At 70.2% G+C, this 57,671-nt stretch carries 46 protein-coding genes (2 of these 46 cut by a window edge); 26 read left to right on the top strand and 20 right to left on the bottom strand.

Annotation, left to right across the window (positions count from 1 at the left end):
• From ACFKCF_RS35745 to ACFKCF_RS35730, 4 genes are all read right to left on the bottom strand, one after another.
• A protein-coding gene (locus ACFKCF_RS35745; protein WP_394499707.1) for a sensor histidine kinase crosses the window boundary here: on the bottom strand, positions 1–649 show its beginning. 743 nt of this gene lie to the left of the window's left edge; the window shows 649 of its 1,392 coding nt (coding positions 1–649); the start codon lies at positions 647–649; the stop codon falls past the left edge of the window.
• A 264-nt stretch (positions 650–913) separates the two neighbouring features.
• Entirely contained in the window at positions 914–1,333 is a 420-nt protein-coding gene (locus ACFKCF_RS35740) for a DUF3040 domain-containing protein (RefSeq protein ID WP_394499706.1), read from the bottom strand.
• A 77-nt stretch (positions 1,334–1,410) separates the two neighbouring features.
• Entirely contained in the window at positions 1,411–3,108 is a 1,698-nt protein-coding gene (ctaD, locus tag ACFKCF_RS35735; protein WP_394499705.1) for a cytochrome c oxidase subunit I, read from the bottom strand.
• A 437-nt stretch (positions 3,109–3,545) separates the two neighbouring features.
• Complete coding sequence (locus ACFKCF_RS35730) at positions 3,546–4,025, bottom strand: DUF1360 domain-containing protein (RefSeq protein WP_394499704.1); 480 nt, start codon at positions 4,023–4,025, stop codon at positions 3,546–3,548.
• 376 nt (positions 4,026–4,401) lie between these two features.
• Between ACFKCF_RS35730 and ACFKCF_RS35725 the strand changes: the two genes are divergently transcribed.
• Entirely contained in the window at positions 4,402–7,389 is a 2,988-nt protein-coding gene (locus ACFKCF_RS35725) for a glycoside hydrolase domain-containing protein (protein WP_394499703.1), read from the top strand.
• A gap of 48 nt (positions 7,390–7,437) precedes the next feature.
• Here ACFKCF_RS35725 and ACFKCF_RS35720 read toward each other — a convergent pair whose 3' ends face one another.
• On the bottom strand, positions 7,438–8,589 hold the full coding sequence (locus ACFKCF_RS35720; protein WP_394499702.1) for an ROK family protein: 1,152 nt from the start codon (positions 8,587–8,589) through the stop codon (positions 7,438–7,440).
• A gap of 79 nt (positions 8,590–8,668) precedes the next feature.
• Here ACFKCF_RS35720 and ACFKCF_RS35715 point away from each other — a divergent pair, with 79 nt between their 5' ends.
• The 6 genes from ACFKCF_RS35715 to ACFKCF_RS35690 all read left to right on the top strand — a co-directional run bounded on the left by ACFKCF_RS35715 (position 8,669) and on the right by ACFKCF_RS35690 (position 15,646).
• A complete protein-coding gene (locus ACFKCF_RS35715; RefSeq protein ID WP_394499701.1) occupies positions 8,669–9,931 on the top strand; it encodes a Gfo/Idh/MocA family protein in 1,263 nt (420 codons plus the stop codon).
• Between the two features lies 1 nt (position 9,932).
• Entirely contained in the window at positions 9,933–11,177 is a 1,245-nt protein-coding gene (locus ACFKCF_RS35710; protein ID WP_394499700.1) for an ABC transporter substrate-binding protein, read from the top strand.
• Entirely contained in the window at positions 11,174–12,055 is an 882-nt protein-coding gene (locus ACFKCF_RS35705; RefSeq protein ID WP_394499699.1) for a carbohydrate ABC transporter permease, read from the top strand. Before ACFKCF_RS35710 ends, ACFKCF_RS35705 begins: the two co-directional genes overlap by 4 nt.
• Positions 12,052–12,918 carry a carbohydrate ABC transporter permease gene (locus ACFKCF_RS35700; RefSeq protein WP_394499698.1) on the top strand — a complete coding sequence of 289 codons (867 nt, stop codon included), beginning with the start codon at positions 12,052–12,054 and terminating at the stop codon, positions 12,916–12,918. Before ACFKCF_RS35705 ends, ACFKCF_RS35700 begins: the two co-directional genes overlap by 4 nt.
• Complete coding sequence (locus ACFKCF_RS35695) at positions 12,915–14,645, top strand: beta-galactosidase family protein (RefSeq protein ID WP_394499697.1); 1,731 nt, start codon at positions 12,915–12,917, stop codon at positions 14,643–14,645. Before ACFKCF_RS35700 ends, ACFKCF_RS35695 begins: the two co-directional genes overlap by 4 nt.
• Positions 14,646–14,773: 128 nt before the next feature.
• Complete coding sequence (locus tag ACFKCF_RS35690; RefSeq protein WP_394499696.1) at positions 14,774–15,646, top strand: alpha/beta fold hydrolase; 873 nt, start codon at positions 14,774–14,776, stop codon at positions 15,644–15,646.
• A 56-nt stretch (positions 15,647–15,702) separates the two neighbouring features.
• On the opposite strand, the gene ACFKCF_RS35685 is transcribed toward ACFKCF_RS35690, so the two are convergent.
• Positions 15,703–16,317 (bottom strand): MBL fold metallo-hydrolase, encoded by a 615-nt coding sequence (locus ACFKCF_RS35685; RefSeq protein ID WP_394499695.1) that lies wholly within the window; start codon positions 16,315–16,317, stop codon positions 15,703–15,705.
• 172 nt (positions 16,318–16,489) lie between these two features.
• Here ACFKCF_RS35685 and ACFKCF_RS35680 point away from each other — a divergent pair, with 172 nt between their 5' ends.
• Positions 16,490–16,735 (top strand): cyclophilin-like fold protein, encoded by a 246-nt coding sequence (locus ACFKCF_RS35680; protein WP_394499694.1) that lies wholly within the window; start codon positions 16,490–16,492, stop codon positions 16,733–16,735.
• Positions 16,736–16,883: 148 nt separating this feature from the next.
• Here ACFKCF_RS35680 and ACFKCF_RS35675 read toward each other — a convergent pair whose 3' ends face one another.
• Positions 16,884–17,924 (bottom strand): LacI family DNA-binding transcriptional regulator, encoded by a 1,041-nt coding sequence (locus tag ACFKCF_RS35675; protein WP_394499693.1) that lies wholly within the window; start codon positions 17,922–17,924, stop codon positions 16,884–16,886.
• A gap of 125 nt (positions 17,925–18,049) precedes the next feature.
• On the opposite strand from ACFKCF_RS35675, the gene ACFKCF_RS35670 reads away from it, so the two are divergent.
• From ACFKCF_RS35670 to ACFKCF_RS35650, 5 genes are read left to right on the top strand one after another with little or no spacing between them, the layout of a single operon-like run.
• Positions 18,050–19,378, top strand: a complete 1,329-nt coding sequence (locus ACFKCF_RS35670; protein ID WP_394499692.1) for an ABC transporter substrate-binding protein — start codon at positions 18,050–18,052, stop codon at positions 19,376–19,378.
• Positions 19,378–20,310, top strand: coding sequence for a carbohydrate ABC transporter permease (locus ACFKCF_RS35665; RefSeq protein ID WP_394499691.1), 933 nt, complete (start codon positions 19,378–19,380; stop codon positions 20,308–20,310). The genes ACFKCF_RS35670 and ACFKCF_RS35665 overlap by 1 nt, the downstream gene beginning before the upstream one ends.
• Positions 20,307–21,116: a carbohydrate ABC transporter permease gene (locus ACFKCF_RS35660; RefSeq protein WP_394499690.1), complete on the top strand. Its 810-nt coding sequence runs from the start codon at positions 20,307–20,309 to the stop codon at positions 21,114–21,116. The genes ACFKCF_RS35665 and ACFKCF_RS35660 overlap by 4 nt, the downstream gene beginning before the upstream one ends.
• A gap of 3 nt (positions 21,117–21,119) precedes the next feature.
• Positions 21,120–23,243, top strand: coding sequence for a family 43 glycosylhydrolase (locus ACFKCF_RS35655; RefSeq protein WP_394499689.1), 2,124 nt, complete (start codon positions 21,120–21,122; stop codon positions 23,241–23,243).
• Between the two features lie 3 nt (positions 23,244–23,246).
• The gene (locus ACFKCF_RS35650) at positions 23,247–24,728 is read left to right on the top strand and encodes an alpha-N-arabinofuranosidase (RefSeq protein ID WP_394499688.1); all 1,482 of its coding nucleotides are present in this window, start codon (positions 23,247–23,249) and stop codon (positions 24,726–24,728) included.
• Between the two features lie 10 nt (positions 24,729–24,738).
• On the opposite strand, the gene ACFKCF_RS35645 is transcribed toward ACFKCF_RS35650, so the two are convergent.
• A complete protein-coding gene (locus ACFKCF_RS35645; RefSeq protein ID WP_394499687.1) occupies positions 24,739–25,671 on the bottom strand; it encodes an acyl-CoA desaturase in 933 nt (310 codons plus the stop codon).
• A 217-nt stretch (positions 25,672–25,888) separates the two neighbouring features.
• Here ACFKCF_RS35645 and ACFKCF_RS35640 point away from each other — a divergent pair, with 217 nt between their 5' ends.
• From ACFKCF_RS35640 to ACFKCF_RS35625, 4 genes are read left to right on the top strand one after another with little or no spacing between them, the layout of a single operon-like run.
• Positions 25,889–27,232, top strand: a complete 1,344-nt coding sequence (locus ACFKCF_RS35640) for a cytochrome P450 (protein ID WP_394499686.1) — start codon at positions 25,889–25,891, stop codon at positions 27,230–27,232.
• Between the two features lie 2 nt (positions 27,233–27,234).
• Positions 27,235–28,815, top strand: a complete 1,581-nt coding sequence (locus ACFKCF_RS35635; RefSeq protein ID WP_394499685.1) for a peroxidase family protein — start codon at positions 27,235–27,237, stop codon at positions 28,813–28,815.
• Entirely contained in the window at positions 28,815–30,995 is a 2,181-nt protein-coding gene (locus ACFKCF_RS35630; protein ID WP_394499684.1) for a hypothetical protein, read from the top strand. The genes ACFKCF_RS35635 and ACFKCF_RS35630 overlap by 1 nt, the downstream gene beginning before the upstream one ends.
• Before the next feature lie 10 nt (positions 30,996–31,005).
• Entirely contained in the window at positions 31,006–31,248 is a 243-nt protein-coding gene (locus ACFKCF_RS35625; RefSeq protein ID WP_394499683.1) for a hypothetical protein, read from the top strand.
• Positions 31,249–31,270: 22 nt separating this feature from the next.
• On the opposite strand, the gene ACFKCF_RS35620 is transcribed toward ACFKCF_RS35625, so the two are convergent.
• Together ACFKCF_RS35620 and ACFKCF_RS35615 are read right to left on the bottom strand one after the other, a co-directional pair.
• Positions 31,271–32,440 carry a hypothetical protein gene (locus ACFKCF_RS35620; RefSeq protein WP_394499682.1) on the bottom strand — a complete coding sequence of 390 codons (1,170 nt, stop codon included), beginning with the start codon at positions 32,438–32,440 and terminating at the stop codon, positions 31,271–31,273.
• 93 nt (positions 32,441–32,533) lie between these two features.
• Positions 32,534–34,708: a glycoside hydrolase family 127 protein gene (locus ACFKCF_RS35615; RefSeq protein WP_394499681.1), complete on the bottom strand. Its 2,175-nt coding sequence runs from the start codon at positions 34,706–34,708 to the stop codon at positions 32,534–32,536.
• 301 nt (positions 34,709–35,009) lie between these two features.
• Here ACFKCF_RS35615 and ACFKCF_RS35610 point away from each other — a divergent pair, with 301 nt between their 5' ends.
• The 4 genes from ACFKCF_RS35610 to ACFKCF_RS35595 all read left to right on the top strand — a co-directional run bounded on the left by ACFKCF_RS35610 (position 35,010) and on the right by ACFKCF_RS35595 (position 39,381).
• Positions 35,010–35,597: a sugar O-acetyltransferase gene (locus ACFKCF_RS35610; RefSeq protein WP_394499680.1), complete on the top strand. Its 588-nt coding sequence runs from the start codon at positions 35,010–35,012 to the stop codon at positions 35,595–35,597.
• Positions 35,594–36,154, top strand: a complete 561-nt coding sequence (locus ACFKCF_RS35605; protein WP_394499679.1) for a TetR/AcrR family transcriptional regulator — start codon at positions 35,594–35,596, stop codon at positions 36,152–36,154. The genes ACFKCF_RS35610 and ACFKCF_RS35605 overlap by 4 nt, the downstream gene beginning before the upstream one ends.
• Positions 36,155–36,187: 33 nt before the next feature.
• Positions 36,188–37,399: an MFS transporter gene (locus ACFKCF_RS35600; RefSeq protein WP_394499678.1), complete on the top strand. Its 1,212-nt coding sequence runs from the start codon at positions 36,188–36,190 to the stop codon at positions 37,397–37,399.
• 176 nt (positions 37,400–37,575) lie between these two features.
• Entirely contained in the window at positions 37,576–39,381 is a 1,806-nt protein-coding gene (locus ACFKCF_RS35595; protein WP_394499677.1) for an RICIN domain-containing protein, read from the top strand.
• Between the two features lie 3 nt (positions 39,382–39,384).
• On the opposite strand, the gene ACFKCF_RS35590 is transcribed toward ACFKCF_RS35595, so the two are convergent.
• From ACFKCF_RS35590 to ACFKCF_RS35575, 4 genes are read right to left on the bottom strand one after another with little or no spacing between them, the layout of a single operon-like run.
• A complete protein-coding gene (locus ACFKCF_RS35590; protein ID WP_394499676.1) occupies positions 39,385–41,043 on the bottom strand; it encodes an amylo-alpha-1,6-glucosidase in 1,659 nt (552 codons plus the stop codon).
• Positions 41,044–41,060: 17 nt separating this feature from the next.
• Positions 41,061–41,867, bottom strand: coding sequence for a carbohydrate ABC transporter permease (locus tag ACFKCF_RS35585; RefSeq protein WP_394499675.1), 807 nt, complete (start codon positions 41,865–41,867; stop codon positions 41,061–41,063).
• Entirely contained in the window at positions 41,864–42,814 is a 951-nt protein-coding gene (locus tag ACFKCF_RS35580; RefSeq protein ID WP_394499674.1) for a carbohydrate ABC transporter permease, read from the bottom strand. The genes ACFKCF_RS35585 and ACFKCF_RS35580 overlap by 4 nt, the downstream gene beginning before the upstream one ends.
• Before the next feature lie 5 nt (positions 42,815–42,819).
• Positions 42,820–44,100 carry an extracellular solute-binding protein gene (locus ACFKCF_RS35575; RefSeq protein ID WP_394499673.1) on the bottom strand — a complete coding sequence of 427 codons (1,281 nt, stop codon included), beginning with the start codon at positions 44,098–44,100 and terminating at the stop codon, positions 42,820–42,822.
• 187 nt (positions 44,101–44,287) lie between these two features.
• On the opposite strand from ACFKCF_RS35575, the gene ACFKCF_RS35570 reads away from it, so the two are divergent.
• A complete protein-coding gene (locus ACFKCF_RS35570; protein ID WP_394499672.1) occupies positions 44,288–45,304 on the top strand; it encodes a LacI family DNA-binding transcriptional regulator in 1,017 nt (338 codons plus the stop codon).
• Between the two features lie 106 nt (positions 45,305–45,410).
• On the opposite strand, the gene ACFKCF_RS35565 is transcribed toward ACFKCF_RS35570, so the two are convergent.
• Positions 45,411–46,937, bottom strand: a complete 1,527-nt coding sequence (locus tag ACFKCF_RS35565; RefSeq protein ID WP_394499671.1) for a carboxylesterase/lipase family protein — start codon at positions 46,935–46,937, stop codon at positions 45,411–45,413.
• 71 nt (positions 46,938–47,008) lie between these two features.
• On the opposite strand from ACFKCF_RS35565, the gene ACFKCF_RS35560 reads away from it, so the two are divergent.
• Positions 47,009–47,587, top strand: a complete 579-nt coding sequence (locus ACFKCF_RS35560) for a TetR/AcrR family transcriptional regulator (protein ID WP_394499670.1) — start codon at positions 47,009–47,011, stop codon at positions 47,585–47,587.
• Positions 47,588–47,725: 138 nt separating this feature from the next.
• On the opposite strand, the gene yicI is transcribed toward ACFKCF_RS35560, so the two are convergent.
• The 4 genes from yicI to ACFKCF_RS35540 are packed head-to-tail and all read right to left on the bottom strand — an operon-like array spanning position 47,726 to position 53,167.
• Positions 47,726–49,951, bottom strand: coding sequence for an alpha-xylosidase (yicI, locus tag ACFKCF_RS35555; protein WP_394499669.1), 2,226 nt, complete (start codon positions 49,949–49,951; stop codon positions 47,726–47,728).
• Between the two features lie 7 nt (positions 49,952–49,958).
• The gene (locus ACFKCF_RS35550; RefSeq protein WP_394499668.1) at positions 49,959–50,840 is read right to left on the bottom strand and encodes a carbohydrate ABC transporter permease; all 882 of its coding nucleotides are present in this window, start codon (positions 50,838–50,840) and stop codon (positions 49,959–49,961) included.
• On the bottom strand, positions 50,837–51,763 hold the full coding sequence (locus tag ACFKCF_RS35545; protein ID WP_394499667.1) for a carbohydrate ABC transporter permease: 927 nt from the start codon (positions 51,761–51,763) through the stop codon (positions 50,837–50,839). Before ACFKCF_RS35545 ends, ACFKCF_RS35550 begins: the two co-directional genes overlap by 4 nt.
• Positions 51,764–51,814: 51 nt before the next feature.
• On the bottom strand, positions 51,815–53,167 hold the full coding sequence (locus ACFKCF_RS35540; protein ID WP_394499666.1) for an ABC transporter substrate-binding protein: 1,353 nt from the start codon (positions 53,165–53,167) through the stop codon (positions 51,815–51,817).
• Between the two features lie 125 nt (positions 53,168–53,292).
• Between ACFKCF_RS35540 and ACFKCF_RS35535 the strand changes: the two genes are divergently transcribed.
• Positions 53,293–54,849, top strand: coding sequence for a glycoside hydrolase family 43 protein (locus ACFKCF_RS35535; RefSeq protein WP_394499665.1), 1,557 nt, complete (start codon positions 53,293–53,295; stop codon positions 54,847–54,849).
• Between the two features lie 25 nt (positions 54,850–54,874).
• On the opposite strand, the gene ACFKCF_RS35530 is transcribed toward ACFKCF_RS35535, so the two are convergent.
• Positions 54,875–55,906 carry a LacI family DNA-binding transcriptional regulator gene (locus ACFKCF_RS35530; protein ID WP_394499664.1) on the bottom strand — a complete coding sequence of 344 codons (1,032 nt, stop codon included), beginning with the start codon at positions 55,904–55,906 and terminating at the stop codon, positions 54,875–54,877.
• Between the two features lie 195 nt (positions 55,907–56,101).
• On the opposite strand from ACFKCF_RS35530, the gene ACFKCF_RS35525 reads away from it, so the two are divergent.
• A complete protein-coding gene (locus ACFKCF_RS35525) occupies positions 56,102–56,668 on the top strand; it encodes an RNA polymerase sigma factor (protein ID WP_394499663.1) in 567 nt (188 codons plus the stop codon).
• Positions 56,661–57,671, top strand: partial view of a CU044_5270 family protein gene (locus tag ACFKCF_RS35520; protein ID WP_394499662.1) — the 5' portion only. 18 nt of this gene lie beyond the right edge of the window; the window shows 1,011 of its 1,029 coding nt (coding positions 1–1,011); it begins with the start codon at positions 56,661–56,663; its stop codon lies beyond the right edge, outside the window. The genes ACFKCF_RS35525 and ACFKCF_RS35520 overlap by 8 nt, the downstream gene beginning before the upstream one ends.

Genomic DNA, 57,671 nt, shown 5'->3' with positions numbered 1-57,671 from the left:
CCAGGGTCCGCAGCTCGTCGCGGTATTTCGGCATGGGCACCCGGTGACGTAGATCGCCAGACGTAGTGATGTGGGCCAGGTTGCCGCTGATGGCGTCCACCGGCTGCAGCGTCTTGCCCACGATCCGGTAGCTTCCGGCCGCAGCCACCGCGACCAGCAGCACGCAGCCGACGGCGAGTGGGACGATCAGCTCTGAGTCGACGTACCAGGGGACGTCGGGAACGGCCATGTTCAGCTGCCAGACGCCGTCCTCGCGGTGGAAGGGGTAGGCGAGCACGATCATGCAACGGTCGGGGAAGACCCTTGTGTCGCAGGAGGTGGTGGTGGCGTAGGCGTCGGGATCCGGGCGCAGGTTGGTCATCGGCGGCTTGCCCGCCATGTCGCGGGTGGCCGTGACCATGATGCCGATCGGGTTGAACACCTGGATCGCCTGCCCTGGACCGCTCTCGTGCAGATCGGGGACGCTGTGGCGCATCTGAGCGCCAACGTTCACGGCGCCGGCGAAGAGCTGATCGGTCCGGTAGTCGACAGCCGCCTGCCGTCCCATCACCACGATGAACACCGCCATGGCGGTGCACAGCAGCGCCGTGACGGCGCCGGCCACCACGGCCAGGCGGCACCTGATCGAATAACGATGCCACCAGCTCACTCTGATCACCCCCTCTGATCAGAGACACCGCGATACCCCCTTTGTTCCTTACCGGTTCACGGCAGAGCGACAACCAAAAGGTGGCAAACGTCAGCACCGACGCATGAGACTCCCATCCCATGGCATGGGACACATCGCCCGGCTGACGGTTGATCACCTGGCACGGGTGGGTATGTCATCGGCCTGAGGGCGCGCCTGCCCGCCACGTGAAAACCCCTCGTTTGCCCCTTGGCGTGGGCAACCAGGTCGGAGCGCCGGTAGACCTCAGAGACCTGGTGGGAGCCGCTCAAACGCGACACCCTGCCACGCTGCCGGTTCCTGACATGGGTGGACGCCATCGACCCTGCGCGCGTCGATCCTGCCCGCCGAGAGCCCGGCCGTGAGTTCGGAGACGAAGGCGAATGTGCTGTTCCCTGATACTGCTGTGTCCACCGGTGTGGCCGGTGGGATGTGAGTGCGGCCGACGGTGAGGATGAGGAGCATCGACAGCGCGGTCAGGATGACGACGGCGAGGAACACGCCTACGAGCTCGTGGCGCGTGGTGTGACAGGCGAAGCGTTGCGGCCCCTGTCTGGCGGAGGCGGTGTTCAGCGCGTCCATGCGCGAGGCGAAGGCGCGGTCTTGCTGGCGGAGGTTCTGCTCGATCTCCTTCAGGAGGCGGTGCTCGCGCTCGGCTGAATCCATCGCTCAACACCGCAACAGCGCCGTGGCGCCCTTACGGGCGGACACGGTGCGACAGCATGGAGACGTTGACCGGTTGGTCATGACGTCCTGCCGCTCTCGCCGTCGTCGTCGAGATCTTGCGGTTCCCCGTGTGATGAGTGCGGGTAGTGCAGGTCGAAGGCGGGCCGCTCGGAGCGGATGGGCGGCAGGTACGTGAAGTTGTGCCGAGGCGGCGGACATGACGTCGCCCACTCCAGCGAGTTGCCGTACCCCCACGGGTCGTCCAGGGCGACCCGTGGGGCGTATCGCGCGGTGTGCCAGACGTTGAACAGGAAGGGCAGCGTGGAGACGCCGAGCAGCAGCGCTCCCGCCGAGGAGATCTGGTGCAGGTCGGTGAAGCCGTCGGCGGCACTGTAGTCGGCGTACCGCCTGGGCATGCCCACCACGCCCAGCCAGTGCTGCACCAGGAACGTGGTGTGAAAGCCGATGAACAGGGTCCAGAAATGCCACTTGCCGAGCCGGTCGTTGAGCATCTTGCCGGTCATCTTCGGCCACCAGAAATAGAACCCGGCGAACATGGCGAACACCACGGTGCCGAACACGACGTAATGGAAGTGGGCGACCACGAAATAGGTGTCGGTGACGTGGAAATCCAGTGGAGGTGATCCGAGGATCATCCCGGTCAGGCCTCCGAGCAGGAACGTGATGAGGAATCCGATGGAGAACATCATGGGCGACTCGAACGTCAGAAACCCCCGCCACATGGTGCCGACCCAGTTGAAGAACTTCACCCCGGTCGGCACCGCGATGAGGAACGTCATGAACGAGAAGAACGGCAGCAGGACCTGACCGGTGGGGAACATGTGGTGGGCCCACACGGTCATCGACAGCCCGGCGATGGCGATGGTGGCGCCGACGAGGCCGACGTAGCCGAAAACGGGTTTGCGGCTGAAGACGGGAATGACCTCCGTGATGATGCCGAAGAACGGCAAGGCGATGATGTAGACCTCGGGGTGGCCGAAGAACCAGAACAGGTGCTGCCAGATCAGGGCGCCGCCGTTCTCGCTGTGGAAGACCTGGGTGCCCAGCTTGCGGTCCGACTCCAGCACGAGCAGCGCCGCGGCCAGCACGGGGAACGCCATCAGCACGAGCATGCTGGTCAGCAGGACGTTCCAGGTGAAGATCGGCATCCGGAACATCGTCAGGCCGGGCGCGCGCATGCAGACGATGGTGGTGAAGAAGTTGACCGAGCCGAGGATGGTACCCAGTCCGGACAGCGCCAGCCCCATGATCCACAGGTCGCCGCCGACGCTCGGGCTGAAGGTGGAGTACGACAGCGGCGTGTAGGCGAACCAGCCGAAGTCGGCCGCGCCACCGTCGGAGAAGAAGCCACTGACCGTGATGATCCCACCGAACAGGAACAGCCAGAAGCTGACCGCGTTCAGCCGGGGAAAGGCGACGTCGGGTGCGCCGATCTGCAAGGGCATGATGACGTTGGCGAACCCGGCGAACAGCGGGGTGGCGAACAGCAGCATCATGATCGTGCCGTGCATGGTGAACAGCTGGTTGTACGTTTGCTGACTCACCAGGTCCATGCCGGGCTGGACCAACTCGGCGCGAATGACCAGCGCCATGATCCCGGCCAGCGCGAAGAAAAGGAAAGAGGCGATCAGATACAGGTAACCGATCACCTTGTGATCGGTCGACGACAGCCAGCCGGCTATCACCTCACCAGGGCGGCGCGCACGGACCGGAGCCACAGACGTCAACGGCTCTTCCAAGCGCGATCTATCCATGGCCACGAACTGCCCCCCGCCGATCCGACCGATGTGATGTGCACGCCGGCGGGGAGAAGGCCTGTCACAGCAGTGCCCGGCAGCCACTGTTGTACCCGGACCTACCCTTGTCCTTTGGCTCCATGCCGACCGCCTGCGCGTGACTTCGGGGATCGCTCGGTCTTGGCGTGGTTCGAATGATCGCCACCCCATGCCCCCGGCTCAGCTGCCGCCTCGCGCCGAGCCGGCAGCGGTCGGCCCCTTCTGGGCTGGTGGCGCCAGGCAGGCGATCGACTGGCTGGGCAAGTGCGGCCCATGGATCATTCACGGGCGCCGATCCGGCGAGCCTACGCCGAGGGCCATGCTCCGGCGCTCGGCCGCGGGGGTATGGCCGCGCGGTTGGGTGAACTCGTAGCGTTCCTCGCTGCGGTCGTCGACGACGGCGTCACCAGGGTCCGCTAGGACGCCTCCGCCGACTTCATCAGTTTGGCGTAGGCGAGCTGCAGCCAGTCGGAGATCGCCACCGCGGTCATGGTCGCGCCCACGAGCCTGGTGGCCTTGGGCGCGAGCACCAGTCCGGCGGCGTACCCGGTGGCCACCCACTGGGAAAGGCAGAACGGGCAGGCGATCAGCTCGCCCACGGCGCCGCGCGGCGCCTCCTGCACCTCCGAAGGCCCGCTCTCACCCTCGTACCGGGTGAAGGGCGCGCGGATGGGACTGGTGACGGGGTCCTTGGCAAGCAGCCGTGACACTTTGTGCGTGCAGGCCGCCATGAGCAGCAGGTCCATCACGCCGACGCGGTCGGGAACGCGCCGTCCGGCCAGCGCGGCGACGGCGGCGGCCAGGGCGACCGTGCCGCCGTACGCGCCGAGGATGCCGGCGTACTTGCCGAGCGGCCGGTCGTGATCGCCTTCGTAGGTGCGTTCGGTCTCATCCAAAATTCCCGTCATGGGGTTTGCCGCTACCCCCCAAGGGGGCGGGATCACCCACATGCCACGTCCACTTGACGCTCGGTTGGTAGGCCGATCACATCAGCAGTCACGGCCACGCGGTGACTGGCGCCATCCTTGACACGCTCGAGCGCATCAGCTCCGCGCCGGAGGATCGGCTGGTCGAGGCGTATGACGAGGGCCGGCTGGTGGGTCCGATCTTCGGGATGTCCGGCCTGCTGATCAGCGATGAGCTGCTGGACCGGGCCGAGCCGCTCAAGGCGTCGGCGGTGACCGTTCCGGTGCTCGCCGTACTGACCTACACAAACTGCCCGGCGGCACACCCCTTGACCCAGACTTACACAAGAACCCATGATAAGTGGCCATGCGACGTCGAGCCATCCTCTTACTCTGCGTTACTCTCCTGCTCGCACCCTTCGCCCCGGCCGCCATGGCCGGTTCGTACGCTGCACAGCTATGGGTCGAGAGCCCGCAGAAGACCGTCTATCGCACGACGACGGCCCCGCAGAGTCCCACCACCTCCATCAACCTCGTAGCCGCCCGCGGTGAGTATGAGAGCGCGCAGATCGCCGTGCGCGCGAAAGAACGGCTGCGCATCAAGCGCGTCCGATTCGGCAATCTGACCGCGGGCGGCAGGCGGCCGATCGCGGGGGCCAACCTGAGCTACCGCTTCGTCGCCTACAAGGACGACAGCAAGGTCGCGGCGAACCCGTTCTTCCCCGACCGCGAGGGCGACCTGCTCTATCCCGAGTCGGCCATGCCGGACCCGCTGTCCAACGACCGGGCGACCTGGGTCGAGGCCGGCCAGACCCAGCCCGTCTTCGTGACCGGCTTCGTGCCACGTGGCACGAAGGCGGGCACCTACCGCGGAACGGCGACGGTCGAGACGACTCTCGGCGACTACTCGGTCCCGATCCAGTTCAGCGTGCACGACGTCGAGGTCCCCGCGATCGACAAGTCACCGTTCACCAACTACCAGTGGACGATGACGAACGGTTTCACCTGGGACGGCTTCAGCTGGAACGGTCAAGCGAGCCAGGCCTACGACGTCGGCAAGTATTACTACGGCGTCGACACCTACAGCGACGCGTGGTTCCGCCTCATGGACGAGTTCGCGAGCAAGCTCGCCGAATATCGCACCAACATGGTCTGGCTCCGCACCGACCTGTTCCTGCAGTCCACCGGCACGGAGCTGTCGGAGTTCGTCAAGGGGATTCCCGGCGACATCGACTGGACGAACTTCGACCGCTACGTCGAGACGTTCAAGCGGCACGGGATCACCAACTTCGCCAACCAGCATCTCATTCACGCGCTGAACAAGATGCCGGACAACGAGAAGCCCGACGACAGCTGGAACACCAAACTGCCGGACAGCCTGCCGGCCACGGACGCCTTCCTGACGAACTATCTGACGGCGCTGCACCAGCACCTGAAAAGCAAGGGCTGGACCAAGGGCCTGACGTGGTACCAGCACATTCGTGACGAGCCCATCGCCGCCGACCAGCGCAATCTCTGGACCTACGTCGCGCGCAAGATCAAGGAGATCAACGCCGAGATCGGCTCCGAGTTCCGGACCATGGACGCCGACCCGGACGGCATCCTGCTCGACGACAAGACCAAGCCCTATGTCGACACCTGGGTCCCGATGACGCCGGCGTTCGAGCGCAAGAAGGCCGGCTACAAGGCACAGCAGGCCGCGGGTCAGGAGCTGTGGGTCTACACGTGCGAGGTCAACACTCCCCCGTGGCTCAACCGGTTCTGGACGCAGCCGACGATGACCGGCCGCATGCTGTACTGGGACCTTGAGCGCGAGGGCGTGACGGGTCATCTGCACTGGGCGTGGAACGCGTGGTACGTGGGCCCCTGGAAGGGCGACTCCTACATCGTCTATCCCGACAAGGCCAATTTGACGGTGAAGAGCAGCCTGCGTCTTGAGGCGCAGCGCGACGGTCTTGAGGACTACGAGCTGCTCCACATCCTGAAGAAGCGCAATCCGTCCTTGGCGCAGCGGATCGTCGACAGCGCGATCAGTCCGGAGGACCCGCGCCGTTACACCCTCGACCCGGCCTATCTCGACGCTCTGCACGGCTACATCGTGCGGGCGGCCGCGGGCGAGCCTGTGGGCGCGATTCCCGAGCCGACCAGCCCGTATGAGGGGCAGGACATCCCGCGCACCTTCCTGCTCGACAGCACCGATGACGGCATCACCTATTCCGCGGGATGGGCGCCGCGACAGCGGCAGTCCGCCTACCTCGGCAGCGTCCACATCAGCAAGACCGCCGGTGACAAGGCGACCTACGAGTTCGACGGCACCGGTATCGACGCGTTCTTCGAGAAGAACACGACAACAGGAAAGGTGTCCGTGTCGGTCGACGGCGGGCCGGCGACAGTGATCGATCTCTACGAGGCGGTCCAGTACGACCGCTTCACCGCGTATCGAAAGACCGGGTTGAGACCGGGCAAGCACGAAATCCAGATCACCAACCTCGAGAACAAAGAGGTGCGGTTCGACGGATTCCGCGTACAGCTCGCGCCTGGGCAGCAGCACTTCGACGCGACGTTGAAGGACCTCAAGCTCACCAACGTCTCGGAATTCACCTTCGAGGGGCATCGCGGTGACTACGCGCTGCTCGTCGACCGGGGAAAGAACACCGTCGGCCTGACCCCGACGCTGACCGACGCCGGCGGCACGATCACCGTCGGCGGCAGGCCCGTCGCCAATGGCGCGACCGTCGACGTCGAGGTGGCGGACGGCAAGAACAAGATCGACATCCGCGCGCTGGCGAGCGACGGCAAGACCGCGAAGACCTATGAGCTCACGCTTGTGAAGGGCGCGGTGAACACGGCGGACGCCAACATCGCCCGGAGCCGTTCGGCGGTGTCGGCTTCGGCGGCCCGTGATGGCGACGGCGGCGTTCAATATGGCCCGCAGAAGATGGTCGACGGCGAATACGGCACGATGTTCGCCGCCAAGCAGGGCTACACCGACGCGAACCCGTTCCCGCACGAGATCGTGCTGGACTGGAACGAGCCGAAGGCGTTCAACACGCTCGTGGTCGCGACCCGTGGCGGCATTCCGCAGGGCCTGACCGACGTCGACGTCGAGGTCTCGGCCGACGGCACCGGCTGGACGACCGCCGCGCAGGGCGTTTCGTTCCGGTGGACGCATGACGATGACGACGGGGTCATGGAGTATTCGGTCGCCGATCTTCCCGACCTGCAAGGCGTCAAGAGGCTGCGCCTGAGGATCAACGACGCGAACTACACCCGCTGGAGCATGTACGCCGTCTACGAGCTGGAGCTCTACAACCTGCCGGCTCGGCGTACGGCGACGAGCGGCCAGACCGGGTAGCCACCGGCTCGGCGCCCGTCGCCTCCCTCAGGCGACGGGCGCCGAGCGTCAAGAGGACGGCTTCGGGAGGGGAGCGTCGAAGTCGTAGAGACGGGCGTCGACGTGATCGAGCGCGCGCCGCACCGCCCCCAGGACCACGGCCTGCTCCCCCAGATCGGAGATCGTCACCACGGGAGGTTCGAGGCAGAACGGGTCCAGGTGCCGGCGCACCGGCGCGAGCAGCACGTCGCCCGCGCGGGAGACGCCACCTCCGATGACCACCAGCTCGGGATCCACGGTCAGCACCAGCGCGGCGATGCCTTCGGCCAGGTCGCGCGCGTACTGATCGACCGCCCACTGCGCGGCCGGGTCGCCGGACCGGGCCGCGGCGAAGACCTGGGCGGCGGCGTCCCGTGGCGCAGTGCCGGGCGGCAGCCCCTGGAAGCCGGTCAGATGGACGGGCGCTCGGTGCCAGCCGACCAGGGGCAGCGCGCCGATCTCGCCCGCGCCGCCCCTGGCTCCTTTGAGCAGCTCGCCGCCGACCACGATGCCCGCGCCCGTACGCACGCCGGACAGCACGAACACCACGTCGTCGACGCTGCAGGCCTGGCCACGCCACCGCTCGGCGAGCGCGGCCAGGTTGCAGTCGTTCTCGACCAGCACGGGGCACTCGAAGCTCGTACGCAGTTCGCCCGCCAGATCGAGGCCGGTCCACTCAGGAAGGGCGACCGACAGCTTCACCACGCCCTCGGCGGTCACCACGCCGGTGGTGCCCACGCAGACGGCGGCGATGCGCTCGGCGCTCAGCCCGGCAGCCTCCAGCGCGCCCGCGATCGCCGTCCTGAGGCAGGCCAGCCGCTCGGCCCGGCCGGCGGTGGCGGCGATCTGCTCGTCGTGCGCGGCCACGACCGTGCCCTCCAGGTCGGCGACGCCGGCCCGGATGGTGTAGGAGCCGATGTCGACCCCGAGCACGTGGCCGCCGGTCGCGTGGAAGCCGAACAACCTGGCCGGCCGCCCCATCTGGCCGCTCTCCGGCGGCAGTTCCCTGAGCCAGCCGGCCGCCAGCAGCTCCTCGACCAGGCCCTCGACGGTCGGCCTGGAGAGCGCGGCCTCCTTGGCGAGGTCGGTCAGTCCGAGCGGCCCCCGCGACCGGACCGTGCGGAGCGTCGTCACCAGATTGATCCGGCGAAGCCGGGAGGTGTCGCCGCCGCGGATTGTCACGCTTGCCCCCTTGACAGATGCTAGGCCACAGAAATAAAAACATCCTTCATTAGTATGTACTGAACTATAGGGGATGCGGATGGTCACTCTTGCCGTCATCGGAGCGGGCCTGCGCGGCGCCGGTTACGCCAGGCTGGCGCGCGAAGGCGGGTGGGCCGAGGTCGTGGCCGTCGCCGAGCCCGACCCGGCCCGGCGGGCGGAGTTCGCGGCCGAGCACGCCATCCCGGCCGAGCGCGCCTTCGCCGACTGGCGGGATCTGCTGGCCGGCGAGCGGCTGGCCGACGCGGTGATCGTGGCCACGCAGGACCGCCTGCACCTCCAGCCCGCCGTACGCGCGGCCGACCTGGGCTACCACATCCTGCTGGAGAAGCCGATGGCGCCGACGGAGGAGGACGCGGCAGCCATCGCCGAGGCCGCCGACCGCAACGGCGTGATCCTTGCGGTCTGCCATGTGCTGCGGTACGCGCCCTACACCACCCGGCTCAAGCAGCTCCTGGACGAGGGCAGGATCGGCCGGATCATGAACATCCAGCACTTGGAGCAGGTCGGCTGGTGGCACCAGGCACACTCCTTCGTGCGGGGGAACTGGCGGAACGAGGCGGAGTCGGCCCCGATGCTACTCGCCAAGGCCTGCCATGATCTCGATTGGATCGTGCACATCAAGGGCGAGTTGCCAGAGCGGGTTTCCTCGTTCGGCAACCTCGTCCACTTCACCAAGCAGAACCAGCCCGCCCGGGCCGCCGACCGATGCCTGGACTGCTCGATAGAGCCCACCTGCCCCTACTCGGCCCCGCGGTTGTACATGGAGGGCCTCGCCGATCCGGCCCGGCACGTCTGGCCGCTGGGCGCGATCACCCGCGACTTCACGGAGGAGGGCGTGCTCACGGCCCTGCGCGAGGGCCCGTACGGCAGATGCGTCTACGCCTGCGACAACGACGTGGTCGACAGCCAGGTGGTGATCATGGAGTTCGCCGACGGGACGAGCGCCACCTGCACCGTGACCGCGTTCGGCGCGCTCGAGCACAGGAAGACCAGGATCTTCGGCACGCACGGCTCGATCGAGTGCGACGGCGAGACGCTGCGCGTCCACGACTTCCTCACCGACGAGGTGTCGGTGATCGACGCCCTCGCCGGAGCGGACGCCTCGGCCGCCTCCGGGCACGGAGGGGGCGACGGGGCGCTGATGGAGGCGTTCCTCACCGCCGTCCGCGACAACAATCCGGCCCTGGTCTCGACCGACGCGCAAGCCAGCCTCGCCACGCACCGGGTGGTCTGGGCCGCGGAACAGGCCAGGCACACCCGTACCGTCGTCTCGATAGAAAAGGCCCCCCACCATGCGTAAATTGACGGCAGTCCTCCTGATCGGCGCCCTCGGCGTGGCCGCCTGCGGCAAGAAGAACAGCGGCGAGCCCGCCCAGCAGTCGCTGTCCTACCGCTCGTCCTGGGGCGCGGCGGAACCCCAGGCGAAGATCATCAAGACGATCTTCGACGACTTCGCCAAGGAGACGGGCACCAAGGTCGATGTGAAGTTCGTCGGCCGCACCGGCAACGAGAACCTCAACGCCGAGATGGCCTCCGGCCAGGGCCCCGACCTGTTCGACACCACCACCGGCGACATCGACACCCTGACCGCCCAGCAGATCGTCGGCCCGATGGCCGACGTGGAGAGCGCGCAGGTCCCTGGCGAGGGAAAAACGGTCAAGGAGGTGCTCCCCGAGCCCGTACGGCGGGCCTCCTCCGGCAAGAACGGCCTGGCCTTCGTCCCGCACACGATCATCTCCACCGCCGTCTGGTACGACGCGGCCAAGCATCCCGGGCTGAACCCGCAGACCTGGGAGGAGTTCATCGCCTTCCTCGACGAGTCCAAGAAGGCCGGCCGTACCCCGATCGGCCAGGACGGCACCATCGCCTTCTACAACGTGTACTGGTTCTACAGCCTGCTGGTCGGCGCCAACGGCGCGGGAAGCCTCGCCGAGCTGGCCAAGGACCCGGCCAACTGGGACAAGCCCCAGGTGCTCGACGCGGCGAGGAAGGTCGAGCAGCTCGCCAAGGGCGGCTACTTCCAGCGGGACTTCATGGCGACCAAGTTCCCCGCCGCGCAGAACGCCTGGGCGGCGGGCACGTACGACCTGAACCTCAACGGCACCTGGCTGGCCAGCGAGGTCCAGCCCCAGCTGGCTCAGGGCTTCAAGGTCGCCTCGTTCCAGATCCCCGCGGGCGGCAAGAAGTCCATCGAGGTGGGAACCCTCGGCTGGGGTGTGAACGCCAAGGGCAAGAACGTCGCCACGGCCAAGAAGTTCCTGGCCTTCGCGCTGCAGAAGAAGTACATGGAGAGGTTCTCCACCGAGGCGCTGAACATCTCCTCGCGCGGTGACGTGCCCGCGCCCGCGCACATGGCGGACGTGCAGAAGGCGGTGCTGGAGGCCAAGGAGACGCACCTGAGCTACGACTACGCGGGCGCCGACAAGACCTGGTGGGGCGACATGTTCCTGCCGCTGAGCGACAAGCTCCTGTCCGGCAAGATCGACGCGGCCACGTTCGTCCGCGACGGCAAGAAGCGGACAGCCGATCACCTGGCGAACGGGTGAAAGCGTACGAACGGGCCTTCTGGCCCTTCCTCCTGCCCGCGCTCCTGGTCTACACCCTGCTGTTCGTCGCGCCCTCGCTCTTCGGAATCTGGGTCGGCTTCACCAGATGGTCGGGACCCGGCTCGGAGATGACCTGGCGCGGGCTGGACAACTATGTGGCGCTGCTGCACAACGACGTGTTCACCATGGCCTTCACCAACACCTTCGTGATGGCGATCGTCGGCGGCGCCCTGATCTTCGGCGCCACCTTCGTGTCCATGGTCGTGCTCCGGCAGCTCAAGGGGCGAGCCTTCATCCGGGCCGTCGTCTTCCTGCCGATGGTCATCTCGATCATCGCGATCGGCGCGGCGGTGGGCTTCCTGCTCAATCCCGAGGGCGCGGTCAACACCGTGCTGGAGTGGATCGGCCTCGACCCGCAGCCATGGCTCGGCCCCGACATGGTGTTCCGCTGCATCGTGGGCGGCCTGGTGTGGTCGAGCACCGGCTTCTACGTCGCGCTGATGATGTCGGCGGCCGACGCCATCCCCATGCACGTCTACGAGGACGCCCAGCTCATCGGGGCCACCAAATGGGAGCAGTTCCGGCACATCACACTGCCGCTGACCTGGGACGTCTTCGCCGTGGCCGCCGTACTCTGGGTGGTCGGCAGCCTGAAGATCTTCGACATCGTGCTGGCCTTCACCACCGCGGGGACCGCCGCCGCGCCACCGATCCCCGCCCGCACGATCGCGGTGCAGCAGTACATCGTGGTGAAGGGCGCCGGCCTGCCGGAGCTCGGGAGCGCGGCGGCCATGGGCGTGATGACGCTCGTCGTGACGGCCGTGCTGATCGTGCTGACCAGGCGCATCACCAGACGTGACCGAGTGGAGCTGTCATGAGACGTCTGTTCGGGGACATCCTGCTGCCCCGGGCCACGGCCGTCGCGTTGTGGGCCTGGGTGGCCTTCAACCTCGCCCTGGTCGCCTGGGTGGGCATCCAGTCGCTGAAGGCTTCGGGCGAGGTGTGGCTGGATCCGTTCGGCCTGCCGAAGACCCCGCGCTGGGACAACTTCAGCTCGGCGTGGCAGGCGGCGGAGTTCTCCGCCGCGGCCATGAACAGCGTGGTGCTGACCCTGTTCGGGTCCGTGCTGATCGTGGCGATCTCCGCCCCCGCCGCCTATGTGCTGGCGCGCTCCAGCCGGCGCGTCGCCGGCCACACGATCAACTACTTCGCGATCGGGCTGAGCATCCCGATCCAGACGATCCTGGTGCCGATCGTGGTGATCAAACTGTCGGTCTTCACCTTCATGGAGGACTGGGTCACCGGCTGGTGGGACAACCGCATCACCTTGCTGGTCTTCCAGGTGGCGCTGTCGGTGCCCTTCGCGGTGTTCGTGCTCACCGGGTACATGCGCTCGCTGCCGCACGAGATCGAGGAGGCGGCCGAGATCGACGGCGCCGGTCCGCTTCGCGCGTTCGCGCAGGTCATCATGCCCGTCGCCAGGCCGGGCCTGACCACCGTGTTCGTGCTCAACGTCATGGGCCTGTGGAACGAGACCCTGCTCGCCCTGCTGATCGCCCCGCTCCCCGAGGAACGCAACCTGCCCGCCGCGCTCCTCGGGCTGTACAGCAGCATGCAGTACAGCTCCGACTGGGGCGGCATGTTCGCCGGCATCGTGATCCTGGTCTATCCCATGATCGTGCTCTACCTCTGGCTGGGCCGCCGCATCGTCGACGGCATGACCGCCGGGATCAGCCGATGACCGCGTTCTCCGTCGACGACGGCTCATTCCGGCTGGGCGGCGCCGAGTTCAGGGTGCTGTCGGGCGCACTGCACTACTTCCGCGTGCACCCCGCGCAGTGGAAGCACCGGCTCGCCATGGTGCGCGCGATGGGACTCAACACGGTCGAGACGTACGTACCGTGGAACCTGCACGAGCCTCGGCCGGGAGACTTCCGGCGCCTGGACGACCTGGGCTCGTTCCTCGACGCGGCGGCGGCCGAAGGGCTCCTGGCGATCGTGCGGCCCGGGCCGTACATCTGCGCCGAATGGGACAACGGCGGGCTGCCCACCTGGCTCACCGGCGCCCTCCGCACCAGCGACCCCGGCTACCTGGCCCACGTCGACCGTTACTTCGACCGGCTGATCCCCCAGGTGGCCGAGCGCCAGGTCACCCACGGCGGCAACGTGATCATGGTCCAGGTGGAGAACGAGTACGGCTCCTACGGCAGCGACCAGGCCTACCTGCGCCACCTGGCGGACGGCCTGATCAACCGCGGCATCGAGGTGCCCCTGTTCACCTCCGACGGGCCGTCCGACCACTGCCTGACCGGTGGCACGATCGACGGCGTGCTCGCCACGGTGAACTTCGGCTCCGACCCTGAGCAGGCCTTCGCCGCGCTGCGCGCCCACCGGCCGTACGACCCGCTGTTCTGCATGGAGTTCTGGTGCGGCTGGTTCGACCACTGGGGGCACCCCCACGTCACCCGCGACCCGCGGGACGCCGCGGACGTCCTGGAGCGGATCCTGGCCGCGGGGGCGTCGGTGAACCTGTACATGGCGCACGGGGGGACCAGCTTCGGCACGTGGTCAGGCGCCAACCGCACCGGCGACGACAGCGCCGGACCATGGCGGCCCACAGTGACCTCCTACGACTACGACGCGCCCATCGACGAGCGCGGCGCGCCCACCGAGAAGTACTGGCTATTCCGGGACGTGCTCTCCCGCTACAGCGACGAGCTCCCCGACGTACCCCCCGAGCCCGCCACGCTGCCTCCCGCCACGCTACGACCTGCGCATTCCGTGCGGCTGCACGAGGCACTGGACGCCATCGCGCGGCCGGAGACCACCGCGCCCACGCCGCCGACGTTCGAGGACCTGGGGCTGGACCACGGCCTGGTGCTGTACCGGGCGACCGTTCCCGGACCGCGCGGACCGTACCCGCTCACCCTGCGCGACGTGCGCGACCGCGCGCACGTCTTCGTCGACGGCCGCCTCGCGGGCGTCGTCGAGCGGGACGCCGACCCCCCCGTCCTGCTCGCGACCGGGCACGCCAGCCTGGAGATCATCGTGGAGTCAATGGGACGGACGAACTACGGCCCGCTGCTCGGCGAACGCAAGGGCATCCTCGGCGGCGTCCTGCACCACCAGGGATACGTGCACGGATACACAGCGCGGCCGATCGCGCTGGAGGACGTGTCGCGCCTGCAATTCCAGCCGGGAACGACGAGCGAACCGCTCTCGTTCTTCCGCACCGCACTCGAGGTGGCGACGCCCGCGGACGCGTTCCTCGCTCTGCCCGGCTGGGGCAAGGGATACGTCTGGATCAACGGCGTCCTGCTGGGCCGCTACTGGAAGCAAGGACCTCAGCAGACCCTGTACGTCCCGGCGCCCCTGCTCAGAACGGGCACCAACGAGATCATCCACCTGGAATTGGACCAGGTGGGCTCCCTGCTACAGCTCCGCGCCCGGCCCTCGACGCGCCGGTAGCCCATGCACGGATTCTCCGGGACCAGCGCAGGACGAGGGCGCAGGTGGAACGGACCGTGGGCACGCTGTGCCGAGGTGTGTGGTCCGGCGACGGCGATCTGTCGTACCCGTGTGGAAGACTGACCGGCGTGTTGGAAGGGTTCGATGAGTTCGACATCGCCACGTCCGATACGACCATTCACGGGCGCCGTGGTGGGGCGGGGCCGCCCGTCCTCCTGTTGCACGGCATCCCCGAGACGCACCTCATGTGGCATCGGGTGGCGCCGCGGCTGGCCGAGCGCTTCACCGTGATCGCCACCGACCTGCGTGGCTTCGGCGCCAGCGGCACGCCGCCGAGCGCGCCCGACCACGCCCCGTACAGCATGCGCGCGATCGCCCGCGACCAGGTCGAGGTCATGCACGCGCTGGGGTTCGAACGGTTCGCCGTGGCGGGGCACGATCGTGGCGCGCGCTGCGCGTACCGGATGGCGCTCGACCACCCCGAGGCCATCACCCGGCTGGCCGTGCTCGACATCGTGCCCACCGGGGACGCCTTCGACCGTGCGGACATGAACTTCGCCCTAGGCTACTGGGTATGGTCCTTCCTGGCGGCGCCGGAGCCGCTGCCCGAGCGGCTGATCGCGGCAGCGCCCTCCCTCCTCGTGGACCACATGCTCGACTCCTGGTCGCACGCGCCGGATGCCTTTCCCCCCGAGGTGCGGGCCGCCTACACCGCCCAGTTCGCCGATCCCGCCACCGTGCACGCCATCTGCGAGGAGTACCGCGCCGCCGCGACGCTCGACTACGAGCATGACCAGGCCGACCGCGGCCGGCGGCGCATCGCCTGCCCCACCCTCGCGCTGTGGAGCGCGGCCGGACCGGTCGCCGAGTGGTACGAGCCGCTCAGAGTCTGGCAGGCCTGGGCCGGCGACGTGCGCGGCGGCCCGGTCAAGTCCGGGCACTTCCTTCCCGAGGAGGCACCCGACGAGACAGCCCGGCATCTGCTCGACTTCCTCGCCTGAACCGGGGTGGGAGCAGGCGCTCAGCCTCGTCAGCGCCGGATTCGTTCCGCATCGGTCTAGAGATCGACTGAATCGCCCACAGGGATGCGTGCGTAGTCGGTCTCCTCCTCAAGCCAGGCGTCGAAGTACTCCAGGCCGATCTTGCTGAGCTGGATGTCGTGGATCGGGAACGCGCGGGCCGGCCGGACGCCTCGGACGAAGGCGATGGACTCGCTGATCTTCACCCAGGGACCGGCCGCCGGGACCAGCAGGGTCTCGACCTCGTCGGTGGGGACGAACAGGGAGTCTCCCGGGTGGTAGAGGCCGTCCACGATGAACCCGAGGTTCGGGCAGCCGGGCAGTCCGTCGATGACCTCGGCGTGCACGCCGCCCACGGCCTTCACGGTGAAGCCGGCGGCGGTGAAGGTCTCGCCCGCGGCGACCGCGACCGTTCCCTCGCCGAGCTCGGCGGCCAGCGCCGCGTGGGTGTGGACGGTCAGCGCGGGGTTGCTTGCCCGGGCGGCCTTCAGCGCCTCGATGTCGGCGTGGTCGGGGTGCTCGTGGGAGACGAGCACGGCCGTGGCTCCGGCCAGCGCCGCCTCCGCGTCGGAGAAGGTGCCCGGGTCGATCACCAGCACGCGATCGCCGTCCTGGACGCGTACGCAGGCGTGCCCGAAATGCGTCAGTCTCACCGGATCACCCTATCGACCGGCCTGAGGCGTCGACGCCAACCTGATCCTCGCCCGCCCCTGACGGCCGGCCGACATCCCACCACGACGGCCCTGGCCGGCATTCACCGGCCGGGGTCCGCTGCGGCGTAGCCCGGGGACGCGGCGCTGACCCTCGCCGTCCGGACCCGCGACCTTGACCGACACCCCGCCCGCGCGGCAGTTCGCCGCGATGCTGCCGTTGACCGTGCAGCTGACGGACGCGTGGGGGCAGGCGAAGGCGGGGCCGCTGCCGCGCGCGCTCACGGCCGACGGCGGCACGCCGGTCCACGACCCCGCCCCGGGTGAGGTCTACTTCTGGCCCTCGAGCGCGTTGGTCGCCGTCTACTACGACGATCTCGGACGGTGCCTGATCCGGGCCTGGTCCGCCTCGGCGTCGTGAAGACCGGCCTGGAAAGGCTCGCCGAGGCGGGCAGGCGGGTCACAGTCCGGATCGAGCCGGCCGCCGCGGCCGGCCCCGGATCCGCCGCAGCCGTGCCCGCCCACGACTGAGGTGCTCGGCGGTGGCGTTGCAGGTGCCGAGGGCTGTTCTAGCCGAGCGCCCGCGAGCGCCCTTTCCCGGGCGGATCGGTGCTCTCCCGAAACGCCAGTCGATGTGGCACGCACACCTCGTGCGCCTTGTCCGTCCCGCCGCTCAGCCGCTCGGCCAGCAGGTCCACCGCCGACTGCGCGATCAGCGCCTTGTCGGGCGCCACGGTCGACAGGGTGGGCGTGGCGAACCGGCCGTCCTGGATGTCGTCGAACCCCATCACCATCACGTCGCCCGGCACCTCGTACCCCCGCTTGAGCAGCGTCCGCAGGGCGCCCAGCGCGAGCGTGTCGTTGAAGCAGAAGACCGCGTCCGGCGCGCCGGAGTCGAGCAGGCGGCTCATGGCCTCGGCTCCGTCGGCGCGCCCCCAGCGTGCGACCGGCGCGACCAGTGACGGGTCGGCGGGGAGGCCGGCCTCGGCGAGCGCCTGCTGGTAGCCCTTCAGCCGCAGGCGGCCCGTCGCGGCGGCCGCCGTGCGCTGCACGCCGACGGCGGCGATCCTGCGCCTGCCGCGCTCGGCCAGGTGCAGGGTGGCCGCCCGCGCGGCGGCCACGTTGTCGATGCCGACGTGATCGTACGGCGAGCGGCCCGTCCCGACGCGTTCCCCGAGCAGCACCATAGGCGTATGGTCGTCGCGCCCGGCCAGGTCCTTGCCCGTGAGCGCGAGCGGGCTGAACAGCAGCCCGTCGATGAGATGGGCGCGGATCCCGGAGATCACCACGCGTTCCTTGGCCCGGTCGCCCTGGGTCTGGTCGATGAGGACGGTCCAGCCTCGCCGGTCGGCCGCCTCGATGACGTTCGTGGCCAGTTCGGCGAAGTAGGGGTTGTCCAGGTCGGGCACCGCCAGCGCGACCACGCCGGAGCGGCCCGCGCGCAGGCTGCGCGCCGACAGGTTCGGCCGGTAGGAGAGCTCGGCTATCGCCGCCTCCACCCGGGCGCGTGTCTCGCCACTGACATGGGGATAGTCGTTGACCACATTGGACACGGTCTTGATCGACACCCCGGCCAGCTCGGCGACGTCCTTCAGCCTCGGCCGCACCATGCCCCCTTCGCCATCGGCACCCTACCTCGTTTACAACGATGTAACGAACTGGCGCCAGGCAATTTACAACGTTGGAACCAACGATGTAGAACGTCCGTAACCCCCACGGGCAGGAGTGATCTGGCATGTCCCTCGACAACCTCTCCAGACGGCACGCACTGGGCCTGGGCCTCGGCGCGCTGGCCATCGGCGCGGCGGGCTGCGGCGGAGGCGGCGGTCCCAGGCAGGCGCAGGCGCCGGCCACCACGGCGGCGCCCACCGAATACACCGGTCCCTCGGTCTCGCTGAAGTTCTGGAACGGCTTCACCGGCGGCGACGGCCCGGTCATGAAGAAGCTGGTGGACCAGTTCAACGCCGAGCACCAGAACATCAAGGTGTCGATGAACGTCTACCAGTGGGCCGACTACTACGCGAAGGTCCCCGCGGCCGTCTCCGCGGGCCAAGGCCCTGACCTCGGCATCATGCACGTCGACAGCGTCGCCACCAACGCGGCCCGGCAGGTGGTTCTGCCCCTCGACGACGTGGCCAACGCGCTCAGCCTCACCGAGGCGGACTTCTCACCGCCGGTCTGGAAGGCCGGCGTCTACAAGGGCGCGCGCTACTCGATCCCGCTCGACGTGCACCCGCTCGGCATGTTCTACAACAAGACGGTCATGAAGAAGGCCGGGCTCGACCCGGAGCAGCCGCCCAAGACCGGCGAGGAGTACCTGGCGGCGCTGGAGGCGCTGAAGAAGGCGGGCATCCAGGGGCACTGGGCCACGCCGTTCCCGTTCACCGGAAGCATGCAGTTCGGGACGCTGCTCTACCAGAACGGCGGGCAGCTCTTCGCCGACGACGCCGGCGTCTCGCGCTTCGCCGAGGACCCCGGCGTGCAGGCCCTGACCTGGCTCGTCGACCTCGTCAACAAGGGCTACAGCCCCAAGAACGTCGGCCAGGACGCCGACTTCATCGCCCTGCAGAACGGCAAGGCCGCGTTCAACTGGAACGGCATCTGGTCCATCAACACGCTCAAGGAGATCAAGAACCTGGAGTGGGGCGTCGCGCCGCTCCCGCAGATCGGGTCGAAGCCGGCGGCGTGGGCGGGCTCGCACCAGTTCGTGGTGTTCAAGCAGCGCACGCCCGACCAGAACAAGCTGACCGCGGCCAAGGTGTTCATCAACTGGATCAGCGGCCACTCGCTGGAGTGGGCCAAGGGCGGCCAGGTGCCGGCACGCAAGTCGATCCGCGACGGCGCGGAGTTCGCGGCGCTGAAGGAGCAGGCCACGATCGGCACCCAGATCGACTACCTGTACTTCCTGCCGTCGGTGGCGGGCATCGGGGACGCCTCCGCGGTCGTCGACCAGGCGATCAACGCGGCGATCCTGCTCAAGAAGAGCCCCAAGGACGCGCTCACGGAGGCCGCCGCCAAGGCCGACAAGATCCTTGAGGCCAACCGGAAGAAGTACGGCGCCTGATGGTCACGATCACGGCGAAGGCGAAGGCGAAGGCGGCGGAGGAGACGCCGGGGCGGGGCGTGCGCGTTCCCCGATCGGGCAAGGCGACGCCGTACCTGTTCCTGGCGCCGTACCTGATCCTGTTCTCCGTGTTCGTGCTGGCCCCGGCCCTGTTCGGGATCTGGGTGAGCCTGCACGACTGGGACTACATGCTCGAGGGCAAGCCGTTCGTCGGCCTGGACAACTACACGGCGCTGTTCGACGACCAGTCGCCCGTCTACGGCGACTTCTGGATGTCGATGCGGGCGACCGGGATCTTCACCGTGTTCAGCGTGCCGTTCCTGGTCGTGCTGCCGCTCGGGGTGGCGTTGCTGCTCAACCGGCCCTTCCGGGGCAGGACGCTGTTCCGGGGGCTGTTCTTCGCGCCGTTCGTGCTGGGCGTGGCGGTGGTGTGCCTGATGTGGCGGCTGCTGCTCGACCCGAACCTCGGCCTGGTCGACTGGATACTCGGCACGCCGATCCCCTGGACCACCGCGACGCCGTGGGCCTGGATCGCGCTGGTCGGGGTGACGGTCTGGTGGACGCTCGGGTTCAACGCGGTGATCTACCTGGCCGGGATGCAGGACATCCCGCGCGAGCTGTACGACGCGGCGAAGGTGGACGGCGCGGGGCGGTGGGGCGAGTTCGTCCACGTCACGCTGCCGGGGCTGCGGCCCGTCGCGCTGTTCGTGGTGACGACGACGATCCTGGCCTCGGCGAACATGTTCGGGCAGTCGTACCTGCTGACCCAGGGGGCGCCGGGCGGTGGCACGCGGACCGCGATCATGTACATGCTCCAGCAGGGGCTCAGGGAGTACAAGATGGGCAGCGCCTCGGCCATGAGCTACCTGCTCACGCTGCTGCTGATCCTGGTCAGCGTGGCCAACTTCCGGCTGTTCAGGACCCGGTCATGAAGCGCTACACGGGCCTGCTGGCCCTCGCCGTGCTGTTCGTGGGGCCGCTGGTGTGGGCCCTGGGCGTGTCGTTCAAGACGCAGACCGAGGCCACCCGGGTGCCGCCCACGCTGCTGCCCGCCGAGCCGACGACGTCCGCGTACGGGACGGTCTTCCAGGGCACCACGGACACGCCGGTGCTGCGCTGGTTCGCCAACAGTCTCATCGCCGCCACAGGGCACATGCTGCTGGTGCTCGCGGTGTCGTCGCTGGCCGCGTACGCGCTGGCCCGGCTGGAGTTCCGCGGCAAGAAGCTGATGTTCGGGATGATCGTCGGCACGCTGCTGGTGCCGGGGTTCGTCTTCCTCATCCCGCAGTTCCTGATCGTCGACCGGCTCGGCTGGCTGGACAGCCTGACGGCGCTCATCGTGCCGGGGGCGGCGGGCGCGTTCGGGGTGTTCTTCCTGCGGCAGTTCTTCCTCGGGCTGCCGCGTGAGCTGGACGAGGCCGCGCTGATGGAGGGCGCCAACCACTGGCACGTCTTCTGGCGGATCACGCTGCCGCTGTCGCGGCCCGCGCTGGCCACGCTGGCCGTGCTGAGCTTCCTGTCCAACTGGAACGACTTCATCTGGCCGATCTACGTGATCTTCAGCCCCGAGTACTTCACGCTGCCGCCGGGCCTGTCGATCCTGCAGGGCGCGTACACGATCCACTATCCGGTGATCATGGCGGGCGCGGTGCTGGCCGGCATCCCCGTCCTGATCCTCTTCAGTCTGACCCAGCGGTACGTCATCGAAGGCATCTCTCGTAGCGGCCTGAAAGGCTGACCCATGCACTTGGCTGTCATCGCCACGCTGATCCTCTCCCTCTTCACCAATCCGGTGTCCGGCTCCTTCTCCGACACGTTCGCCGACCCGTCGGTGATCCGCGGGCAGGACGGCTACTGGTACTCCTACGGCACGTCGGACCCGCTGCGCGAGGGCGAGAAGGTCCTGCACAGGCTGCCGATCGCCCGATCGAGCAACCTGGTCGACTGGACCTACGTGGGCGACGCGTTCGGGCCGGACAACCTGCCGTCGTACGCGGCGCCGGGCAGTCTGTTCTGGGCACCGGACATCCGTTACCTCGACGGCCGGTACGTCATGTACTTCACCGTCACCGACACCGCCGGCACGCCCGCCAACTGGGACTACTCGATCGGCGCCGCCACGGCGCCCACGCCGGCCGGGCCGTGGACGCACATCGACGCCCCGGTCGTCGCCCCGCGCCCCTCGGGCGACTCCTTCTGGAACACGATCGACCCCTCGCAGTTCACCGACGTGGACGGGCGCAAGTACCTGTACTTCGGCGGGTTCTTCGGCGGCCTGTGGGTGACCGAGCTGTCCGCCGACGGGCTGCACGCCACCGGGCAGCCGCAGCAGGTCGCGATCGACAACAAGTTCGAGGGCGCGTACGTGGTGCGCCACGACGGCTACTACTACCTGCTCGGCTCCTCGGCGAACTGCTGCGCCGGGCCGACCACCGGCTACTCGGTGCTGGCCGGGCGCTCGACCAGCCCGCGCGGACCGTTCGTCGACCGCGAGGGCGTGCCGCTGCTGGCCTCGCGTGCCGGTGGCACCCCTGTCCTGGACCAGAACGGCAACCGCTTCATCGGCACCGGCCACCACGCCCAGCTCACCGACCTTTCCGGTCAGGACTGGATGCTCTACCACGCCATCGATCGAAGCGACCCGTTCCTGGACGAGCCGTACGGGATCAACGAGCGGCCCATGCTGCTGGACCGGCTGGACTGGATCGACGGCTGGCCGGCCGTGCGTGCGGGGGCCGGGCCTTCCGAGCAGTCGCGGGAGACGCCGGTGACCCGCGGGGTCGTGGACGATCGGTTCGCGGGCGACCTGTCGGGCTGGCGGAACACGGCCGGCTGGACCGTACAGGATGGACATGTCCGCGGCCAGGGCACGCTCATCAGCCGCAGGTCGCTCGGCGGGGACATCCGCGTCGAGACCGACCTCAGGACGGACAAGTCCGCCGGGATCCGCATCGGCGGCACGACCGCGGTCGTTTCGCGCGAGGGGTTGACGCTTGCCTCGGGCGGCGCGTCCCGTACGGTGGCGCTCCCCGGAGGGGCCGCGACCTGGCACAACCTGGCCGTCACCGTCAAGGGACGGACGATCACCGCCGAGGTGACCGAGGCCCGGCTCCGCGACCCGCAGGCGAGCCTCACCGTCACGGGCAGCGCGAACGGCCCGATCGGGCTGGTCTCCGACGGGGGCGCCGACTTCGACAACGTCTCCGCCGCCCCGCTGTTCAAGGCCGTCACCAAGGCGGCGCCGACGCCGCGTACGGGCAGGCTGCTGGACTCCGACGAGTTCGACGGGCCGCTCGACTCCCGCTGGACCTGGGTGCGGCAGGACGCCGCGGCCACGATCGCGGAGGGCGTGCTGCGCTGGCCCGTCCAGGGCGCCGACCTGGTCGGGACCGGCAACAAGGCGTCGGCGCTGCTGCGCGAGGCCCCCAAGGGGGACTACGTCGTGGAGACCAAGGTCACGCTCGACCTGGGCGAGGACGCCGTACGCAACTACCAGCAGGCCGGGCTGGTCGCCTACGCCTCCGACGACGACTTCGCCCGCCTGTCCCAGGTCGCCATCTGGAACACCCGCCAGGTCGAGTACGGCCGCGAGCTGGCCTTCGCCGGCCGCCTGTCCTACGGCGGCAACATCGTCGGCCCGCCCGCCAGGACCACCTGGCTGCGGCTGGCGCACCACGTGGACCCGGCCAACGGGGAGCACGAGTTCCGCGCCGGATCCAGCCGCGACGGCAAGACCTGGACCTGGGGCGGCGTGTGGACCTTCCCCAAGGACACGGCCGTGCGCGTCGGCCTGGTCGCCCACGGAGGGGCCCAGCCGGCCGTCAACGCCGACTTCGACTATGTACGCGTCTACCGAGGAGCCTGACCTGTGCCGCAAGCACACCTGACCCTTGACCCCTCTTTCCGCATCGCCCCCGTCAACCGGCGCCTGTTCGGCTCGTTCGTCGAGCACATGGGCCGGTGCGTCTACACCGGCATCTACGAACCGGGCCACCCGGCGGCGGACGACCACGGCTTCCGCACCGACGTGCTGGAGCTGACCCGCGAGATGGGCGTGAGCGTGGTCCGCTACCCGGGAGGCAACTTCGTCTCCGGCTACCGCTGGGAGGACGGCGTCGGCCCCGACCGGCCCTCCCGGCTGGACCTGGCCTGGCGGCAGATCGAGACGAACGCGTTCGGGCTCAACGAGTTCATGACCTGGACCCGGGCCGCCGGGGTGGAGCCGATGATGGCCGTCAACCTCGGCACCCGGGGCATCCAGGAGGCCTGTGACCTGCTCGAATATGCCAACCACCCCTCGGGTACGCAGTGGTCGGACCTGCGGGTCAAACACGGAGTGACCGACCCGTACGGGATCAGGCTCTGGTGTCTCGGCAACGAGATGGACGGACCCTGGCAGATCGGTCACAAGACCGCGCACGAGTACGGACGGCTCGCGAACGAGACCGCCAAGGCCATGCGGCTCGTCGACCCCGGCATCGAGCTGGTGCTGTGCGGCAGCTCCAACAGCGGGATGCCGACGTTCGGCGCGTGGGAGGCCACCGTGCTCGAACACGCCTACGACGCGGTCGACTACCTGTCGCTGCACAACTACTACGAGGAGAACGGCGACCTGCCCGGCTTCCTCTGCAGCGCCGTGGACATGGACCGCTACATCTCGGCCATCGTGGCCACGGCCGACCACATCGGGGCGAAGCTCCGGCGCAAGAAGAAGATCAACCTGTCCTTCGACGAGTGGAACGTCTGGAACCAGAGCCGGTTCACCGGGCGCGAGCGCTCGCCGTTCCAGGAGGCGCCGGAGCTGATCGAGGACACCTTCACCGCCGCCGACGCCGTGGTGGTGGGGGATTTCCTGATCACGCTGCTGCGGCACGCCGACCGGGTGAGCATCGCCTGCCAGGCGCAGCTCGCCAACATCATCGCGCCGATCAGGACCGAGCCCGGCGGCCCGGCCTGGCGTCAGACGATCTTCCACCCGTTCGCCCTGACGGCCCGGCACGCGCGCGGCACCGTGCTGCGGGTGGAGCCGTCCGGCCCGCTCCTGGAGACCGGACGGTACGGCGAGGCGCCCGCGCTGTCGGCGGTGGCCACCGTCGACGGGTCCCGGGTGGCGCTGCTCGCCGTCAACCGGTCGCCCGACCAGGACCTCGACCTCACCGCCCGGCTCCCGGCGGCGGTCAGGCCGGTGTCGGCCTCGGTGATCGCCGCCGGGGACGACCCGCACCGGGTGGAAGCCCTTCCGCAGCCGCTGACCGTGCAGGCTGACGGTGACCGGCTGACGGCGCGGCTGCCCGCCGCCTCGTGGACGATGATTCTTGCGGAGTGCGAAAACATGCCCGATCAGCCATGATTCCCGGCCCTCAGTCGGGGATGCGATGGGTCGTCAGACGGTCGGGGTTCGGCCAGCGTACGCCGTGGGCCCACCCCGCCCGCTCGAACCAGCGGATCAGCCGCGCGCTGGGGTCGAGCTGGCCCTTGAGCACGCCGTGCCGGGCGCAGGTCGGCTCCACATGGTGCCAGTTGTGCCAGCCTTCGCCAAGCGTCAGCATCGCCACCCACCACACGTTGGACGAACGGTCTTGGGTGCGGAACGGGCGGTCGCCGAAGGTGTGGGCGATCGAGTTCACCGACCAGGTGACGTGGTGCACGACGGCGTAGCGGACCAGACCGCCCCACAGCAGCGCGCTCCACACGCCCGGCCACGACATCGACCACAGCCCGCCGGCGGCCGCCGGGAGCACGAACGACAGGAGAACGACCGCCGGATAGGCGGCGTCGAAACGCCGCACGTCCGGGTCGGCCAGCAGGTCCGGCACCCAATGCCGGCGGCTGGAGCGTTGCTGGGCCGTGTAGAACCAGCCGATGTGGGCGTGCAGCATGCCGCGCAGCAGCGCCAGGCCGCTGTCGCCGTAGCGCCACGGCGAGTGCGGGTCACCTTCGCGGTCGGCGTACTTGTGGTGGCGGCGGTGCTCGGCGGCCCACAGCGTGAGAGGGCCCTCGACGGCCATGCCGCCGGCCAGCATGAGCGCGATCCGTAGCGCCCGGTTGGCCTTGAAGGCGCGGTGAGTGAAGAGGCGGTGGTAGCCGATGGCGATCCCGAAGATGCTCACCAGGTACATCGCGACCGCGATGACCAGGTCGCGGGGGCCGATGCCCCAGCCCCAGGCGGCCGGCACCGCGAGGGCCGGCAGCAACACGGGCAGGACGACCAGGACGACCAGATAGGCGGTGCGGCGGCCGGTGGTGAGCGTCACCGTCTCCGCCGTGCCCGGCTGCGGCATGGGTGACGTCACGTTTCCTCCCATGAGCGGTACAGGACGATCGGGCTCCTCATTCAACGGCCAAGCCCATGGAGTGCGGCAATGTCCCGACAGTGACGGGGTGATTACCATGAGGAAGCAAAACAATGCACTCCGTCGTCATGAGGAAAAGGCGTGACACCTCCCTAGATTGTGATTGCACAGCGTGATCATCGTTGTGCGCTCCGGCATCAGGCGGAAGGTCCACGGAATGGGTGCTGTCGATCAGGCGACCACGGGCGGCCATCTGGAGAGATACGACGAGGCGCTGGCGCGGGACCCGATGTCCGCCTTCAGCCTGGTCCGGGAGTGGATGCGTACCGACTGGCGGAGCCTGTTCGCCGAGTTGCGCGAGCGGCGCCCCATCTTCGTCACACCCGCCTTCACGGTCGTGACCCGCTTCGCCGACGTCACCGAAGTGCTCGCCCACGAGCAGGTCTTCTCGGTACGGGCCTTCGGTCCGCGCCTCGACGCCGCGCTGGGCGCCCCGTTCATGCTGGGCAGGGACGCCACGCCGATGAACTGGCGGGAAAAGGGCCTGATGCAGCTCATGCTCGACCCGCGGGACGCGGCCGGCGTGCGCGAGCTGGCCGGCCGCCTCGCCGACGAACTGCTCGACGCCGCCTGGCCCGACGGACGCCTCGAAGCGGTCAACGGGCTGTTCCGCCCTGTCGCCCTCGGCGTGTGCGCGCGGTATTTCGGCGTTCCCGGCCCCGATCCGCAGACCCTGGGCCGGTGGACGCGGGCCATCGTCGCCGACGGCTTCGCCAACTTCCTCGGAGATCCGCAGATCCAGGCCGCGTCCGTCACAGCGGGCGCTGAGCTGGTCGGATACCTGCGAGACCGCCTCGCCGGGCACCGGGCCACGCTGCGGGCCGGACGGGACCTCCCCGACGACGTCTTCGCCCGCCTCGTCCGCTCCTCCCTGCCCGGCGTGACCGACGACCGCATCGTGATCAACATGGCCGGGCTGCCGCTGGGCTTCGTGGAGAGCGCGCCGGGGGCCATGGTCGAGGCGGTGGAGCAGCTCCTGCTGCGCCCTCGGGTGCTCGCGGAGGCCGTGGCCGTCGCCGGAGACCCCGAACGGTTCGATCCGTACGTCTGGGAGGCGCTGCGGTTCAGCCCGTTCTTCAAGCTGCTTCCCCGGCTGTGCGAGCGCGACCATGTCCTGGCCGCCGGCACCCCGCGCGGCACGGTGATCCCCGCGGGCACGTTCGTGCTCGCGGCGCCGGCCTCCGCCATGTTCGACGGGGACGTGGTGCCGGAGCACGACGAGTTCCGCCTCGGCCGCCCTCGCCACCATCAGCTGTTCTTCGGCTCCGGCCATCACGCCTGCCTCGGCGTGCACGTGGGCGGCGTGGTGATCGCCGAGACCGTACGCCGCCTGCTGCTGCGTCCCGGCGTGCGTCCGCTCCCGCCACCGGCGGGCCGCGTCGAGCGGACCCTCGGGATCTTCCCCGACACCTTCACCCTCGGGCTCGGCACCGAGGGGCGGGTCGCCGCCGATAGGCTCGGCGCCGAGGGGCGGCTGGGCATCGACGGGCGGGAAGGCTGACGATGGCGGGCCGAGCACGCGCACGCAGCATCGCCACGGACGGTCTCGCCAACCGGCTCAGGTTCCTGGCCCTGACCAACGGCCGGCCGTTCTGGGACCTCGTACAGAGCAGCAGGCCGGTCCGGCGCCGGATCAACGCCTCGCTGATCGACCATGCGATCCGCGAGATGCCACCGCGCCCCGAGCCGTTGAGCACCATGGCCGACTACACCTCGTGGGCCTCCTTGACCGACCGCACCTACAGCGGCAGGCACCTGCCCCCGGTCCCCGTGGCCGAGGGAGACCGTCCCACTCCCGAGAGCGCCGGCGCCCTGTTCACCCGCGGCGAGTCCATGATTCCCTGCCCGCGCTCCACGGTGCTCTTCGCGTACTTCGCCCAATGGTTCACCGACGGTTTCCTGCGCGGCGACACCAGCATCCCGCGCGACCCGCGCAAGAACAGCTCCAACCATCACATCGACCTGAACCAGGTGTACGGCCTCGACGAGGCGGCGACGGCCGCACTGCGCACGTTCGACGGCGGGCTGCTCAAGAGCCGGCTCGTCAACGGCGGCGAGTTTCCGCCCTACCTGTGCGAGAACGGCAAGATCAAGCCGGAGTTCGCCCCGCTGAGCGTCATCCGCTTCGACCAGCTCTCCGACGCGCAACGCGACACGCTGTTCGCCACCGGCAGCGACCGGGGCAACGGCCAGATCGGCTTCACCATGCTCACGGTGCTGTTCCTGCGCGAGCACAACAGGGTGGCACGGCTGCTCGCCCGGGGACATCCGCGATGGGACGACGAGCGGCTGTTCCAGACGGCCCGCAACGTCCTCATCGTGCTGCTGATCAAACTGGTCGTCGAGGAGTACATCAACCACATCACCCCCTACCACTTCCGGTTCACCCTGGACCCGCGGCTGTCGGCGCTGCTGGACCGCGCGCCCTGGCACCGGCAGAACTGGGCCTCGGTGGAGTTCAACCTCGTCTACCGCTGGCACAGCCTGATCCCGTCCCACCTGTCGGTGGGCGGGCGCGACCTGCCGATGGCCCAGACCTTTTTCGGCAGCGCGCTGATCCCCGGTCCCGGCCTCGGACGGCTGTTCGAGGACGCCTCCCGCCAGCGGGCCGGCCGCATCGGCCTGTTCAACACCGACCCCGTCCTGCGGGAGATCGACGTGGCCAGCATCGCCGACTCCCGGGCGCTCGACCTGGCCCCGTACAACAGCTACCGCGAGCACTGCCGCTTCCCCAGGGTGCGGGCCTTCGAGCAGATCTCCGGCGATCGGCGGGTCAGCGGCGCGCTGCGCGAGCTCTACCGCGACGTGGACGACGTCGACCTGTACGTCGGGCTGTTCGCCGAGGAACCCGGATCCCCCGCCGCGATCCTGCCTCCGCTGCTGACCAAGATCATCGCTATCGACGCCTTCTCCCAGGCGCTCACCAACCCGCTGCTGGCTCCGCGGATCTTCAACGCCGCCACGTTCTCCCCGGAGGGCGTGCGGGTCATCGCGGCCACGCGCACGCTGTCGGACGTGCTGCGCCGCAACACGCCGGAGGACCCGAGCCCCCGCTTCGTCAGCATGTCCCGGCAGGCCCGGTGATGACCGGGGAGAACGATCCGGCCGCCGGGTCGCTGCGCGCCGCGGCCCGCGAGCTGGTGGACATCGCGCTCACCATCCAGGACGCGGCGGCTCACGCCACGGCCGCGCTCACCGACGACGCGCTGCTGCGCGCCCTGCCGCACGCTCCCTCGGCGGCCCGGCCCGCCTACCATGCGCTGCTGCGGGCCACGACGAACCGCCGGGGCCTCGGATGCGCGTTCACCGGCGGCCGGCTGGCCACCGTGGCCGCCAAGGCCGGCGCCATGCTGGGGGCCGAGAGTCTGGCCGTACGCGTGCTGGCCACGTCGCTGCGGCTGCGCGTGGCAGCCGTGGCGCTCGCTCACCCCGAGCTGACCGGGGACCCCATGCTCGCCCGCCTCATCGACGCGGCCGCCGCCGACCGCGATCTGGAGGCCGTCCGGGCCCTGCGCTCCCTGCTCAAGGACCGCGGTGCGGTGCGCGCGCTCAGCCAGCTCGCCCCGGTCTTCGGCGAGGTTCTCGCGCTGCGCGCGCTGCTGGACGAGAACCCGCTCAACGACGCCACCGCCTGGCTCATCGCCACGGGAAAGGGCTTCGCCACCGCCGATCCGATCACCGGCATGAGCAACAGGGCCATCGCCGTCCTCGACACCGGGGAGGGCGCCGCGCGCCGGATCGAGCTGACCGCGGCCGAGTCGGCCCGGCTGTGCACGCGGGGGTCGCTGCTCGGCTTCCTGGGCAACCTCAGCACGATCGGCACCACCGGGCGGGCCCTCATGCAGAGCGTCCAAGGACCCGACGGCGTGATCCGCCACGTCCTCCAGGCGCCGGGCATGCGAGTGGGACGTCCCGACGGCGAATCGCCCCAGGACCTGCTCGGCGCGTTCAGCAGCGCCGTCCTGGCCGGCAGCCCCTACAGCCGCGCCCTGGCCGCGGCCGTCGCCGACTACGGGCTGCCTCCGGGCGCCGAACTGGCGCTCGTCGGGCACAGCGCGGGCGGCGCGGCGCTCATGAACCTGGCGCAGGACCCCGACTTCTGCGCCCGTCACACCGTCACCCACGCCGTCGCCGTCGGCTCGCCCGTCGACTTCAAACGCCCCGCCGACCCGCGCACCTGGGTGGCCAGCGTCACCAACCAGCACGACATCATCCCCACCCTCGACGGGCAGGGCGCCGGCACCTGCTTCGACCTGCACCCCGACTGGTACGTGGTCGACTACGCCGACTCCACCCACCTGTTCCCGCAATGCCACAGCATCGAGCGCTACCTCGCCAACATCGCCGACGACCTGCCCGAGGCCCGCGAGCTCATCGACGAGCGGCTTGCGCCCTTCCGGGGGCAGGTCGTGCGTTCCCAGGCGTACCTGCTGTTCGACCGCCCGCCCGACCCGGAGGAGTTCCCCTTCCTGACCGTCCCCACCCGCGCCGTGGACGGTCCCGAGGGAACCGTCGAACTGCCGATCAGGTGCCGCGACGGCGACGCGCTCACGGCGTACTTCGCCGCGCGCCCGACGGCGGCGGCCGGCCTGCTGGAGGGCACGGGGCTCGGTCCCGCCGTCCAGGTGGCGGGCCGTGCGCTGGTCGCCGTGCACGCCGCCTGGAACAGGCACGCCAGTGCGGGCGGATACGGGGAGCTGCATGTCGGAGTCGTCGTGCCCGGCCCGTTCCGCCGACGCTCCCGCTCTCCCGTCTGGTCCGACCCGCTGAGGCGACGTTCCGGCCACTCCGGCTGGCCTGACCTGCTGCGGGCGGCGGACCTGCGCCGCTCCGGCAGCTTCCTCGTCGGCTCCGCGGTCGACACCACGATCGTCGGCGGCCTCGGCCCGCGGCTGTGGGGCGGCCAGACGTACCTGACGCCACTGGAGCTCCGGCTGCTCGGCACCCGGTCCGCCCACGTCACCGCCGGCCAGATCCTCGCTATGCGCGGACGGCTCGGTCCGGGACTGCCCCTGAGCGATCCGGGCCTGGTCGGCTACACACGCGAGGCCGGCGCCGTGCTGCGGTCCTGCGTCCGGGCCCGCGGGCAGGCCCGGCTGCACCCGGCGCCGTCACTGCGGCTGGTCGTCGAGCCGCGGTCGACCCACCCGCTGGCCGACCGGCTCCGCGAGCTGGGGCTCGACGGCGCCCGCCCGCTGCTGTGCCTGTCGGCCACCACCCGCCAGACGCTCCGGGACGCCGCCGTCCCGGTGGCGCCCGCCTGACGGAGGAGTCATGTCCGCCCAGATCGCCGCGATCATCGCCCACGCCGAAGTCCTGCGTTCGGACGCCCGCGCTCTGACCGCCTGCGCCGAGCGCCTGCACGCGATCGAGGCAGGGCTGAAGGCCGGCGGCGGGGCGCCGCCTTGGCTGCACGCATCGGTGACCGCCCACCTCGCCGCCTGCGCGGCGGCCGCCGCCGACCTGGAGACGGCCGCGCAGCGCCTGAGCCGCTACGCGGCCGAGGCGAGCCCATGACGGGGGGGCGACTCAACCACTGTCAGGTGTCCGCATCGAGCCACGTGGCCTCGGAGCACAGGACGCGTGCGGCCTCGTGTGGCTCCGCATCGCGCACGACGTACCAGTTGGCCCGGCCGTCGTAGCGTTCGGGGCGGAGGATCGTGACGATGCCCGACGCGTAGATCTGCCGGGTGCGGGGGTCGCGAGCATGGATTTGCCGGCCGACCACGAGGCTCTCGTCGAACGGCAGGCCGTCGATGATCTCGTCTTCCCATCGCCAGAGGCGCCGGGTGCTCCCGGGGTCGAGGCGCTCGGCTCCCCGCTGCTGGTAGGGCATGGAGAACTCGCGGGCGCGGTGGGGGTTCAGGTCCTTGGCGATGCGTTCGTCGTCGGCGAGCTCGCGCAGGCGCTCCTCCTGGACATGCGGTTCCCAGCTGTCGAAGCCGTGCGGCAGCCCGAACATCTTCCCGGCCCGGTCGAAGTAGCGATCGACATAGGGATCGCGGAAGCGTCCCGGCCGCTCCTTGAGATCGTCGAAGACGTCCGCGGTGACGGGCGTATCGTCGGAGATGTCGGCGCCCTGCTCCCGAAGCCAGTCGTGGACCGTGACGCCCATCTCGGCAAGCCGTTCCTCCAGCCGCCGGAGCCGGTCACCGAACTCCCCTGGCTGCATGGCGGCCCACTCCTGCGCCGTGGAAACGGGGACGGGTGCCGGTCGGGGTTCCAGGGGCGGAGGCAGCATCTCGGGTGGGAGTGGCAGCGGCACGTACTCCTTGGGCATCCGGATGAAGCGCTCCATCGCCCGCATGTGGATGAGCGGGTCGAACGCGTCGCGGATGGGCCAGAACCGCAACAGCCAACGCAGGTCGGGGTCGTCGTCCTCACCCCGCGCGTCGACCGTTCGCGCGTGCGCGGTCAGTCCGTACTCGAAGTACGGCGGGCCGATGAGGAAGTCGTGTCCTCGCCCGTCCATCATGGAGGCCGCGTGGATCACTCCGCTGTCAGCCACGAACGTCGGCTGATCGACCTGCGTCCACGAGTCGTCGACGCCTGGTGGCTCGGCGTCCCATGCCTCCATGCGGACGGCGGCGATGTAGTGGTAATCCTCCGGGTCCGGGCTGCTGATCGCGGGAAGATCGGTGCCCGCGAGACCGAGTTCTCCGTATTCCACGTATAACTCGTCGTCGATGCTGCGGAGCAGTCGCGCCATGGTGTCCTTCAATCGTCCAAGCGGTTGATGATCAAAGGCAGCATGCCGTACAAGTGCGACAAGTTCCGCCGCTGGCCGGAGCACGGTCAGCGCTCAGCCGGGGAGCCTGGCCCGGGTGGCCGTGGAGACCACCGTGTCCTTCTGCGCCGAGGTCATCAGGCCGGCCGCGACCCACTCCTCCGCGGTGCGGGTCACGGTGGACACGAACTGTCCCTGGTTCGCGAAGGGCGCGTTCTTCCAGACCGCGTCGAGGAACGTCACCGAATCCGCCCGCGCGCGGTTGGCCACGCCTGAGTCGATCCTCCCGAAGACGATGGTCGGCTCGACGCGCCGGAAGTAGGCGTGGTAGCGGTCGGTGTTGTTGATGTAGAGGGGGACCAGCGGCAGGCCGTTCGCCGTGAAGCTCATCGGGCCGGTGGACGTGACGGCGCGCGCGAGGTCCCCGGAGAGGGTGAAGTCCTTGTAGAAGGAGAATTGGCGGAAGGTGGTCTGGTTGCTCTTGACGACCATCGGCACCGGCCCGTAGGCGATGCTCTGGGTGGCCGGCATGTCCAGCGCCTTCTCGATCCGCAGCGAGAACGGCATCGCGATCCTCACGGTGTCGCCGCTCCGCCACTGCCGGTCGAGCGTGACGTACTCGCCGGGCTTGGCGTCCAGTTGCTGGTCGGTCGCGTTGACCAGGACCGTGAAGCCCTTCTCCACCCAGTACGGCACCCGCAGCTTGACCACCAGCCGGCCGCTGCCCGTAACCGTCAGCGTCGTCACCCCCGCGGGGTCGGCCGGGTAGTTCGTGACCTGCCTGATCACGAAGCCCTTCTCCGCCCAGTTGAGCTCCGAGGCCATGTAGAGGTTCACGTAGAGCGTCGAATCGTCGGCGGAGCGGAAGTAGATCGAATCCTGGAACTTGGTGTGGCTCTCCAGTCCGGTGCCGCCGCAGCAGGTGCCGAGGTTGCCGTAACTGCGCGCCGCACCCGGCCGCATCGGGATGAAGTAGGTCAGCAGCGGATTGGTGGTGCTGTCGGTGTTGCGGCGGGAGGCGAGGATCTGGCCGTAGAGCGCCCGCTCGTAGTACTGCATGTACTTGGGGTCGGCGGTGTGGAAGAACAGGGCCCGGCTCAGCTTGAGCAGGTTGTAGTTGCAGCAGGTCTCGGCGTTGTTGGTGCCCAGGGTGCCGACGATGACGTCGCGCGCGCCGAAGAGCTCGCCGTTGTCGGCCGGACCGGCCAGGCCGCCGTCGGTGAAGATGCGGTGCGGGACGACCATGTCCCAGAAGTTCACGGCCGCGTCGAAGTAGCGGCGTTCCTGGTTCTGCTCGAAGACGGACAGGTATCCGGCGAACTGGGGGATGTGCTGGTTGGCGTGTTTGCGGTTGAGCGTGTCCTGCTGGTCGACGGTGGCCGCCAGGAGCGCGGTGTTGTCGAAGCACTTGGCCGTCGCGAGGTATTCCGCCTTGCCGCTGAGGGCGTGGAGGTCGGCCATCACGACGTTCATGCCGTTGTACTCGCCGGCGATGTAGATGCCCCACATGCGGTCGAGCTGGGCCCGCGGAAGGTGACCCAGCCTGCTGTGGACCCAGTCGCCCATCTTCAGCACGATCTCGAGCGCCTGCTCGTTGCCCGCGTACTGGTAGGCGTCGAGCAGCCCTCTCATGATCATGTGACAGGTGTAGTACGGCGCCCAGATCGTGGGATAGGTCGCGTACTGCTCCAGCTGGATGAACTGCGTCTCAGGGTAGGCGGCCAGGAAGCCGGGGTGGCTCGGGCCGCCGGGTTGCCCGACCTTCGCGGCCAGCGCGTTCTGGCACTCGCCCAGCGCGGTGACCATGTAGTCGACCTTGTTCTTGTACAAGGCGTCGCCAGAGCCCGCGTAGGCCAGAGCGAGGGCGCTGAGGAAGTGCCCGCTGTAGTGCCCGCGCAGATTACCGGTCGCGTCGTCCCAGCCGCCGGGTGGTTGCGCGCCCAGCGTGTCCAGACCGGCGTTGGCCCGGAAATTGGCGAGCATCCGGTCGGCCGAATAGGAGCGCAGGAAGGCCAGGATCCGATCCCGGTTGGCGGTGAACAGGCTCGCGCCCAGCGTGACCTGGCTGTTGGCGAACGGCTTCACGATCCAGCTGCCGGGCACCGGGGGGTCGTTCTGCGGCGGAGGGGCCACCGCGTGGGCCGCGGCCCGGGCCGTTGCGGCGGGCGTCGCCGACGCGAACGCGGACGTGGTGGCGGCCGCCAACGCCGCCAGTCGAAGCGCCTCGCGCCTGGGCACCATTTCTGGCATCGCACTGTCCTCTTCGTCACTCGGGATCCGATGTGGAGGGCATGTGGGCCGCGGATGGTAGCGCTAACATTGCGACGTGGAGCTGGTCCGCGCCAGTCAGTGCATGGTCGCTGTCCTATCGGCTCTGGTTGAAGGCGTCACGCTTCTTTCCCAGGCCCACAGTTCGGGAGTGTCAACGACCGCATTGGGCCCGTCAAGGGACCGCGGACGATATTGCGCCCGCCGAAAACCACCTCCATGCGCGGACGGGCGATGCGGGCCGATATGTACGCACGTACATTGGATGTGTACGCTTGTACGTATGATGTCCGAACTCGACGACCGCTCGATGCGCGAACGCATGCTCGCCGGCGACCTCTACATCGCCGACGACCCCGAGCTGGCGGAGCACAACCTGCGGGCCATGGACCTGATGGACGCCTACAACGCGACGTCCGCCCGCGATCCGCAGCAGCGGCGCCGGTTGCTCACCGAGCTGCTGGGCGCGGTCGGCGAGGGAACGGAGATCCGGCCGCCGCTGCGGGTCGACTACGGCAGCCACATCCGCATCGGCGCGCGATCGTTCGCCAACTTCGGCCTCGTGGCCCTGGACGTCGCGCCGATCACCATCGGCGACGACGTGCAGATCGGCTCCTACGTGCAGCTCATGACGCCGACGCACTCGCTCGACCCGGAGCTGCGCCGCGCGAAGTGGGAGGCCGCCGAGCCGATCACCATCGGCGACAACGCGTGGCTGGGCAGCGGGGCGATCGTCCTGGGCGGTGTCACGATCGGGGAGAACACCGTGGTGGGCGCCGGCGCGGTGGTCACCCGGGACCTCCCGGCGAACGTCGTGGCCGTGGGCAACCCGGCCCGCGTGATCCGCACGGTCGAGCCGGGCGCGACGTGAGCGGTCCCGCCACCCCGCGGCGGCCTCGCCGGCACGACCCCGGGCGGCGGGACCGGCTGATCGACGCCGCGCTCACCGTCATCGCCGAGCGCGGCGTCGCCGGGACGACGCACCGGGAGATCGCCCGCGCCGCGGACGTGCCGCTGGGCTCGATGACCTACCACTTCACGTCCCTCGACGAGGTGCTCGCCGAGGCGTTCACGCGGCACGCCGACTCGGTGGCCCGCGTCTTCGACGAGCGGCTGAGCGCCGCCCCGGACCGGGACGCGGCGGTCGAGGCCGTCATCACGCTGGTGTCGGACGACCTGCTCGGCTCGCGGCACGACCTCGTCCTCACCGTGGAGCTGTACGTGGCCGCGGCGCGCAACCCGGCCCTGCGCGTCGTCACCCAGGCCTGGATGGCGCGCAGCCGCCAGGCGCTGGAACGCCACTTCGACGCCACCACCGCCCGGGAGCTCGACGCGCTCATCGAAGGGCTCGTGCTGCACAGCGCCCTGTCGACCGACCCGATGACGCCCGGGCAGATCCGCCACGCCATCCACCGGTACCTGCGCTGACCCCCTCCCCTGCGCCTACGCGATCGGAAGCCGATGTCCGCTGCCCCCCTCACCACGCCCACCCGCCAGGCCCGCCTGGCCCGCGCCGCCGTCGCCGCGCTGTTCCTCACCAACGGCACCGTGTTCTTCAACATCGTCCCGCGGTACCCGCAGATCAAGGCCGACCTCGGCCTGAGCAACGCCGTCTTCGGCACCGCGCTGGCCGCGCACCCGATCGGCGCGCTGCTGGCCGGGCTGCTCGCCGGCGCCGCCATCCGCCGCTTCCGCTCCGCGCGCGTGGGGGCGCTGGGGATCGTGGTGACCACTGTCGCGACGCTGTTCATCCCCTTCGTGCCGAACTGGGTCGCGTTCGGCGGCGTGCTGTTCGTCGTGGGCGCCCTCGACGCGATCGTCGACGTCGCGCAGAACGCCCACGGCCTGCGGGTGCAGCGCCTTTACGGCCGCTCCATCGTCAACTCGCTGCACGGCGTGTGGAGCGTCGGCGCGGTCCTGGGCGGCCTGATGGGCTCGGCCGCCGCCGGTCTCGACATCCCCCTCGCGGTCCACCTGGGCATCTCCGCGACGCTGTTCAGCGTGACCGCCCTCGTCGCCTACCGGTTCCTGCTGCCCGGCCCGGAGGACGCGGAGCGCCCCGCCGAGGTCCAGGACGGCCACCCGCCCCGTCGTGAGGGGTGGCGCTCGTTCACGGGCTCCGCCGTGCGGATGCTCGCCGCGCTCGGTGTGCTGGCCGCGTGCGGCACCCTCGTCGAGGACGCCGGCGCGTCCTGGGGCGCCCTCTACCTCAGCGGCGACCTGCGCACCGACGCCGCCACCGCCGGCATGGCCGTCGTGGCCCTCCAGGTCGCCATGACCGTCGGCCGCCTCACCGGTGACCGCGTCGTCGACCGCTTCGGGCAGCGTACCGTCGTGCGTGCCGGAGGGGCGCTGGCCGCGATCGGCATGGGCGCCGCGCTCGCCGTTCCGTCGGTCGCGACCTCGCTGGCCGGCTTCGCCCTCGCCGGGCTCGGCGTCGCCACCCTCGTCCCGGCCGCCATGCACACCGCCGACGAGCTACCCGGCCTGCCCGCGGGGGCCGGCCTCACCATCGTCAGCTGGCTGCTGCGCGGAGGATTCCTGCTGTCGCCTCCCCTCGTCGGATTCGTGGCCGACCTCACCAGCCTGCGCGTCGGCCTGCTGTCCGTCGTCCTGGCCGGCGCCGTCACGGTCGTCCTCGGCCGCGTCCTGGTGAACCGCACCCGGGCCTGAATCGCCGCACCCGCCGTTGACACGTCTCCGGCACGAGATCTACGATCCGATCGAATCGATTCGCTGAACCTCCTGGGCATGCTGAGCTGTGCCTGCATGTCTGTACACCGAATCGATTCACGGATAGCCCTGCGTGGTCCTTCCCTTCCCCCCGACTCTCGAAGGAGCCACCCCAGATGACGACCACCCCACTCCGCGCATTCGCCGCGATGCTCATCGCCGTCGCCCTCCAGGCCGTCCCGGCGCCGGCGCAGGCCGCGGACGAATCCATCAGCGTCGACTTCTCCGTGGCCGGCGGCGCCCCGGCCTACCGCGCGTCCGGCTGGATCTACGGCATGACGGAGAACGCGTCAGGGCCGGCGGACCACTTCTTCCGCGACGTGAAGTTCCGGTACATGCGGGCCGGCGGCGCGCAACTCGGCTCGCCCGGCGGCTGGGTGTCGGGCGCCTACGACCGCCGGTGGAACGCGACGCTGGCCCAGGCCCGCCGGACGATCGCCCTCGGCGGCCAGTTCATCATCCTCCCCCACGACTTATGGGGCGCGGACGGCTACCCGATCTCGCGCTTCCCCGGCGACAACGGCAACTGGTCCGACTATGACGCCTTCCTCACCCGCCTGATCAACGACGTTCGGGCCGCCGGGATCACCGTGCAGTGGGACATCTGGAACGAGCCCAATCTCTCCCTGTTCTGGAACCGCCCGCAGGCCCAGTACTTCGAGCTGTGGCGCCGCAGCTACCAGCGCATCCGCGCCGCCTTCCCGGGCCACCTGATCGTCGGCCCCAGCTGCGCCTGCGTGCCCTCCACCACGCATTCCTTCTGGAACGCCTACCTCGACTTCGTCCGCGCCAACAACGTCGTCCCCGACATCGTCAGCTGGCACTCCCTGCCGGGCGACCCGGTGGCCAACGTGGCGGCCGCCAACGCCACGCTCGACGCGCGCGGCATCCCGCATCCGCGCCCGTACCAGATCAACGAGTACGCCGCCACCAACGAGCAGAACCCGGGGGACGGCGCGTGGTACATCGCCCGGCTGGAGCGGGCGGGCGCCGACGGGCTACGGGCGAACTGGGCGAGCGCCGGCAACCTGCACAACGATCTCGCGAACCTGCTCGTCCGCAACAGCGCCGGGCAGCACCTGCCCAAGGGCGAATGGTGGGTCTACCGCTTCTACGGCTCCCAGACCGGCCAGATCGTCTCGGTGACCCCGAGCCCGGCGTACGACGCCTTCGCCACCAAGACGGCCGGCGTGGCCAAGGTCCTCGTGGGCGGCGGCGGGACGACCGGCAACGTCGCCGTCGGCCTCCGGCGGCTCGACGCCACCAGCGGCATCGTGCAGAACAACCAGGTCCGCGCGGTCGTCCAGCGCATCCCGTTCAACGGCGGCGGCGCGGTCCAGGGGCCGGTCACCGTGCAGAACACGGTCCTGACGCTGTCCGGCAACGCCGCCACGGTGAACCTGCCGCACACCAACGCCGACGAGACGTTCACCATCACCCTGCTGCCGCCATCCGAGGGTGGCTTCCAGTCCGTCGCGGTCGCGCAGCACTCCCAGCAGTGCCTGGACAACACCGACCTCAGCACGGCCGACGGCAACGTGCAGCAGCAGTTCTACTGCGAGGGCGGCGACCAGCAGCTGTGGAACTTCCGGCCGGTCGCCGGCGTGGCCAACACCTACACGCTGGTCAACCAGCAGAGCGGGAAGTGCCTCGACGTGAGCGGGTCCTCCACGGCCGACGGGGCGCCGGTGCGCCAGTGGACGTGCGCCGGCGGAGCGCAGAACCAGGAGTTCACCCTGCGCAGGGTCACCTACGCGGGCAACGATCCCCGGGACCACCAGCTCGTCGCCCGCCACAGCGGCAAGTGCGTCGACGTCAGCACCATCTCGACCGCGCCCAAAGCTCCCGTCCACCAGTGGACCTGCAACCCGGCCGGCCAGGCGAGCCCGCTCAACCAGACCTGGCGGCTCTGGGGCCGGTGAGCGTCAGGCCCTGCGCCTCTCGTGGGCGGCGGCCAGGTGGAGGTAGGCGCTGGCCGTCCAGGTGTAGGCCCGGTCGCGCAGTCCCTCGCCGGTGCGGGCGTCGAAGTTCTCGGCGAACCCCGACGCCTCGCACAGCGCGCGAAAGCGGGCGCTGATCTCGTCGGCCAGGTCCGGGTATCCGGCGCGGCGCAGCCCGTCCTCGATCAGTACGGTCGAGGGCGCCCAGATGGGGCCGCGCCAGTAGCCGTCGTCCAGGTAGTGCGGCGAGCCGGGCAGCTCGGTCGCCAGGCCGAACGCGGTCAGGTGCCGCTCGATCCGGGCGGCCAGCGCCGCCCGGACGGGCTCCGGCAGCTCCTCCCCCAGCACGATCGGCATGAGGTCGAGCAGGCTGGCGCTGGACCAGGTGCGGCCTGAGAGCGCGCCGCGGGCGACGAACTTCTCGCCGTCCCACAGCTCGGCGAGGAGCGCGTCGCGCATCCGATCCGCCTGCGCGCTCCACCGGGCGGACGCGGCCGGGTCGGGGGCCAGGCGGGCCAGCTCGCGCAGCTGCAGCACGAGGAAGGCGGCCAGGTCGGCGCTCTCGACGACGCGCTCGGGGTCGAAGGTGGTGGCGTTGTCCCAGCCGCTGTCGTTGCCGTGCTGGTAGTGCGGCAGCTCGCGGCCGGGGGCGCGGCGGGCCTCCAGCCAGAAGGTGGTCCAGCGTTCCAGCAGCGGGTAGACGTCCGGCGCCGCAGGGAGGTGGCGCAGGGCCCAGCCGTGGATCGGGGGTTTGACGAAGTTGTAGAGGATCTCGGAGTGGGTGACGGAGTCGGGCAGCGCGCCGGCGGCGTCCTGGTGGTCGAAGGGCAGGTGGTACTGGTCCCAGGCCAGGTCGGGCAGGCCCCCGGCCAGGGCGATGGCGTTGAAGCAGTGGTCCCAGCTCCACACCTTGTCCATCCAGTGCTTGGACATGAGCACGGCGGGCCGGGTGACGAACCCGGCGGGGCGCACGGTGGCCGACCACAGCACGTAGGCGGCCAGTTCGGCGGCGGGCGTCCGGTCGCCGCGCCACGGCGCGACCGCCGCGGCGAACGCGTCGAACTCGGCCCGCGCCGCCTTGGCCACCTGCTCGAAGGCGTCCGCGCCGGCATAGGGAGCGCGGGCGGTCTCGTACTCCTCGATGGCGATCTCCCACTCGCCGCTGAGGACGAGACCGCGTTCGGCGGTCCCCAGCGCCTGCGGGCCGAGGTGTTCGGCCTGCCCGGCCAGGAGGGTGATCCGGTAGCGGCGGCCGGTCTGGTAGACGGTGAAGACGTACGACCCGTCGACGGGGTCCCGGTAGAAGTACGGGCCGCTGAACGGCGTCAGGACCGGGTCGGCGGCCAGCAGGCGGAGCCCGAGGCCGCGGCCGCGCACGCGTACCGTGTCGGCGCTCTCGTAGGCGAGGTCGATCCGGCCGTCGCCACCGCTCCAGGTGAGCTGGTGCGGGGTGGCGGTGACGGCGGTCTCAGCGGTGGGGATCAGTCGCAGGATCGCGTGCATGCCGGTCTGGTGGGAGACCAGGTGCACGTCCTCGGCGTAGGTCTTCTCCGCCACCACGGGCGAGAAGCCGAACCAGGACCCGCGGTAGCTGAACGGGATTTCCCGCAGGGAGAACACCGGGCCTGAAGCGGCGACGGTCATGGAGCGAGGGTCCCTTCTCAATCTTTGACGGCGCCCGCGGTGACGCCGGCGGCGACGTAGCGCTGGGCGACGACGAGCAGGATCGTGGCCGGGATGGAGGCGATCACGGCGGTGGCCATGATCGCGTTCCACTCCTGGTTGTTGTTGCCGATGTAGTGGTAGATGCCGAGGGTGATCGGCTGGTGGTCGCCGCCCTGGTCGAGGGTGGAGGCGAAGATGAAGTCCGACCACGCCCACAGGAAGGCGAACAGCGACACCGTGATGATCGAGTTGCGGCTCACGGGCAGCACGATCGACACGAACGTCCGCACCACCCCGGCGCCGTCGGTGCGGGCGGCCTGCAGCAGCTCCTCGGGGATGCCGGACATGAACGTGGTCAGGATGAGCACCGCGAACGGCACGGCGAGGGTGGAGTCGGCCACGATCAGCCCGGGGACGGTGTTGAGCACGCCGGTGGACAGGAAGATGGCGTAGAAGCCCATCGCCATGATGATCCCGGGGATCATCTGCGCCACCAGCAGCACGAAGCTCAGCGCCGCGCCGCCGCGCGGGCGCAGCTTGGCCAGCGAGTACGCCGCCGGCGCCGCGAGCACCAGGGTCAGCGCCACCGTCCCCAGCCCGACGACCAGGCTCACCCCCAGGTAGGGCAGCTGCTGGTCCAGCACCGTCCGGTAGCCGTCCAGGGTGCCGTCGACCGGGAACCAGTTCGGCGGGCTCTTGCGCATGTCCTGGTCACGGGTGAACGACACGTTGATCATCCAGTAGACCGGGAACAGCATCACGGCGGTCAGCACCAGCCCGATCGCGGTCTTGACGCGCCTCATGCCGCGGCCTGCCTGCGCTGCGCGCGGATGTAGACCAGCCCGAAGACCAGCGCCGTCACGATGAGCAGGTTGCCCACGGCGGCGCCGGGCCCGAAGGCGGGCACCAGATTGCCGAACCCGAGCCGGTAGGACCAGGTCGCGAACGTGGTGGAAGCCCCGCTCGGCCCTCCCTTGGTCATGATCCAGATGATGTCGAACACCTTCAGCGTGTAGACCAGGCCGAGCAGCAACGTGATCGCCGACACCGGCCGCAGCAGCGGGAACGTCACCTTCCAGAACCGCTGCCACCCGTTGGCCCCGTCCAGCGCGGCGGCCTCGTAGATGTCCGGCGAGATCGCCTGCAGCCCCGAATAGAGGACGACGAGGTTGAACGGGATGCCGATCCAGATGTTGGCGATGATGACGGACCACAGCGACCAGTCCGGCGAGGTCAGCCAGTTGACCGGCCCGATCCCGAACCAGGCCAGGACGGCGTTGACCACGCCGGAGTCGCTGTTGAGCATCCACGACCACGTCGAGGCGGACACGATCAGCGGCAGCAGCCACGGCACCAGGAAGAGTCCCCGGAGCGTGGCCGACAGCCGGAAGTTCTTCAGGAAGAACAGCGCCAGCGCGAGCCCGATGGCGAACTGGAAGGCCAGCGAGACCAGCGTGAACACCACCGTGTGCCACAGCGCCGGCCCGAAGGTGGCGTCGGCGAACACCTTGGCGTAGTTGGCGAACCCGGCGAACGGGGCGTCGCCCCGCACGAACGAGCGCACCGTGTAGTTGCGCAGGCTCAGCTCGGCGTTGCGGTAGAGCGGATAGGCGTAGAAGACCAGCAGGTAGAGCACGACCGGGGCGAGGAAGGCCCAGGCCGCCCACTGGCCCGACCGCGCGCGTGCCGCCCGGTGGCCAGGTGCCGCCGTCCGGGCGGAACGCACGGGTTCCTGTATGACTCGGCTCATGCTGCCTACTGGGTCGCGCTCGCCGCGGCCGCCTGGGCCGCCGTCATCGCCTCCTGCGGAGACTTGGACCCGCTCAGCGCCGCCTGCACCGCACCCCACATCGGCTCCGAGATCTTCGGATATTTGGTGCCCAGGTCGTCGCTGGTGCGGCCCTTGGCCGCCTTGACCGCGTCCACCCACACCTTCAGATCGGGGTCGGCCGCCACCTGCTTGGCCTGCACCGCCTCGGTGGGCGCGATGTAGGACAGGGTGGTGGTCGTGGTGAGCGAGTTGTCGGTGCTGGTCAGGCAGGTCACCAGCTTCTGCGAGGTGGCGTAGCGGCCGGTGTCGGATTGGACCGGGATGCTGACGAACTCGCCGCCGGTGGGCGCGGGCGCGGTGCCGCCGGCCTTGCCGGGGATCGGGATGATGCCGTAGCCGAAGCCGGTCTTCTTGGCGTTGGCGAGCTGCCAGGTGCCGTTCTCGGCGAAGGCGAAGTCGCCGGTGGCGAACTCCTGCCAGCTCGTGGTCTGGGTGTTGTTGATGACCGAGTTGGGGGCGTACCCCTTCTTCAGCCAGTCGCTCCACAGCGCCACGGCCGAGACGCCCTCGGGCGAGTCGAGCTTGGTGAGGTTCGCGCCCGAGCCCCAGAACCAGGGCAGGAACTGGAAGCTGCCCTCCTCGGTGCCGATCGCCGAGAAGGTGATGCCCTTCTTCCCGGCCGCCTTCACCTTCTCCAGCGCCGCCGTCAGCGAGGGCCAGTCCTTCACCGCGGCGATGTCCACCCCGGCCTTCTTCAGGACGTCCTTGTTGTAGTAGAGGGCGAGGGTGTTGGCGCCGATCGGGACGCCGTACGTCTTGCCGCCGCTCTGACCGGCGGCCAGCAGGTTCGGCGCGATCGCGGAGACGTCGAGCTTGTTCTCCTCGGTGGTCGTCAGGACCCCGGCCTCGGCCAGCGTCGAGACCACCGGGTTGTCCACGATCAGCACGTCCGGCGCGTTGCCCTGCTGGGCCGCCAGCAGCGCCTTGTTCGTCAGGTCGCTGGTGTCGTAGCCGGTGCGCTCGACCTTGACCCCGGCGTCGGTGCCGCACTTGTCCAGCAGCTTCACCCACTCCGAGGTCTTGTCGTACTGCGGGTACGGGTCCCAGATCGTGTACGTCCCGCCTGCGGTGGCCTGACCGGTGCTCGCCGGGCCGCCCTCGTTGCCGCTTCCGGGCGATGACGAGCAGGCGACCAGCCCGCCCACGGCGGCCAGGACCGCCAGACTCGCGCCGGCCGCACGCCGGCTCCTTGCCGCTGATCTCATTGAGCTGACCTCCGCTGACAGGCGTGACGAGGTTGTTTCGGGAAACAGGTCGAATCGATTCGCCGAATCGGTTCGACCGAAGATAGGCCCGCTCTGCCGCAGACGTCAATGGGCCGACGGAGTGCCACGTCATGAACCGGTTCGACCTACGATGGTCGCCGATCGACGAAACGGACGAGGAGCACGGGTGAACATCGGAGAGATCGCCAAGCGGGCGGGCGTGTCGCGCAGCACCGTCTCGTACGCGCTCACCGGCAAGCGCCCGGTGTCGGAGGAGACCAAGCGCCGCATCCTGACGGTCATCGACGAGCTGGGCTACCGGCCCAACGCCTCGGCCAGGGCGCTGAAGGAGGGCCGCACCCGCACGATCGGCCTGGTCATCCCGCCCGCCAGCCAGCGCCTGACCGACATGCAGCTCGGCTTCGTGGCCAGCGTGGTCGACGCCGCCGCCCGCGCCGACCTGGACGTCCTGCTGTCGCCCTCCGGCGGCGAGCACGACCGCTCCTTCGAACGCGTCGTCACCGGCCGCCGCGTGGACGGCGTCATCCTCATGGAGATCCGGCTGGAGGACGACCGGGTCGCCCGGCTGCAGGAGCTCGGCCTGCCGTTCGTCGGCATCGGCCGCACCCGGCACCCGGAGGACATGTCCTGGGTGGACATCGACTACGAGACGCTGATCGCCAAGTGCGTCCACCACCTGGCCGACCTCGGCCACCGGCAGCTGGCGCTGGTCAACCGCAACGCCGAACTGGTCGCGGCCGGCTACGGCCCGGGCCACCGGGCGCAGGCCGGCTTCGACCGCGCCATCGCCGAACGCGGCCTGCGCGGCACGCGGGTCTGCTGCGCCGACGACGCCCAGGCCGGGCAGACGTGCCTGCAGCAGCTCCTCGCCGAGCATCCGGGGCTGACCGCCATCGCCACCATCAACGAGGCCGCCGTCGCCGGCATGTACCGGGGGCTGGCCGAAGCGGGCCTGAGCGTGCCCGGCGACTTCTCCATCGCCGGGGTCGCGGCCCAGCACTGGGCCGAGAACCTGCACCCGCCGCTGACCGCCGCCGACGTCCCGGCCGACGAGATGGGCGCCCGCGCCGTCGAGCTGCTCCTCCAGCGCGTCGCCGACCCCGGCACCCCGCAGCGCCACCTCCTGGTGGCCCCGCCCATCTCGCTGCGCAGCACCACCGGGCCCGCCCGGCCGCGCGACTGATCGCGGGACGGCCCGACTCTTGACCGCCACGCCAGGAGGCGCTTATGGTCCAGTCGAATCGATTCGAGCATCACCTTCCGATCGGGAAAGACGCATGGCTCAACTCTCAGCCTGTCAGCAGGGGGAGCGCCCCGAAGACGTGGTCCTGCCACAGGCGGCGCGAGGTCTCCTCGGGGTACGCCGCGACCGACGGCGGCGTGTCGAAGATCCGGGTCAGGCGCCGCTCGGCGTCGTAGGCGGGCCAGCCCGGGTCGCCCGCGGTCGCGAAGGACGTCCAGGCCGTGCGGATCTGGGCCGTCAGCTCGCGGGCCTCGGCGGTGTGCTCCGGTCCGATGGCCGCCGGGCCCAGGTGGGCGTCGTAGGTGCCGAACAGCAGCGGGCCGTCCAGGCCGTGGCAGGCGCGCATGACTCCGCCGTTGCCCGGGGACTGCCAGGTCAACTCGTACAGGTGGGCCCGGCCGCCCCCGGCCGCCTGCGCCTCGGCCAGGCGCAGCGTCGGCATGCGGAACAGCCAGTCGGTCTGCACGAGCTCGTAGAGCTCCTCGGCGGACGCGCCGGGGAACGCCGCGCGGTAGGCCCGCTCGCCGTCCTCGCCGGGACCGAAGCGGCGCAGCGCCTCCGCCGCCTGCTCCTCGGTGATCTTGCCGAGCTGTCCGGAGAAGAGGAGGAACGTGCGGAACTCGTCGCGGGTGTGGCCGATGATCAGCTCCACGTCCCGTCCCGCGCCGCCCGCCAGGGCCTGCCAGGGCGCGGCCGGCAGCACCTCGCCGTCGACGACGGGTGAGAAGAGGGTGAGCGTGTGCGCGAACGCGCCCCAGCGGTCCTCGTACTGCCGCATCTTCGACTCCAGGGCGTGCCCGATCGCCGGCAGCTCCCGCGGATCCACGCCCGACAGGTCCCCGGCGGTCGGGCGCAGGCCCGCCTCGGCCGCCAGGGCCGTCGCGACGTCCCTGGCCAGGGCGTCGGAGAAGAACGTGCCCGGCAGGCTCTGCCCGACGGCGCGCCGGAACAGCCCCGCCGCGCTCGGCATGGCCATCAGCGCGGCGATGGACCCGGCGCCGGCCGAATCGCCGAGGACGGTCACCTGGCCGGGGTCGCCGCCGAACGCCGTGATGTTCTCCCGCACCCACTCCAGGGCCGCGACCTGGTCGAGCAGGGCACGGTTGGCGGGCGCCCCGTCAATCTGAGCGAAGCCCTCGACGCCGAGGCGGTAGTTCAGCGACACGAAGACCACGTCGCCGTCGCGGGCGACGTGCCGGGCGTCGTAGCCGGGGCTGCCGGAGAAACCGAGCTTGTAGGCGCCGCCGTGGATCCACACCATCACCGGGCGGCGGGCGGCCGGGTCGGGGTCGGGCGTCCAGACGTTGACGGTCAGCCAGTCGTCTCCCGCGCCCTTGAAGAGCTCCCCGCCGTCGCGGCCGGCCATGATCGCCTCCTGCGGGGCCGGCGGGCCGAAGGCGAACGCCTCCCGTACGCCGTCCCAGCCGCGCACGCGCCGCGGCGCCTGGAAGCGGGCCGCGCCGATCGGGGGCTCGGCGTACGGGATGCCGCGGAAGACGGCCAGGCCGTCCTCCGTGCGGCCGCGCACCACGCCGGCGGCGGTACGGACCTCGGGCTCCTCGGCTGGGGACATGGCGACTCCTTGCCCTAATTCGACTGATTTAACTGTTGTCCATTTTTTGACACCTGTCTAGAGTTGCGGGCGTGCAGGATCGACAGGACCGCCGGGTGCGCCGCTCCCGCGCCGCCCTCATGACCGCCGCCGTACGCCTGGTCTCCGAGCGTGGCACCACGGCCCTTCCCGTCGGCGAGCTCTCCGACGCCGCGGACGTCAGCCGGCAGCTGGTGTACCTGCAGTTCGGGGACCGTGACGCGCTCCTCGTGGCGGCCGCGACCGACCTGGTCGAACGCGAGCTCATCCCCGAGGCCGGGGACGAGGGCGCACCGCCTCGCGCGCGCATGCTGGCGATGGCCCGGCACTTCGCCCGGCACCGGCCCTTCTACCGCGCGATGCTCACCGGATCCTGCGCCTTCCCGATGACCCGGGACCTGAACAGGCTGTTCGGCTCGCTCATCACCGTGACGGGCCTGCGGGAGGCGTTCGGCGACCTCGACGACGCCACGGCGCAGGACCTGGCCGTGCTGATCGCGGGCGGGACCGGCACGATCGTCAACGACTGGCTGATCGACGCCGACGACCCCCTCGACCCCGAAGCCCTGGCCGACCGCCTGCTGCGCCTCTCGACAGCCCTCGCCCGCACCCCTGGGGGTCGCCCGCGATGAACCTGAACAGCCGGTTCGTCCAGCGCAAGCTGCGCAGTTCGCGTCCTGGCCGCCGCCGGGATACGAGCCCCGCGCCACCCTCCGCACCGCCGGCCAGCACCCGTCGGCGGTGATCCTGCCCGTCCGCTGACCGCGCCGTCAGGCGAGTTCGCAGGTCCACCCGGAGGAGGCCCGCGCTTCGCCGCCGTCGCGGGTGACGGTGATCTGGGTGGGCTCGCCGGTGGCGTGGTCGGTGACGGTGAGGGTGGTCTCGCCGTCCGGTCCCGGGTAGACGCGCAGGGTCAGGCCGTCGAGATAGTCGTAGTCCGGGCGGTCGTCCCTGGCGCCGATGGGCAGGACGGCGCCTTCGCGCACGTAGATCGGCATCGAGGTGAAGCCGTGCCGCTCGGTGCGCCAGCCCCCGCCCCGCACGCGCTCCCCCGTCAGGTAGTTCGTCCACGTGCCGTCGGGCAGGTAGAGCTCCACCGTCCCGTCCGGGGTGAAGACGGGCGCGACGAGCAGGTCCGGGCCGAGCATGTACTGGGTGTCGAGGTGGGCGGCGTTGCGGTCACCGGGGAACTCCATCGCCATGGGCCGCATGACGGGTGTCCCGCTCTCGTGCGCCTGGACGCCCGCCTGATACAGGTACGGCATCAGGCGGAGCTTGAGTTTGGTGAACAGCCGGGTCACCTCCACGGCCTCCTCGTCGAAGGCCCACGGAACGCGGTAGGAGGTGGAGCCGTGCAGCCGCGAGTGGGAGGACATGAGCCCGAAGGCGACCCAGCGCTTGAAGACGCCTGGGTCGGGGGTGCCCTCGAAGCCGCCGATGTCGTGGCTCCAGAAGGAGAAGCCGGAGAACGCGAGCGACAGGCCGCCGCGCAGGCTCTCCGCCATGGACTCGTACGTCGATCCCGAGTCGCCGCCCCAGTGCACCGGCAGCCGCTGGCCGCCCGCGGTCGCCGAGCGCGCGAACAGCACCGCCTCGCCCCGGCCGCGTCGCTCCTCCAGCACCTCGAACACCGCTGTGTTGTAGAGGTGCGTGTAGAGGTTGTGCATCCGTTCGGGCGTGGAGCCGTCGAAGTAGGCGACGTCGAGCGGGATGCGCTCCCCGAAGTCGGTCTTGAACGCGTCGACTCCCTGGTCCTGCAGCGCGCGCAGCTTCGACTGGAACCAGCGCGTCGCGTCGGGGTTGGTGAAGTCGACGAGTCCCATGCCGGCCTGCCACAGGTCCCCCTGCCAGACCGACCCGTCGGGACGCTTCAGCAGGAAGCCCTGCGCGGCGGCCTCGGCGAACAGCGGCGAGCGCTGACCGATGTAGGGGTTGATCCACACGCAGACGCGCAGGTCCTTGGCGTGCAGGCGGGCCAGCATGCCCTCGGGGTCGGGGAAGACCCGCGGGTCCCACCGGAAGTCGCACCAGTTGAACTCGCGCATCCAGAAGCAGTCGAAGTGGAAGACCGACAGCGGCAGGTCGCGCTCGGCCATCCCGTCGATGAACGAGGTCACCGTCTGCTCGTCGTATTCCGTGGTGAACGAGGTCGACAGCCACAGACCGTAGGACCAGGCGGGCAGGCGCGCGGGGCGGCCGGTGAGCGCGGTGTAGCGTTCCAGGATCTGCTTGGGGGTCGGACCGTAGATCACGAAGTACTCGAGGCCCTCCCCCGCCACCGAGAACTGCACGCGTTGCACCGTCTCCGACCCGATCTCGTACGAGACGTGCCCCGGGTGGTTCACGAAGACGCCGTATCCGCGGTTGGTGAGGTAGAAGGGCACGTTCTTGTAGGCCTGCTCCGAGGAGGTCCCGCCGTCGGCGTTCCAGATCTCCACCGTCTGGCCGTTCTTGACCAGCGGCCCGAAGCGCTCCCCCAGCCCGTAGACCACCTCGCCCACGCCGAGCGCGAGCTGCTGGGCGAGGTGGAGGGGGGCGCGGGTGTGGCCGACCGGCGCCGGATCGACCTGCGCGTCCTCGGCGAGCCGGAAGTAGCCGATGGACTTGGGGCCGCTGGAGGTCAGCGGGCGCCCGTCGCCGTGGAACGACAGGTCCCAGGGGGCTCCGGGGGCCATGGTCGCGCTCAGCGCGCCGCTGACGAGCGTCGTCGCGTCGCCCGTTTTGACGATGCCGTGGCCGTCCTCGGCGCCGACGAGGTCGAAGCCGCGTTCGTCGCTCGCGTGGTGGTCGATGCGGACGCGGATCACGTTCTCCAGCGGTGACGACAGTCTCAGCGAGAGGACCGGCCGGTTGAGGGTGTCGCCGCGGCGGTGGATGACGGTGGTCGGCGCGGTCACGGTGAACGCGCTCTCCTCGGTGAAGACGTCGTACGCCTCGGCCGCGTACAGCGCGGTGACGCCGGGGCGCAGCTGCCAGAGCCCGTCGGTGAACTTCATCGGTGGGTCATCCCTTCAATCCGCCGGCCAGCAGGTCGGCGCGCCAGAAGCGCTGCAGCACCAGGACGAGGGCGATCAGCGGGATGACGGAGACGGCCGAGCCCATGATGACCAGCGAGTACAGGTCCCCGTCGCCCGCGCCTTTGCCCAGGAACGTGTACAGGCCCAGCGTGATCGGATATTTGTCCTGGTCGGAGAGCATGATGAAGGGCAGCAGGAAGTTGTTCCAGATGCCGACGAACTGCAGCAGGAACACCGTGACGAGCCCCTGCGTCATCATGGGCAGGACGATGGTGCCGAAGATCCGGGTCTCCCCGGCGCCGTCCAGGCGCGCCGCCTCCAGCGTGCTCTCCGGCACCGAGGCGGCGGCGAAGACCCGGCACAGGAAGATGCCGAACGGGTTGATGATGACCGGCAGCAGCACCGACCAGTGGGTCCCGGCCAGGCCGACGGCGGCCATCAGCAGATACTGCGGGACGGCCAGCACGATGCCGGGCACGAGCACGCCGGCGAGGATCACGGAGAACAGGACCTCGCGCCCGCGGAAGCGGAACTTGGCCAGGGCGTAGCCGGCCATGGCCGACACCAGCGTCGACAGGATCGCGCCGACGCCGGCGTAGAGCAGCGAGTTGAGCCCCCACTTCCAGAACTGGCCGCCGCCGTAGGCGCTGAGGTTGGCCAGGTTCTCGAGGATGCCGGTGCCGGGGGCGAAGGAGAAGGTGGTGAACAGCTCGCGCGAGGTCTTGGAGGCGGCGATGACCACCCAGGCCACCGGCGTCAGGCAGTACAGCGCGCCGAGCAGCAGCACGATCAGCGGGAGGCGTGGCCGCCGCGCCGCGGCCGGGCGGCGGCGGAACTGGCGGTCTCCTGTGCGGGGTACGGCGGTCATGCGTTGTCTCCGAAGGTCCGGCGCTGGAAGAACCGCAGCAGCAGCAGCGAGATGACCAGGATGCCCACGGCCAGCACCACGGAGGCGGCCGCGGCCCCGCCGAGGTTGTCGTTCGTGAACGCCTCCTGGTAGATCTTCATCAGCGGCACCCAGGTGGCGCTGATCGTGGTCGTCATCGGCCGCAGCGTGGCCGGCTCGCTGTAGAGCTGCAGGGTGCCGATCACGGAGAACAGGCCGGTGAGCACGAGCGCGGGGGCGACCAGCGGGATCTTGATGCGCCAGGCGATCTGCCACTCGCTCGCCCCGTCGATGCGGGCCGCCTCGTAGACGGAGGTGGGGATGGCGCGCAGCGACGTGAAGATGATGATCATGTTGAAGCCGACGCCGGACCACAGCGCGATGTTGGCCAGCGAGAAGTACAGGGCGGGGAAGCCGAAGAAGTCCAGCGGCCCGGCATTCAGCTGCCTGGCGATGTACGTGAGCGGGCTGGTGCTGGGCAGGTACAGGAAGCCCCACAGGAGGCTGGCGATCACGCCCGGCACCGCGTACGGCAGGAAGATCGCGGTGCGGGTGAAGCCGCGCGCCCGCACCCTGGGGGTGTCGAGCAGCAGCGCGAACAGCAGGGCCAGGCCCAGCACGCTGGGGATGGCGATGACGCCGTAGAGCAGGACCCGGCCGAGCCCGGCGACGTATTCGGGGTCGGAGAGCGCGGCGGCGTAGTTGTCGAACCCGATGAAGGCCTCCACCCGCCGCCCGAACGCGCCGCCGCCTTCGATGCGGAAGCCGCGGAAGCTCAGGTAGACGGCGTAGCCGATCGGGACGATCAGGAACAGGGTGAACAAGACGATCGCGGGCGTGGCGAACATCCACGGGGTGGCGACGGCGCGGATGCGCAGGCGTCGCCCGGCGGAGCTGGCGGGCATGAGACGTCCAGAGATGGGTCGAGCCGAGGGCCCGGCCGGGCCCTCGGCGTCTTACTTGGTGACGGTGTAGCCGGACTTCTGCAGATCGGCGACGACGGCCTGCTGCGTGGCCTGGTACACCGCGCGGAAGGAGGTCTTGTCGAGCGCGGCCTTGTTGAGCGCGTCACCGAAGGCGCTCTGGGCGATGTTGACGTTGGGTCCCCAGGTCACCGGGATGGTGGTGTTCTTGATCACCTGGTCGGTGACCTGGTAGAAGTCCTTCTGCTGCGGCATCAGCTTAGGCGGCTCGTGGGTCAACGTCGCCTGGCGCCCGGCGTTCCCACCGGGGTAGATGTCGAGCGTGAGCTGCAGCTTGGAGCCCTCGTCGGAGGCGCCGAGCCAGGCGGCGAAGGCCGCGGCCTCCTTGGCGTGCTTCGACTTGGCCGGCACCAGGTAGGCGGATCCGCCCAGGAACGGGACGGCGGGGTTGCCGGGCGTCCACTGCGGCAGCGGCGCGGACTCCCACTTGCCGGCGGTGTCGGGCGCCACCGAGTAGATGACGCTGGGCGCCCAGGCCGCGGCGGCCCAGCTCAGGATCTTGCCCTTGTTGACCTGGGCGTTCCATTCGGGCGTGAGCAGCGGCTCGACCTTCACCAGGTCCCGCTTCACGAGGTCCTCCCAGAAGTCGGCGGTCTTCAACGACGCCTCGCTGTCGATGCCGACCTTCCAGGCGCTGCCGTCGGTGCTCCACCACTGGGCGCCGGCCTGGGCGGCCTGGGCGGCGAAGAACTCGAGCTGGTTGGCGGCGAAGCTGGCGATGTAGGCGTCGGGGTCCTTCTTGCGGATCTGCTCGGCGGCCTTGGCGTACTCGGCCCAGGTGGTGGGGACCTTGACGCCGTACTTGTCGAACAGGTCCTTGCGGTAGGTGAACGCCATCGGCCCGATGTCCTGGGGCACGCCGTAGACCTGGTTGTTGAAGGTGGTCAGGGCCCAGATGTTGGGGTCGATGCCCGACTTGGCGGACGCCACGTCGGCGGTGATGTCCTTGACGGCTCCGGAGACCACCATGGCCGGCACGGCGCGGTACTCCAGCTGCACGACGTCGGGGGTGTCGCCGGCCTTGTCGGCGGCCAGCAGCTTGGAGGCGCTGTCGGAGGTCCCGCCGACCTCCGACAGCTTGATCGTGACCTCGGGGTGTTCCTGGTGGTACTTGGCGATGATCGCCTCGGCCTCCGGGTCGCCGCTCTTCAGGTTCCAGGTCCAAACCTGCAGCGTGACCGGCCCGCTCGCGCTCGCCGCCGTGCTCGGGGAGGAGGTGTCGGCGGACGAGCAGGCGGCCAGCGACGCCGCCAGAGCGAGCGCCAGCGCCGCGGCGCCCAGCTTCGTCCGGGGTCGGCGGCGTCGGGGCGGGGTCGGTGGGGTCATGACGATCTCCTGGACGAGGGTGGTGCGCCTCGGCGGGAATGCCGGGTCGTGCGTTGGGATCTAACCTGATGTTAACGTTGTCATCCTGTCAAGCCCCCCCTTTTGTGAGATCTCTCGGAGCCCCCGTGCCTGCTTTCCGCAACCCGGTCCTGCCCGGGTGCTATCCGGACGCGTCCGTCTGCCGGGTCGGCGAGGACTTCTACCTGGTCACCTCGTCATTCACCTATTTTCCTGCACTCCCCCTCTTCCACAGCCGTGACCTGGTGCGATGGCGTCAGCTCACGCATGTGCTGGACCGGCCCGGGCTGCTCGCGCTGGAGGGCCTGGACGTCTCCGACGGCGTCTGGGCACCGACCATCCGCCACCACGACGGCGTCTTCTACGTGGTCTCCACGCTGGCCGTGAACCGGCAGGGGAGCCTCACCTTCGTCGTGACCGCCGACGACCCCGCCGGGCCGTGGTCGGACCCCGTCCCGCTGGAGGCCGAGGGCATCGACCCGTCGCTGTTCTTCGACGACGACGGCCGGTGCTGGCTCACCGCCTGCCGGGACGCGGTCCAGGGCGGCCCCGGCGAGTTGTGGATGCGCGAGCTGGACCTGGACCGGCTCAAGCTCGTCGGCCCCACGCACGTGCTGTGGCAGGGCGCGGTACGCGGGGCGTGGGTGGAGGCGCCGCACCTGTACAAGCGCAACGGCGTGTACCACCTGATCGCCGCGGAAGGCGGCACCGAGAGCAACCACAGCGTCACCGCGGCGCGTTCCGGCACCGTCACCGGGCCCTACGTCACCGACCCGCGCAGCCCCCTGCTGACCCACCGGCACCGCAGCCCGGGCGAGCCCATTCACAACGTCGGCCACGCCGACCTGGTGGACACCCCCGTCGGCGAGTGGTGGGCGGTGACGCTCGGCGTGCGGCCGATCGCGGGCACCCACACGCTGGGCAGGGAGGTCTTCCTGGTGCCCGTGAGCTGGACCGCCCACGGGCCCGTCTTCGCCCCCGAATCGGGCACCGTTCGGCTGTCGGAGCGCCTCCCGTCGATCGCGTCCGGACAGCCCGAGGGCGACGCCGCCGCTCCGTCCGGCCGGGCGAACTTCGGCGGTCTGGAGTGGAACAGCCTGCGCGGCCCCGTCGGCGACCGCGTCAGGCCCACGGCCGACGGGTCCGGGCTCGACATCGACCTCTCCCCCGAACCCCTCGGCTCCACCGGCGTACCGGCCTTCCTAGGCCGGCGCCAGCAGCACGTCCGCTTCGGCGCGCGGACCCGGATCGGCTTCGCCGCGGCGCGCCCGTCGGAGGAGGCCGGCCTGGCCGTCTTCCAGCACCAGGACCACCACGCCACGCTCGCCCTCACCGTGGACGGCGACGGGAAGGCGCAGGCCGTGCTGACGGTCCGGGAGGCGGGCACCAGCACCCGGCGGGCCTCGGTCCCGCTCTCGACCGGCGAGGTGCTGCTGGCGGTCGACGGAGACGAGGCCGGCTACACCTTCCGCGTCAGGGACCTCACGGCGGCGCAGTGGATCAGCCTGGCCACGATCGAACGGTCCTTCTTCAGCACCGAGCGCGCGGGCGGCTTCGTCGGGGTCTACCTGGGCCTTTACGCCACCGGCAACGGGCACGCGAGCGACGGACGGGCGCGCGTCCACTGGTTCGAGTACGAGCCCGACCCCGAAACGGCCGGCTAGCGGGGCGGCGCCGTGCCGCGCCGGATCACGAGCTCGGGAGCGGTCCGCCGCGGGGCGGCGCCGTGCTGCGCCGGATCACCAGCTCGGGAGCGATCAGCTCGCACGAGGCCGGCTCGCCCTGCATCATGCGCAGCACCTGCTCGATCGACCGCTCGCCGAGAGCGACGAAGTCCTGGCGGACCGTGGTCAGCGCGGGCACCTGGTAGGCCGCTCCCGCGATGTCGTCGAAACCGACGAGCGAGACGTCGCCGGGCACCTTCACGCCGAGCTCGGCGAAGGCCGCCAGCACCCCCATGGCCATCTGGTCGTTGCCGGCGAAGATGGCCGTCGGTGGCTCGCCGGTGCGGCGGGTGACGAGGTAGTGGGCCAGCCGGTAGCCGCTGTTGCCGGTGAAGTCGCCCTCGAGATGCTCGCCGCCGGCGTGCGGCGCCTCCTCCAGCGCGGCCCGCCAGCCCTTGACGCGGGCCCGCGCGTCGAAGGTGCGCAACGCGCCGGTCAGATGAACGATGTGGCGATGCCCCAGCTCCAGCAGGTGCCGTACGGCGAACCGCGCGCCGAGCTCCTGATCGAGCTCGACGAAGCCGAGATCCGGATTGGGCACGTTGCCGGACATGACCACCGTCATCGGCACGCCGGTCGCGATGTCGGCCAGGGCGTCCATCACCATGGGCCGGTCGGCGATGACCGCGATGGCCTCGACCGCCTGGTCGGTGAGCCGCTGCAGGGTCTCGGCCAGGTCTTTGGTGGTGCCGCCCTGCCAGCTGGCCAGGTTGACCCAGTAGCCGGCCCGCCGCGCCGCCGTCTGCACGCCACGCAGGATGCGGGGCAGCTCGTACAGCTCGGCCCCGGCGAGCACCACCCCGATCGTCGAGGAACGGCGGCTCTTGAGCGCGCGGGCGACGCTGTTACGGCGGTAGCCGAGTTTCTCGATGGCGGCCTCGACGCGAGCCCGGGTCTCCGGGCGGACGGAGGGGTGGTCGTTGAGGACGCGGGAGACGGTGACGTGCGACACGCCCGCCTCGCGTGCCACATCCACCATGCCTGGTGCCCGATTCATGTCCTTCGCTTCCCGGCCTCCACCGTGCCGGCCCCGTCTGCCCGGTGCCGATTCGATGGTGCCACATCCGCCGGGCGCTCCCGCCCAAAGAGATCATGGCATCGGAATCGTCCGTGAACTCTTTCGCGCTGTGGCGGTAAGTACAGGCGACCGTGCCCACCGAGGAAGGCACCGCATGAAGGAGCTGACCGTCTCATGGCAGAACCGGCGACGGCCGAGGCCACCGACCCGGACCTGATCCGCAGGTCCTGGCAGGAGCCCGAGATGTTCGCCGTGCTGTTCGACCGCCACGCCCCCGCGCTGCACCGCTACGCCGCCCGGAGGCTGGGCGCCGGCGAGGCCGAGGACGTGGTGTCGGAGACGTTCCTGGCGGCCTTCGAGCACCGGCACCGCTATCAGCCCGGCCAGGACGACGCCCGGCCCTGGCTGTACGGGATCGCCTCGAACGTGATCGGCAAGCGACGCCGCCGGGAGCTGGCCAGGTACCGGGCGTACGCGCGTGGCGGCCTGGACCCGGCGGAGATCGGCGGCGGCCTGGTCGAGGACGGCGTCGCGACGCTGGCGGTCAACCAGCCGCTGGTCGCGGCGCTGGCCCGGCTTCGCACCGGGGACCGGGACGCGTTGTTGCTGGTGGCGTGGGTCGGGCTGACGTACGAGGAGGTGGCCGTCGCGCTGGACATCCCGGTCGGGACGGTCCGCTCGCGGCTCAACCGGGCGCGCAAGAAGGTCCGCCAGGCCCTGGAAGGAACCGATCATGGATGAGATGGCGGAGCTCGACCGCCTGTGGGCGGACACGCCCGAGGCCAGCGAGCGCGACCTGGCGGCCGCCCGCGTCGCGCTGCTGGCCCGGGCGGCGGCCCCGCCGGGCCGGCGCGCACGGCCACGCACTCCGACGAGGCGCCGGTACGCCTTCCGGCTGGCCGCCGTCGGCGTGCTGGCGACGGCGCTCACCGCTGTGATCATCGCCGGTCAGGTGGCCCTGGGCGGGCCGGGCGCGCCTGCGGCCAACGCCCAGTCGGTGCTTGAGCTGGCCGCCCGGGCCGCCGCCGATCAGCGGGACCTGGTGCCCGGGCCCGGTCAGTACGTGCACACGAAGACGCGGGTCCAGCGCATGCTGTACACGCAAGACCCGTCGACGAAGCGGCTGCTGTCCCCCCTGGTGACGGCGGACGAGGAGCGCTGGGAGCCCGCGGACCCGGATGAGCCCTGGCTGCTCCGGGAGCGGGCGGAGTCCGCCACGGGCGACCCGGTGCCCCGGTGGCTGTGGGACAAGGGCGTCGAGGACAACCTGTACGAGTCCTCCTGCCCCGGCCAGCGCGCCTACGTGCGGCTGGGCGCCTGGCCCACCGACGTCGAAGGGGCGCGCGCGAAGCTCGCGGCCCAGGCCGGGCGAGATCCGGTCCGCCGGTGGTCCGAGCTCAAGCAACTGATCGCGGAGTCGGTGGTGCGCCCGAGCCTGAGCGCGGCGCTCTTCCAGCTGGCGGCCGAGATCGACGGAATCCATCTGATCGGCGACGCGGTGGACGCGGCGGGCCGGCCGGGCATCGCCGTGGCCATGGACGAGGGCGGCGGTCGCCGCTCCGAGCTGATCTTCGACCGGCGGACCTACCGCTACCTCGGTGAACGCACGGTCAACACCAGGGATGTGGCGGTCAAGACGTCCGAGGGCGTCTACACCACGCCGAAGGGGGCGGCAGTGGGCACCGCGGTGCTCACGGTCGACCTGGCCACCGCCCTGCCGGAGCTGTCGCCCAAGGCCTCGCGG

Origin of the sequence: Nonomuraea sp. JJY05 (genome assembly GCF_043496855.1) — a bacterium.
GTDB lineage: Bacteria > Actinomycetota > Actinomycetes > Streptosporangiales > Streptosporangiaceae > Nonomuraea.
The sequence above is the reverse complement of the archived record's forward strand: the minus strand, read 5'-3'. Positions and strand labels throughout refer to the sequence as shown.

Bases quoted from the DNA above. Each gene is read 5' to 3' on its own strand.
- ACFKCF_RS35740 (WP_394499706.1), bottom strand. From the start codon at position 1,333: ATGGATTCAGCCGAGCGCGAGCACCGCCTCCTGAAGGAGATCGAGCAG.
- ctaD (WP_394499705.1), bottom strand. From the start codon at position 3,108: ATGGATAGATCGCGCTTGGAAGAGCCGTTGACGTCTGTGGCTCCGGTC.
- ACFKCF_RS35725 (WP_394499703.1), top strand. From the start codon at position 4,402: ATGCGACGTCGAGCCATCCTCTTACTCTGCGTTACTCTCCTGCTCGCA.
- ACFKCF_RS35715 (WP_394499701.1), top strand. From the start codon at position 8,669: ATGGTCACTCTTGCCGTCATCGGAGCGGGCCTGCGCGGCGCCGGTTAC.
- ACFKCF_RS35700 (WP_394499698.1), top strand. From the start codon at position 12,052: ATGAGACGTCTGTTCGGGGACATCCTGCTGCCCCGGGCCACGGCCGTC.
- ACFKCF_RS35695 (WP_394499697.1), top strand. From the start codon at position 12,915: ATGACCGCGTTCTCCGTCGACGACGGCTCATTCCGGCTGGGCGGCGCC.
- ACFKCF_RS35675 (WP_394499693.1), bottom strand. From the start codon at position 17,924: ATGGTGCGGCCGAGGCTGAAGGACGTCGCCGAGCTGGCCGGGGTGTCG.
- ACFKCF_RS35670 (WP_394499692.1), top strand. From the start codon at position 18,050: ATGTCCCTCGACAACCTCTCCAGACGGCACGCACTGGGCCTGGGCCTC.
- ACFKCF_RS35665 (WP_394499691.1), top strand. From the start codon at position 19,378: ATGGTCACGATCACGGCGAAGGCGAAGGCGAAGGCGGCGGAGGAGACG.
- ACFKCF_RS35660 (WP_394499690.1), top strand. From the start codon at position 20,307: ATGAAGCGCTACACGGGCCTGCTGGCCCTCGCCGTGCTGTTCGTGGGG.
- ACFKCF_RS35655 (WP_394499689.1), top strand. From the start codon at position 21,120: ATGCACTTGGCTGTCATCGCCACGCTGATCCTCTCCCTCTTCACCAAT.
- ACFKCF_RS35640 (WP_394499686.1), top strand. From the start codon at position 25,889: ATGGGTGCTGTCGATCAGGCGACCACGGGCGGCCATCTGGAGAGATAC.
- ACFKCF_RS35635 (WP_394499685.1), top strand. From the start codon at position 27,235: ATGGCGGGCCGAGCACGCGCACGCAGCATCGCCACGGACGGTCTCGCC.
- ACFKCF_RS35630 (WP_394499684.1), top strand. From the start codon at position 28,815: ATGACCGGGGAGAACGATCCGGCCGCCGGGTCGCTGCGCGCCGCGGCC.
- ACFKCF_RS35625 (WP_394499683.1), top strand. From the start codon at position 31,006: ATGTCCGCCCAGATCGCCGCGATCATCGCCCACGCCGAAGTCCTGCGT.
- ACFKCF_RS35620 (WP_394499682.1), bottom strand. From the start codon at position 32,440: ATGGCGCGACTGCTCCGCAGCATCGACGACGAGTTATACGTGGAATAC.
- ACFKCF_RS35615 (WP_394499681.1), bottom strand. From the start codon at position 34,708: ATGCCAGAAATGGTGCCCAGGCGCGAGGCGCTTCGACTGGCGGCGTTG.
- ACFKCF_RS35610 (WP_394499680.1), top strand. From the start codon at position 35,010: ATGATGTCCGAACTCGACGACCGCTCGATGCGCGAACGCATGCTCGCC.
- ACFKCF_RS35600 (WP_394499678.1), top strand. From the start codon at position 36,188: ATGTCCGCTGCCCCCCTCACCACGCCCACCCGCCAGGCCCGCCTGGCC.
- ACFKCF_RS35595 (WP_394499677.1), top strand. From the start codon at position 37,576: ATGACGACCACCCCACTCCGCGCATTCGCCGCGATGCTCATCGCCGTC.
- ACFKCF_RS35590 (WP_394499676.1), bottom strand. From the start codon at position 41,043: ATGACCGTCGCCGCTTCAGGCCCGGTGTTCTCCCTGCGGGAAATCCCG.
- ACFKCF_RS35585 (WP_394499675.1), bottom strand. From the start codon at position 41,867: ATGAGGCGCGTCAAGACCGCGATCGGGCTGGTGCTGACCGCCGTGATG.
- ACFKCF_RS35580 (WP_394499674.1), bottom strand. From the start codon at position 42,814: ATGAGCCGAGTCATACAGGAACCCGTGCGTTCCGCCCGGACGGCGGCA.
- ACFKCF_RS35575 (WP_394499673.1), bottom strand. From the start codon at position 44,100: ATGAGATCAGCGGCAAGGAGCCGGCGTGCGGCCGGCGCGAGTCTGGCG.
- ACFKCF_RS35565 (WP_394499671.1), bottom strand. From the start codon at position 46,937: ATGTCCCCAGCCGAGGAGCCCGAGGTCCGTACCGCCGCCGGCGTGGTG.
- yicI (WP_394499669.1), bottom strand. From the start codon at position 49,951: ATGAAGTTCACCGACGGGCTCTGGCAGCTGCGCCCCGGCGTCACCGCG.
- ACFKCF_RS35550 (WP_394499668.1), bottom strand. From the start codon at position 50,840: ATGACCGCCGTACCCCGCACAGGAGACCGCCAGTTCCGCCGCCGCCCG.
- ACFKCF_RS35545 (WP_394499667.1), bottom strand. From the start codon at position 51,763: ATGCCCGCCAGCTCCGCCGGGCGACGCCTGCGCATCCGCGCCGTCGCC.
- ACFKCF_RS35540 (WP_394499666.1), bottom strand. From the start codon at position 53,167: ATGACCCCACCGACCCCGCCCCGACGCCGCCGACCCCGGACGAAGCTG.
- ACFKCF_RS35530 (WP_394499664.1), bottom strand. From the start codon at position 55,906: ATGAATCGGGCACCAGGCATGGTGGATGTGGCACGCGAGGCGGGCGTG.
- ACFKCF_RS35525 (WP_394499663.1), top strand. From the start codon at position 56,102: ATGGCAGAACCGGCGACGGCCGAGGCCACCGACCCGGACCTGATCCGC.